The 43998-nt window shown below is 62.6% G+C and carries 42 protein-coding genes and 2 tRNA genes; 31 read left to right on the top strand and 13 right to left on the bottom strand.

The window, feature by feature from the left end:
• Together MESS2_RS20365 and MESS2_RS20360 are read right to left on the bottom strand one after the other, a co-directional pair.
• On the bottom strand, positions 1 to 1286 hold a 1286-nt coding region (locus MESS2_RS20365), incomplete at its 3' end, for a M20/M25/M40 family metallo-hydrolase (protein WP_167332457.1).
• A 125-nt stretch (positions 1287 to 1411) separates the two neighbouring features.
• Positions 1412 to 2611, bottom strand: a complete 1200-nt coding sequence (locus MESS2_RS20360; protein WP_008876328.1) for a trans-sulfuration enzyme family protein — start codon at positions 2609 to 2611, stop codon at positions 1412 to 1414.
• Positions 2612 to 2713: 102 nt separating this feature from the next.
• On the opposite strand from MESS2_RS20360, the gene MESS2_RS20355 reads away from it, so the two are divergent.
• Positions 2714 to 3607, top strand: coding sequence for a LysR substrate-binding domain-containing protein (locus MESS2_RS20355; RefSeq protein ID WP_008876327.1), 894 nt, complete (start codon positions 2714 to 2716; stop codon positions 3605 to 3607).
• A 312-nt stretch (positions 3608 to 3919) separates the two neighbouring features.
• Positions 3920 to 4045 (top strand): type IV toxin-antitoxin system AbiEi family antitoxin domain-containing protein, encoded by a 126-nt coding sequence (locus MESS2_RS33460; RefSeq protein WP_008876326.1) that lies wholly within the window; start codon positions 3920 to 3922, stop codon positions 4043 to 4045.
• A 197-nt stretch (positions 4046 to 4242) separates the two neighbouring features.
• Here the strand turns inward: MESS2_RS33460 and MESS2_RS32405 are convergent, their stop codons facing one another.
• The 3 genes from MESS2_RS32405 to MESS2_RS20345 are packed head-to-tail and all read right to left on the bottom strand — an operon-like array spanning position 4243 to position 5682.
• Positions 4243 to 4440, bottom strand: coding sequence for a hypothetical protein (locus tag MESS2_RS32405; protein WP_008876325.1), 198 nt, complete (start codon positions 4438 to 4440; stop codon positions 4243 to 4245).
• A 25-nt stretch (positions 4441 to 4465) separates the two neighbouring features.
• Positions 4466 to 5107, bottom strand: coding sequence for a redoxin domain-containing protein (locus MESS2_RS20350; protein ID WP_008876324.1), 642 nt, complete (start codon positions 5105 to 5107; stop codon positions 4466 to 4468).
• 38 nt (positions 5108 to 5145) lie between these two features.
• Complete coding sequence (locus tag MESS2_RS20345; protein ID WP_008876322.1) at positions 5146 to 5682, bottom strand: thioredoxin family protein; 537 nt, start codon at positions 5680 to 5682, stop codon at positions 5146 to 5148.
• 462 nt (positions 5683 to 6144) lie between these two features.
• Here MESS2_RS20345 and MESS2_RS20340 point away from each other — a divergent pair, with 462 nt between their 5' ends.
• Together MESS2_RS20340 and MESS2_RS20335 are read left to right on the top strand one after the other, a co-directional pair.
• Positions 6145 to 6612 carry a MerR family transcriptional regulator gene (locus MESS2_RS20340; RefSeq protein ID WP_040593571.1) on the top strand — a complete coding sequence of 156 codons (468 nt, stop codon included), beginning with the start codon at positions 6145 to 6147 and terminating at the stop codon, positions 6610 to 6612.
• 15 nt (positions 6613 to 6627) lie between these two features.
• Complete coding sequence (locus MESS2_RS20335; protein ID WP_008876319.1) at positions 6628 to 7605, top strand: bile acid:sodium symporter; 978 nt, start codon at positions 6628 to 6630, stop codon at positions 7603 to 7605.
• 106 nt (positions 7606 to 7711) lie between these two features.
• Here the strand turns inward: MESS2_RS20335 and MESS2_RS20330 are convergent.
• Positions 7712 to 7786: transfer RNA gene (locus tag MESS2_RS20330), tRNA-Asn, on the bottom strand.
• Positions 7787 to 8007: 221 nt separating this feature from the next.
• Here MESS2_RS20330 and MESS2_RS20325 point away from each other — a divergent pair.
• From MESS2_RS20325 to MESS2_RS20285, 9 genes are all read left to right on the top strand, one after another.
• Positions 8008 to 8268, top strand: a complete 261-nt coding sequence (locus tag MESS2_RS20325) for a hypothetical protein (protein ID WP_008876318.1) — start codon at positions 8008 to 8010, stop codon at positions 8266 to 8268.
• Between the two features lie 340 nt (positions 8269 to 8608).
• Positions 8609 to 8682, top strand: a tRNA-Cys gene (locus tag MESS2_RS20320).
• 116 nt (positions 8683 to 8798) lie between these two features.
• Entirely contained in the window at positions 8799 to 9467 is a 669-nt protein-coding gene (locus tag MESS2_RS20315) for a protein-L-isoaspartate O-methyltransferase family protein (RefSeq protein ID WP_040593569.1), read from the top strand.
• 185 nt (positions 9468 to 9652) lie between these two features.
• The gene (locus MESS2_RS20310) at positions 9653 to 11041 is read left to right on the top strand and encodes a TolC family outer membrane protein (RefSeq protein ID WP_008876316.1); all 1389 of its coding nucleotides are present in this window, start codon (positions 9653 to 9655) and stop codon (positions 11039 to 11041) included.
• A gap of 240 nt (positions 11042 to 11281) precedes the next feature.
• A complete protein-coding gene (locus tag MESS2_RS20305) occupies positions 11282 to 12196 on the top strand; it encodes a DUF2497 domain-containing protein (protein ID WP_008876315.1) in 915 nt (304 codons plus the stop codon).
• A gap of 434 nt (positions 12197 to 12630) precedes the next feature.
• Positions 12631 to 15417 (top strand): valine--tRNA ligase, encoded by a 2787-nt coding sequence (locus tag MESS2_RS20300; protein WP_008876314.1) that lies wholly within the window; start codon positions 12631 to 12633, stop codon positions 15415 to 15417.
• Positions 15418 to 15879: 462 nt separating this feature from the next.
• Positions 15880 to 17151, top strand: coding sequence for an OmpP1/FadL family transporter (locus MESS2_RS20295; RefSeq protein ID WP_008876312.1), 1272 nt, complete (start codon positions 15880 to 15882; stop codon positions 17149 to 17151).
• 289 nt (positions 17152 to 17440) lie between these two features.
• Positions 17441 to 19165 (top strand): dihydroxy-acid dehydratase, encoded by a 1725-nt coding sequence (gene ilvD / locus MESS2_RS20290; RefSeq protein WP_008876311.1) that lies wholly within the window; start codon positions 17441 to 17443, stop codon positions 19163 to 19165.
• On the top strand, positions 19152 to 19988 hold the full coding sequence (locus MESS2_RS20285) for a tetratricopeptide repeat protein (RefSeq protein ID WP_040593567.1): 837 nt from the start codon (positions 19152 to 19154) through the stop codon (positions 19986 to 19988). The genes ilvD and MESS2_RS20285 overlap by 14 nt, the downstream gene beginning before the upstream one ends.
• 31 nt (positions 19989 to 20019) lie before the next feature.
• Here MESS2_RS20285 and MESS2_RS20280 read toward each other — a convergent pair whose 3' ends face one another.
• The 4 genes from MESS2_RS20280 to erpA form a co-directional block, all read right to left on the bottom strand.
• Complete coding sequence (locus MESS2_RS20280; protein WP_040593565.1) at positions 20020 to 20337, bottom strand: hypothetical protein; 318 nt, start codon at positions 20335 to 20337, stop codon at positions 20020 to 20022.
• 75 nt (positions 20338 to 20412) lie between these two features.
• On the bottom strand, positions 20413 to 21207 hold the full coding sequence (xth, locus tag MESS2_RS20275) for an exodeoxyribonuclease III (RefSeq protein ID WP_008876308.1): 795 nt from the start codon (positions 21205 to 21207) through the stop codon (positions 20413 to 20415).
• Between the two features lie 7 nt (positions 21208 to 21214).
• The gene (locus MESS2_RS20270) at positions 21215 to 21622 is read right to left on the bottom strand and encodes a VOC family protein (protein ID WP_008876307.1); all 408 of its coding nucleotides are present in this window, start codon (positions 21620 to 21622) and stop codon (positions 21215 to 21217) included.
• A gap of 3 nt (positions 21623 to 21625) precedes the next feature.
• The gene (gene erpA, locus MESS2_RS20265; RefSeq protein WP_008876306.1) at positions 21626 to 21973 is read right to left on the bottom strand and encodes an iron-sulfur cluster insertion protein ErpA; all 348 of its coding nucleotides are present in this window, start codon (positions 21971 to 21973) and stop codon (positions 21626 to 21628) included.
• A 93-nt stretch (positions 21974 to 22066) separates the two neighbouring features.
• Between erpA and MESS2_RS20260 the strand changes: the two genes are divergently transcribed.
• From MESS2_RS20260 to MESS2_RS20195, 13 genes are all read left to right on the top strand, one after another.
• A complete protein-coding gene (locus MESS2_RS20260; RefSeq protein WP_008876305.1) occupies positions 22067 to 23281 on the top strand; it encodes a deoxyguanosinetriphosphate triphosphohydrolase in 1215 nt (404 codons plus the stop codon).
• Positions 23282 to 23342: 61 nt separating this feature from the next.
• Positions 23343 to 25100, top strand: a complete 1758-nt coding sequence (argS, locus tag MESS2_RS20255; protein ID WP_008876304.1) for an arginine--tRNA ligase — start codon at positions 23343 to 23345, stop codon at positions 25098 to 25100.
• A gap of 103 nt (positions 25101 to 25203) precedes the next feature.
• Positions 25204 to 28608 carry an SPOR domain-containing protein gene (locus tag MESS2_RS20250; RefSeq protein ID WP_008876303.1) on the top strand — a complete coding sequence of 1135 codons (3405 nt, stop codon included), beginning with the start codon at positions 25204 to 25206 and terminating at the stop codon, positions 28606 to 28608.
• Between the two features lie 120 nt (positions 28609 to 28728).
• Positions 28729 to 29748, top strand: a complete 1020-nt coding sequence (gene nagZ, locus MESS2_RS20245; RefSeq protein ID WP_040593564.1) for a beta-N-acetylhexosaminidase — start codon at positions 28729 to 28731, stop codon at positions 29746 to 29748.
• Positions 29749 to 29809: 61 nt separating this feature from the next.
• Positions 29810 to 30610, top strand: a complete 801-nt coding sequence (locus MESS2_RS20240) for a segregation and condensation protein A (RefSeq protein WP_051069130.1) — start codon at positions 29810 to 29812, stop codon at positions 30608 to 30610.
• The gene (scpB, locus tag MESS2_RS20235; RefSeq protein WP_008876299.1) at positions 30607 to 31386 is read left to right on the top strand and encodes an SMC-Scp complex subunit ScpB; all 780 of its coding nucleotides are present in this window, start codon (positions 30607 to 30609) and stop codon (positions 31384 to 31386) included. The genes MESS2_RS20240 and scpB overlap by 4 nt, the downstream gene beginning before the upstream one ends.
• A gap of 212 nt (positions 31387 to 31598) precedes the next feature.
• Entirely contained in the window at positions 31599 to 31820 is a 222-nt protein-coding gene (locus MESS2_RS20225; RefSeq protein WP_040593561.1) for a twin-arginine translocase TatA/TatE family subunit, read from the top strand.
• 30 nt (positions 31821 to 31850) lie between these two features.
• Positions 31851 to 32555 carry a Sec-independent protein translocase protein TatB gene (gene tatB, locus MESS2_RS20220; RefSeq protein WP_008876296.1) on the top strand — a complete coding sequence of 235 codons (705 nt, stop codon included), beginning with the start codon at positions 31851 to 31853 and terminating at the stop codon, positions 32553 to 32555.
• Positions 32552 to 33427, top strand: coding sequence for a twin-arginine translocase subunit TatC (gene tatC, locus MESS2_RS20215; protein WP_008876295.1), 876 nt, complete (start codon positions 32552 to 32554; stop codon positions 33425 to 33427). Before tatB ends, tatC begins: the two co-directional genes overlap by 4 nt.
• 119 nt (positions 33428 to 33546) lie before the next feature.
• Positions 33547 to 34851, top strand: a complete 1305-nt coding sequence (serS, locus tag MESS2_RS20210) for a serine--tRNA ligase (protein ID WP_008876294.1) — start codon at positions 33547 to 33549, stop codon at positions 34849 to 34851.
• Positions 34851 to 35609: a 5'/3'-nucleotidase SurE gene (surE, locus tag MESS2_RS20205; RefSeq protein WP_008876293.1), complete on the top strand. Its 759-nt coding sequence runs from the start codon at positions 34851 to 34853 to the stop codon at positions 35607 to 35609. The genes serS and surE overlap by 1 nt, the downstream gene beginning before the upstream one ends.
• On the top strand, positions 35606 to 36268 hold the full coding sequence (locus MESS2_RS20200) for a protein-L-isoaspartate(D-aspartate) O-methyltransferase (protein ID WP_008876292.1): 663 nt from the start codon (positions 35606 to 35608) through the stop codon (positions 36266 to 36268). The genes surE and MESS2_RS20200 overlap by 4 nt, the downstream gene beginning before the upstream one ends.
• Positions 36269 to 36419: 151 nt before the next feature.
• On the top strand, positions 36420 to 37973 hold the full coding sequence (locus tag MESS2_RS20195; RefSeq protein WP_008876291.1) for a LysM peptidoglycan-binding domain-containing M23 family metallopeptidase: 1554 nt from the start codon (positions 36420 to 36422) through the stop codon (positions 37971 to 37973).
• A 116-nt stretch (positions 37974 to 38089) separates the two neighbouring features.
• Here the strand turns inward: MESS2_RS20195 and MESS2_RS20190 are convergent, their stop codons facing one another.
• Complete coding sequence (locus tag MESS2_RS20190) at positions 38090 to 38965, bottom strand: ATP-binding protein (protein ID WP_008876290.1); 876 nt, start codon at positions 38963 to 38965, stop codon at positions 38090 to 38092.
• An 86-nt stretch (positions 38966 to 39051) separates the two neighbouring features.
• Complete coding sequence (locus MESS2_RS32775) at positions 39052 to 39330, bottom strand: hypothetical protein (protein ID WP_167332456.1); 279 nt, start codon at positions 39328 to 39330, stop codon at positions 39052 to 39054.
• Between MESS2_RS32775 and yajC the strand changes: the two genes are divergently transcribed.
• From yajC to MESS2_RS33980, 5 genes are all read left to right on the top strand, one after another.
• A complete protein-coding gene (gene yajC, locus MESS2_RS20185) occupies positions 39239 to 39577 on the top strand; it encodes a preprotein translocase subunit YajC (protein ID WP_008876289.1) in 339 nt (112 codons plus the stop codon). The two genes, MESS2_RS32775 and yajC, sit on opposite strands and share 92 nt — an antisense overlap.
• Before the next feature lie 51 nt (positions 39578 to 39628).
• Positions 39629 to 42181 carry a protein translocase subunit SecDF gene (gene secDF / locus MESS2_RS20180; RefSeq protein ID WP_008876288.1) on the top strand — a complete coding sequence of 851 codons (2553 nt, stop codon included), beginning with the start codon at positions 39629 to 39631 and terminating at the stop codon, positions 42179 to 42181.
• 13 nt (positions 42182 to 42194) lie between these two features.
• The gene (locus tag MESS2_RS20175; RefSeq protein ID WP_008876287.1) at positions 42195 to 42584 is read left to right on the top strand and encodes an Mth938-like domain-containing protein; all 390 of its coding nucleotides are present in this window, start codon (positions 42195 to 42197) and stop codon (positions 42582 to 42584) included.
• 1 nt (position 42585) lies between these two features.
• Positions 42586 to 43428, top strand: a complete 843-nt coding sequence (locus MESS2_RS20170; RefSeq protein ID WP_008876286.1) for a phytoene/squalene synthase family protein — start codon at positions 42586 to 42588, stop codon at positions 43426 to 43428.
• An 84-nt stretch (positions 43429 to 43512) separates the two neighbouring features.
• Positions 43513 to 43707 (top strand): hypothetical protein, encoded by a 195-nt coding sequence (locus tag MESS2_RS33980; protein ID WP_008876285.1) that lies wholly within the window; start codon positions 43513 to 43515, stop codon positions 43705 to 43707.
• Between the two features lie 21 nt (positions 43708 to 43728).
• Here MESS2_RS33980 and MESS2_RS33975 read toward each other — a convergent pair.
• A partial coding sequence (locus tag MESS2_RS33975) for a hypothetical protein (RefSeq protein WP_341872365.1) occupies positions 43729 to 43998 on the bottom strand: 270 nt, incomplete at its 5' end.

The following is a 43998-nucleotide window of genomic DNA, read 5'->3' as shown; positions in this document are numbered from 1 at the left end:
ACGTCATAGCGTTCATTCGGGGCATGAATGGCATCATCGGCGAGGATGAAGCCCGTGATGATGCAATCTACGCCAAGGCCATCGGTAAGAAGTCCTACGAGTGGTATCGCGCCTCCGGTTCCCTTGATCAGGGTCGGCTCCGGCCATTCGGCGTCAAGCGCGCGCGCCGTGGCTGCCATGAATCGGCTGGCTTCGTTCACCGACACTGCGGAGTTTCCACCGGCGCCCTCAAATTCCACACGGCAGCCGTCAGGAAGGCGCGCTTCGACAAACTTCCTGAACAAAGATCGGATGCGCTCCGGCTTCTGCTCGTCGACGAGGCGGAATGACAGTCGCGCCGAGGCCGACGAGGGAAGGACCGATCGCTCGCCAGGTCCGGTGTTGCCACCAACTATGCCGTTGAAATCGATGCCGGGCCGGCTCCACATCAACTCGATCGCGCCATGCCCGACTTCCTGGACGGCTCCGGCGACCGAGACACCGGCAAGAGCCTCTTGGAGATCGAGAGACCCCCATTGCTCCCGCAGCGTTGCAGGCACCGGCCGGACGCCATCGTAAAAGCCATCGATCCTGACCCGCCCCTCGTCATCGTGAATGGAGGTGAGGATCTTGGCGAGTGTACGCACCGGATTGGCCGCTACATTCCCGAAGTGGCCGGAATGAAGGTCGCCATTGGGCGCGACGATCGTGATCTTCTCATGCAGCAATCCCTTCAGACGCGTCGTGATGGCGGGCCTGGTCGGAGACCACATGTCGCTGTCGCTGATGAAGGCGACGTCGCAGGAAAGTTCGTCGTGATGCGCATCGATAAAGGCGGGAAGGCTGGGCGAACCTGTTTCCTCTTCTCCCTCCAAGAGCACCGTCACATCGACCGGAAACCCGCCTTGGGTCTCCTTCCAGGCGCGGAGTGCCTCGATAACGGACCAGACCTGGCTCTTGCTGTCCGACGCGCCGCGCGCGTAAATCCGCACCAGGTCGTTCTCGTTCCTGCAAGCCGGTTCGAATGGCGGCGTCTCCCATGCGTCGAGGGGTTCTACCGGCTGCACATCGTAGTGACCGTATAGCAGGACCCTTAGGTAGCCGTCTCGCGGCCGTGACTTGCCCATGACCACGGGATGACCGTCGGTCGCGATAACCTGTGTCTCAAGGCCCAAGCTTGCCAGTTCGGACCGAAGCCACTCTGCGCAGGCGGCGATTCCTTCTCTGCCATCCGGCTGGCTGGATACGGATGGAAAGGCCAGAAATCGTACGAACTTGTCGATCGAAACAGGCAGCTTGGCTTCCACATGGTCAAGGACGAGGTCGATGTCGCTCATTGAAGCTCCGATGGATTGGCTGCGTCATACGACATCGTTCATTCTTTTTTGATACTGCACTGCGTTCAATGTATTTGTGGAATCTATATATCGGGTCAGCCGCTGAAGGCGGTGCGCGGTTCATTTCTCTCGCTTTCGGTCAGCGCTGTGAAGAAGCGCGCCAAATCGTCCTTGAGATCGTCGGGATGTTCGAGCCCCACATTCACGCGAAAGAGGTAGTCCGGACCCGTCCAGGGCCGCACGGTTCGCAGACCCTTCACGGTGGATGGCGCGATCAGGCTCTTGGTTCCTCCCCACGATGCGCCAATGGAGATCAACTGTAGGGCATCCAGAGCAACAAATGCCTGGTCTGCGTACTGCTCCTTCAGCGCGAAAGTGAAGACACCACAGGCACCGCTGAAATCGCGCTTCCAGATTTCGTGGCCAGGATTCCCGGGCAGTGCAGGGTGGATCACCATTTCCACGCATGGATGTCCCGCGAGCCAAGCCGCGATTTGAAGGCCGGATGCATTGGATCTTTCGAGACGTACCGCCAGGGTCTCTAGCCCGCGAGCCAAAAGTACACAGTCGTCCGGCGATGTGCCAATGCCCAGTCTTCCGAGGGAGGCTTTGAGTTTCAGACCCAGCGTGTCGTCCCTTGTGGTGATCGAACCCAGGACTAAATCGGAGTGGCCGGAGAAATGTTTGCTGAGAGCCTCCGCAACAATATCCACCCCATGGCGGATCGGCCTGAAGTTGAGGGGAGAAGCCCATGTGTTATCGCACCCGACGAGTGCTCCTTTGGCGTGGGCCATCAGGACGATCGCCGGTATGTCCTGCATCTCCAGCGTTATCGACCCTGGAGACTCTGTCCATACGAGCCGCGTCCGGGCATCAATAAGTGAGCCTAGAGCGCACAAATCGACGGGATCGTAGAAGACGGCCTCAATGCCAAGCGCGGCCAGCTCATGCGTGGCAAAGTCGCGCACGGGGCCATACACCGTGTCGGGTATGAGTACCTTCTCCCCTGCGGCAACGAGGGCCAGTATGGAACAAGCGACAGCGGCCTGACCGGAAGGCACCAACAGTGTGCGGGCGCCCTCTTCCAGTTCGGTGATTTTCTTCTCCAGGTACCGGTGAGTGGGCGTTCCATAGAGCCCATAGACATAGCCGTCCGCACTGCGCTCGAACCGGGCCGCGAAGGACGCGGCATCAGGATACCGGATTGTCGAGGCGCGATGTATTGGAACCGTCAGGCTGTCATAGCCTTCCAGGCTGACCGATAGCCTCGTTACCGACCTTGTGTCATCATGCATTCTAGCCCGTCTCCGTGATGGCGCCAACGTTGACATGCGGCGACATATCCCGTCCAATACCAACAAATGGCACTTCTATTCTTTTCGGTTATAGGACTTCACATGGATGTTCGGTTAATCGAAACTTACCAGGCGGTCATGACCTACGGGACGACCTCGCGGGCCGCGGAGATTCTGGGCATGTCCCAGCCCGCCGTAAGCAAGGCGATAATGTCGCTGGAGCGCTCGATCGGCTTCAAGCTGTTCGACCGGGAAAAAGGGCGCATGATTCCCTCGGCAGAGGGGCAGCTCTTCTTCCGCGAGGTTCAGATATCGCTAGCAGGCTTGGCCAAGCTACGAAGTGCGGCGGCCCGCATCCGTGACTACGGTTCGGGCGATATCCGCATTGCCTGCCTTTCGGCCTTCAGCACGAACCTGCTGCCAAACGCCATCGCCAGGTTCCGACAGCAGAACCCCAAAGTAGCTGTTTCGTTCTATGTCAGCGGTTCCTCGTCGATTCGCGACATGATAGCCGCGAACCAACTCGACATCGCGATCACCGCGGATGAAATTGACACAAACGGAGTTGAGGCAACACCGTTCGCGGAAATCCCCGCAGCCTTGGCCATACCTCCCGGACATCCGCTGGCCGAGAAAGAAGTAGTGCATCCCGCCGATCTTGATCGCCTGCCTTTCGTCGCACTGGCTCCTGAGGATACGACCCGCCACGAAGCCGAAGCCATTTTCGCCAAGTACGGCGTGGCGCCGCAGGTGGTGGTTGAGACTGCCTATTCATCGACGGTATGCGCGTTGGTTCTGGCAGGACTGGGCTGTGGCATTGTGGACCCGATAACTGCGACGGGATACATCGAGCGGGGGGTGACGTTACGGCCGCTGGTCCCATCCGTAAGCTTCAGAACGCTCATGCTTTTTCCAAACCAGAAGAAGTCGAGAATCGTCACCGAGATGGCTGACGCATTGATTGAAGAGCGCTCAAGGTTGGCCGAAGTACGATAAGCTTCACTGCCACAGATCGTGTCCCCTGAAGTGGTGTGCGAGCCATTCCAGCAGAAGCGAAGCGGATCGAAGCGCAGGGAAAAAATCGCACGCTGGCGCGCAGTATCGCGCCATGGCGTAGAAAAGACGGTGGCTCGCCGGGGTCGTAGAAGATGCGAACTACGAGTTTTCGATCTCCCTACTCCCAACTGCGCCAGATCTGCCTAAAATGCGCAAGCGCGACCGGGATCGCGCAGAAGCTCTACGCCTCGCCGGCGGCCCGAAGCCCTCGCTGAGGGAGCGTGCCGTTGCCCTGGCCCGCCAGCGGGAGAGGTGCGAACGGCCGAACTGACCGCAATCGGCGTCCCCCGCTGCTATCTTGCCCGGATGTGCGACGAGGGTCTGCTTATCAAGGTAGGCTACGGCCTTTATCGGGCGGTTGGCCGTGTGGCAGCTTGACCTGCTACGTCGCAAGGCTTCGTGGAGACCGGCATTCACTCAGCCGTGCTTGGTTCTCCGGGACCGCAGCAACCACCCTTCTGGCCTTGCGAACATGCCGATGTCGGTGGCGTTTGCCGAACTGTCCTCAGTTCAAACGCGCGGCCGGGCGAGAATCCACCAGCGGGCTCGGCTTGGCTCCGCAATCCAGACACAACCTAAGGACGCCGAATCAGCACCGCGGTTGCGAGGCCTACAGCGCCGACAGCACACACTCCGGCCAGCAGGCTACCGGTCGAGAAGCTGCCAATGCTGAGACCTGCGGCCAGCGCCGCCACCGAAGAGGCAAAAAGCGGGGCGGCGCATGCTACGCCGCACGCCGCTACGACACCCAGACCGAGTTTCTTGCTGGTCATGCTACGTTCCCTTCGGTGTTCGTTATTAGCCGCCATATCCGACGCCGCAGCCGTATGAACGCGTCGAGGCTGTTTTCACGGGCCGCTGCGCCATCAGATCCTCGATCGCCAGTCGGACGTAGTTGCGCTTGGTCGTCGGATCGGGGCTCGGACCTTCATCGATGGCGCCGGCGTAGGCCAATGTACCGTCGGCCGCGACGACGAACATATGCGGCGTCGTGCGGGCGCCGTAGCTCATGCCGAGCTTGCCGTCCTCGTCCATCAGCAGCGCGGTCGGAGCGGCATTCCTTTCGTTGTTGAACGCTGCAGCCTGAGGAGTGGGCAGATAGTCGGACCGCGAGGGATGCGTCGACAGTACCGACAGCCAGATCACGCCCTGCTGCGTGGCCCAGCGTTGAAGCGCCTGCATGTTGCCGCTCTTGTAGTGGGCTCCGACGAAAGGACAGGATGGGCTGGTCCACTCGAGAACGACGATCTTGCCGCGGAAGTCGCCCAGCTTCCGCACCTGTCCGCCGGTATCGACAACGGCGAAGTCCGGAGCCGGCTGCCCGACCGTTGCGGCGGCAGCGGCGCCGGTCGTTGGCCAGGAGGCTACGAGCGCAGCGGTACCAATCGCTGCACCGGCGGAAGCGGCAAATGTGAAGAGATGACGGCGACTGAGGGGCATGATGTATTCTCCTTGAGTTACGCGTTGGAAATTGGTGTCTATGACGCGGAGGCAGCCGTCACCGGAGTGATGGCGTCGACCACGATCGAGGGCGTGAGTATCTGGGGCAGCACCACGGGCTCGATCTGGCCCGGCGGATAGAAGACGTAGAGGGGCACTCCGGCTCGGCCGAAACGCTCGAGAAAAGCGGTGATCGTCGGATCCTGATTGGTCCAGTCGGCCTTGAGATAGGCAATGTTGGCCTTGGCGAAGGCGTCCTTCACGACATCGCTGCTGAGTGCGACGCGTTCGTTTACGATGCACGTCACGCACCAGGCCGCGGTTGCGTTGACGAACACCGGTCGCCCGGCTGCGCGATATTCCGCAAGCCGGCCGTCCGAATAGGCTTCCGCACTGCCGCTGGCCCGCACGGCGGATTCGGACGGTTGGGAGCCGAGGGGCAACACGAGCCAGGCGGTCCCAAGAGCAACGGCGATGGCTGCCGCCTGCGCAACTCGCCTGACGACGAGCCCGCTCATCGCGACCGTACCGACAAGCCAGAGCGCGAAGGTGAGCAGGACCGCGCCCGACAGCATGCGGACGACGCCATCGGGCCCTGTCTGCCAGCTCGCCTTGGCCTTGAGGCGAACGGGACCGGTGACACGGTGATGCGGATCGGGAGGAACGTTTCGCCGTGATAGCCGAAGCTCACCAGGCCGGTTGCCAGCTCAACGAGGTGGGAAGGCCGGCATCGCCTGGATTGCGCCAATATGTGTACCAGTCGTCGGGCGGTGCGAGACGAAGCGCGGCCCAGAAGGTTTGGCCCGGCTGAACAGCATCGATGTCGGCAACGAGAGATGCGTGGGTAGCAGGGGCCGAAACTGATAGCTGAGCGACTGACCGACCACCGAGGACGACCGTAAGGAAAAGGATTGCAATGACAGATAAATGAACGACGCGTTGCATCGGGGATCCCGAACGACTCTTGCTTCGGCATCCTGCATCTTCTAGTTACTTGAAGTTCAAGCCTTCATTGCTCACGTTTCTGAGAGGACGCCGTGACGCGACAAAATTATCGCATTGGGGAACTGGCCCGCCTGACCGGGGTCAAATCCGCCAACATCCGCTATTTCGAGCAGGAAGGCCTGCTGCCGGAGCCCTCGAGGCTCGCCGGCGGTCATCGCGTGTACGACCGGTCGCTCGTCGAGCGTTTGACCTTCATTCGGCGCTGTCGCGATTTCGGGTTTACCCACGCGCAGATCCGGGAGTTGACGCGCTTGGCCGGGGATGACCGACGTTCCTGCACGGAGGCGCGCGATCTGGCCCAGGCTCATCTTGTCGAAGTGCGCCGCAAAATGACGGAGTTGCAAGAGCTGCAGCGGAGCCTCGAAGGGTATGTCGACGCCTGCAACCAAATCTGTCTCGGCGGGCCCGCCTCGAACTGCAGCATCTTCGAAGACCTCGGAGGAGAGCGCCAGAAGTCCACCCCGATCGCCGGCTGCTGCGGCACTCAGGCCAAGCCTTAGGCGAGAGGAATTTTCGTGGTTGACCAAGATATCCGGAATCATCTGGAGAGCCGTCAAGTCCAGATCTATTTCGGTGCGGTCGCGATCGCGACAGCCGTTGCCCTGCTTGTTCCCGGGACAACGGCGCTTGAGGCGGCGATCAACCCGGCACTCGCGTTCATGTTGTTCGTCACGTTTTTGCAGGTCCCGCTGGTCGAACTTGGACGAGCGTTCGGCCGCGTACGATTTACGCTGCCGTTGCTGCTCTCAAATTTTGTCGCAATTCCGCTCCTCGTCGGCATACTGTTCCAGGTGATGCCCGGCGATCCGCTGCTCAGGCTGGGTGTGCTGCTGGTGCTGCTCACGCCCTGCGTCGACTATGTCGTGACGTTCGCCCATCTCGGCCGCGCCGACGCAAAGCTGCTTCTCGCCGCGACACCCGTCCTGCTCCTCCTGCAGATACCGCTGTTGCCGCTCTATCTCGGACTGTTCCTGGGCATGGAGGCCGCCGCCGTGGTTCAGATCGGGCCCTTCCTCCATGCCTTCCTGTGGCTGATCGTCATCCCGCTTGCATTGGCCGCACTCGTTCAACTCTGGGCCGGGCGCGGTGAACGTGGTGCGAAAATCGCTGCCGCATTGGGGATACTTCCGGTCCCCGCAACCGCGCTCGTGCTGTTTGTGGTCGTGGCCGCCGTCGTGCCACAGCTTGAGCAGGCGCTCGGTGCCGTGCTCGTGGTTGTACCAATCTACATCGCCTTTGGGCTTCTCGCGCCCTTCGTCGGATGGGGTGTTGCACGCCTGTTCAGGCTCGAAGCCGCGGAGGCACGCAGCGTCGCCTTCAGCTCTGCCACGCGCAACTCGCTCGTGGTGCTTCCTCTGGCACTCGCGGTCCCCGGAGCCGTGCCCGTGCTGCCGGCGATCATCGTGACCCAGACACTGGTCGAGCTCATCTTCGAGCTGGTCTACATCCGCGCCATCCCTCGGCTTGGTAACGCAATCGCGACACAAAAGTGACTTTGTCGCTTACCTAGCCGCACAACGGCGCGGATAGTCGGCTAGGCTAGGTCGTAGGTTCGAGGGTCTTGGGCGGTTATAGCGCGCCACAGCGCAGAAAGGGCGTTGGCTCCCCGGGCCGGATTCGAACCAGCGACCAACCGGTTAACAGCCGGTTGCTCTACCACTGAGCTACCGGGGAACAGAGGCTCTCATGTGAGTGGCGCAGCCTATAGCAAACCCGTTTCGGCTTTGCAAAGAAGCATTTCGTATTTTCTCGGTGCTTTTTTCGGTCGGCGATTTCTCGCAATCGCGCGTTCGCATCCTCATATGAGCGGTTCGGCGGGGAGCGCGGAACCGAAAAGGCGGTTGCGGCTTTCGTTTGCTGATGCTTTTACTTACCCAACGGATCATCGCCCACACATGAGCGCAGCAAGCGACAATCAGGTGCCGGCACGGAAAATATCGGTCTTCGGCCGCGAGTTCACCATGCCGCGCTCGCGCGGCCGCAGGATCGCGATCGGGGCCGTCCTGATCTTCGGCGGCATCCTCGGCTTCCTGCCCATCCTGGGTTTCTGGATGATTCCGATCGGATTGCTGGTGCTCTCCTACGAGTTTGCCTTGGTGCGCCGCCACCGGCGCCGGCTCGTCGTCTGGTGGGAGCGACGGCGACGCTCGAAATGAGGATTCGCGCCGAAATCGGCAGCCCCCAAAAATTTTGGGCAAAGCTCGCTCGACCTATCGGGCGATGCGCTGAGCGTTGCTCCAAGTCCTCGCAAATCCCCTTGAGAGTGGCCAGCCTGTCCGCCTGACGCGCGGTTCAGGTTCAGGGCTTCCCTTCGCCATATTTGGTGTTTAACAATTGACTAATATACTAATCGCAATATGCGTATCGACGATTCGACACATGGCATATTGAGACACGGCACGATGCCGAGGGGAAACCGTCCGGAATGCACCATGGCCGCTTGACGCCATTTTCGCCGCAACCTATTGGAACCGGGTGGAACGCCGGAAGCAATGAGGCCTCGTGGCGGAGTGGTTACGCAGAGGACTGCAAATCCTTGCACCCCGGTTCGATTCCGGGCGAGGCCTCCAGGCGCCCCAGCCCCCGCGCGCCAGCGTCGAGGGCCAGGGTTCCGATCGAAATGAGCCGCTGGCGCGGCAAACGGACTAAGTCTGGGCGGATTGAGTTTGGGCGGATTGGTAGGAAAATGAGCGCTGATTTTGCCGAACGCCGGGTAAAGATGGTCGATGGCCAGATCCGCACCACCGACGTGACCAGCGCGCCGCTCATCGATGCGATGCTTTCCGTGCCGCGCGAGGCCTTTGTCGCCCCCGGCCAAAGCGCTCTTGCCTATATCGACGAGGACATCCGCATTGCCGATGGAGCGGATGGTCCGCGCTATCTCATGGAGCCTTCGCCGCTGGCCAAGCTGATGCAACTGGCCGAGATCACCCCCGGTGATTCGGTGCTCGATGTCGGCTGCGGCACCGGCTACGCGTCGGCAATCCTGTCGCGGCTGGCAAAGTCCGTCGTTGCGCTGGAAAGCGATTCGATGCTGGCCGAGGCCGCCATGTCGACGCTTTCGACGCTGGGCTGCGACAATGTCACCGTGGTCAAGGGATCGCTGCCGGAAGGCCATGCCGCGGCGGCGCCATACGATGTCATCTTCATCGGCGGCAGCGTCGGCAAGGTTCCGGCGCCGCTGCTTGACCAGCTTGCGGAGGGCGGACGTCTTGTGGCGGTCGAGGGGCAGGGAAATTCGGGCGTGGCCCGTTTATTTCTGAGAACTGGGGGGGGTGTAACCGGAAGACGCGCATTTAATGCGGCAATTAAGCCACTACCGGGATTTGAACGCATCCATGCATTTGAATTCTGAGCGGTTTTGCCTTGCAGCAAAGGCGCTGTCATGTTCGCTTGCGTTTGAACAATCGTTGTTGATCGGCATAACCGGGCAATTCTGGGGGCTATCAGCGGGGGAACGATGAAAACGCGGCGCCGGCTGATCAAGAAGATAGGCTGGCGTTGCGCGGTTCCCGTGCAAAACGAATGAGGGAATATAACGTGCCGTCTGTACGCAAGAGCCTTTTTGCCGCCGTCCTTGTTTCCGCGACCGCGCTTTCTCCGCTGGCCGCCTCGGCGGAAACCATCACCGGCGCGCTTTCAAAGGCCTATCAGAACAATTCGCAACTGAATTCGGCCCGCGCCGGCGTCCGCGTCACCGACGAGAGCGTCGCCATCGCCAAGTCGGGCTGGCGTCCGACCATCAATGGTTCCGCGAGCATCGATTACTCCAGCAGCCATCTTAACGGCTCGAACCGAAGCGTGGCCTTGACCACGGGCAACTTCGGCATCCAGATCGACCAAACCCTGTTCGACGGCTTTCAGACCAGGAACAATGTCGCCGCCGCCGAAGCTCAGGTCCGCGCCTCGGTCGAGACCCTGCGCAACACCGAAGAGAACATCCTGTTCAACGCGGCAAGCGCCTATATGGACGTCATTCGCGACCGCCAGATTGCGGTGCTGACCGAACAGAATCTGCAATTCCTGACCGAGCAGGCACGCGCGGCGCGCTCGCGCTTCGAGGTCGGCGAGGGCACCCGCACCGACGTGGCGCAGGCCGACGCCTCACGCGCCTCGGCCGTGGCACAACTGGCCGCCGCCCGCGCACAGGCGCTGGCAAGTGCCGCGACCTATCACCAGATCGTCGGCGACGAGCCCGGCAAGCTTAGGGGCGCTTCGCCAGTGTCGAAGCTCTTGCCCCGGAGCCTTGAGGCCGCGATCGGGATTGCGGCGAACGAGCATCCGGCCATCCTTGCTACCCAGCATCTCGTCGACGCTGCGGCATTTTCGGTGAAATCGGCCGAGGGCGCGTTGCTGCCGCAGCTTTCCGCTTCCGCCGGTGTTTCAAGCGCCTATCGCAACACCGTGCCTGGCGCCTTCGCCACGCAGGATGGCACGACCAATTCGGCCAGCGTCGGCGCCACGCTCACCATACCGATCTATTCGGGTGGCCGTACCTCGGCGATTGTGCGCCAGAACAAGGAATCGCTCAGCCAGGCGCGGATCGAGGTCGATGTGAACCGCGACCAGGTCCGTCAGGCCGTGGCCTCGGCCTGGTCGCAATACACGGCCGCGCAGCAAAGCGTCGCTGCCAACCGGAAGGTGATCGACGCCGCGCAACTGGCGCTGAACGGCGTCATCGAGGAACGCAATGTCGGCCAGCGCACCACGCTCGACGTCCTCAACGCGCAGGCCACTGTCATTACCGCCAAGATCAACCAGGCCAGTTCCGAGCGCGACGTGGTGGTGGCCAGCTATGCCATCCTCTCGGCGATCGGTCGCCTGTCGACCGAGCGTCTCGCCCTTCAGGTGACGAAATACCGGCCGGAAGAGCATTACAATGCCGTCAAGGACAAGTGGATCGGCCTGCGCACGCCGGATGGTCGCTGATTTGCCAGCGGCTTAAATCTGCCCACGGCTGCAAAGCCGGTTGATTCATATTACTTGCATATCAAGGCATTAGAGCCCGCGTGTCGGAAGGACGCGCGGGCTCTAATCTGTTGAAATCCAAAACGCCGTCAGATTGGGGATTCTCGCAAGGCGATCCGTGGGTTACGCTGTCGGCATGATTCGCATTCGGTTTGATCGGGTGGAAATCTGCAACGTGTCACAAGGGCGGCGGATGTGACGATGGCGACGGCAAGCAGCGTGCAGCGCGAACCTTCCATGGAAGAAATACTGGCTTCCATCAGAAGGATCATCGAGGACAGCGACACCGGCCGCAAGCAGCCGGGCGAAGCGGATGACCTGCTTCAGGATTTGGCGTCTGTTCCCCTGTCGGCATCGGCGGCAGGCATGGCGCCATCGGAGGCACGCGGGGCGCAGCCGGCGGTAGGCAAGACTCAACCGGAGGTAGCCGAGGCGGCACCTGAAGTGGATGCTTTTCGCGCTGAATTGCGTCCAGGACTGGATGCCAGGAGGCCGGCCACGCGGGCGGAGATACAGGCCGCCCCCGTCATCGCACGCGTGGAGCCGCCAGTGCGATCCGATCCGGCTCCGGTCAAAGCGCCGGTAACGCTTGCACAGATGAGCGCCAGGGTTACCGCCGAGCCGGCCCCGGCCACCAGGCCGGATGCGCCTGCGGCTGCAACGGTTGCGGAGACGGCCGTCGTTGCCGATTGGCGACGGGAGATCGCCGCAGTCGGCGAGACCGCGGCCAAGACGGACAAGGCTGCCGCCCCGGACAAATCCGAGCTGCGCCGGACGCCGGACGCCGGACCGAAGGTCGAGGTTTTCGAGGACGCGGCGGCGGCCGAACCTGCTTTCGAGGACATCCAGCCCCAAAGCGTATCGGCGCCGCCGGCCGCAGTCGAGGCACTGACCTCTCGTCCCGCGATCCTTTCCGAGCATACGGGCCGGCAGGTTGCCGCTGCCTTCGGCGAGCTTTCCGATGCGTTTGCCAACCGCAGCAAGAAAACCTTCGACGAGATGGCCGAAGAGATGCTGCGGCCCATGTTGCAGGATTGGCTGGACAACAATCTGCCGACACTGGTCGAACGGCTGGTGCGTGAGGAAATCGAGCGCGTCGCGCGCGGCGCGCAGTAAGTTTCAGGGACCAGGGCCAAACGTTGCCTCTGGGCGGCGTTTTGTTGAGTGTCGAAGTCGGCGCTGCCCCTCATCCGCCTGCCGGCACCTTCTCCCCGTGTAGTGACGGGGAGAATGGGCTTGTCGCGACCCTCGGCGTCTTTTCTGCAGCGTTCGCGATTGGCGAAAGCTTCAGTGCAAGCTTTTTCTCCCCGTCACTATACGGGGAGAAATGCCCGGTCCACCCTCCGCAGTTGCTGCGGAGGACGGGCAGGGCAGAGGGGCAGCGCAAACCTGAAGCGATTACCCTGCGGCGATCACTTCCGCGAGTTGTACCGAACCATCCCGGCGCTATCTATCAGCCAGGCCATCTGCGGCCCGAGGCTGGTTGACTTGCCAACTGCCTTCCGATTTACACCAAACCCAACAAATCCCGACAGCTCGGACGCCTTTCCATGCTTGAAAAAACCTACGACGCCAAAACTGTCGAGCCGAAGATCGCCAAACTCTGGGAAGAGGCCGACGCGTTTCGTGCCGGCGCAGGGGCCGAGGAGGGGGCCGAAGCCTTCACCATCGTCATCCCGCCGCCGAACGTCACCGGCTCGCTGCACATGGGCCATGCGCTCAACAACACGCTGCAGGACATATTGGTGCGCTTCGAGCGCATGCGCGGCAAGAACGTGCTGTGGCAGCCCGGCATGGACCATGCCGGCATCGCCACGCAGATGGTGGTCGAGCGTCAGCTCATGGAGAGACAGATCCATCGCCGCGACCTGACGCGCGAAGAGTTCATCGAGAAAGTCTGGGAGTGGAAAGCCGAATCCGGCGGCGCGATCCTCAACCAGTTGAAGCGGCTCGGCGCTTCGGCCGACTGGAGCCGGGAGCGCTTCACCATGGACGAGGGCCTGTCCAGGGCCGTGCTCGAAGTATTCGTGACGCTCTACAAGGAAGGGCTGATCTACAAGGACAAGCGCCTTGTGAACTGGGACCCGAAGCTCTTGACCGCGATCTCCGATCTCGAGGTCGAGCAGCAGGAGGTCAACGGCAATCTGTGGCACTTCCGCTATCCGGTCGGGGGCGTGGCCTTCGATCCGGAAAACCCGAAGACCTTCATCACGGTGGCGACGACGCGCCCCGAGACGATGCTGGGCGACACGGCCGTTGCGGTGCACCCCGACGACGAGCGTTTTCGGCACCTGGTCGGCAAGAACCTCGTGCTGCCGATCGTCGGCCGCAAGATCCCGGTGGTGGCGGACGCGTACTCCGATCCGGAAAAGGGCTCGGGCGCGGTCAAGATCACGCCGGCGCATGACTTCAACGACTTCGAGGTCGGCAGGCGCCACAAGCTGCCGGCGATCAACATCCTCACCGTCGAGGCGGCGGTGACCCTGAGGGACAATGAGGATTTTCTCGCCGGTCTCGAAGTGACGCCGGAGCGGCAGGCGGTCTGGGACGAACTCGACGGGCTCGACCGTTTCGCTGCACGCAAGAAGATCGTCGAATTGATGGAGGCGAACGGATTCCTCGAAAAGGTCGAGCCGCATCGCCACGCCGTGCCGCATGGCGATCGCGGCGGCGTGCCGATCGAACCGTTCCTGACCGAACAATGGTATGCGAACGCGGCGGAGCTGGCCAAGCCGGCGATTGCCTCGGTGCGCGAAGGCCGTACCAAGATCATACCTGGCAACTGGGAGAAGACGTACTTCCAGTGGATGGAAAACATTGAACCCTGGTGCATTTCGCGCCAGCTCTGGTGGGGCCACCAGATCCCGGCCTGGTACGGGCCGGACGGACGCGTCTTTGTCGAGAAGACTGAGGAAGAGGCACTCGCAGCGGCGATCGAATACTACCTGGCGCTGGAAGGGCCATGGAAGGCCTGGGTCGAGGACAAGCTCGAGAACTTCCAGCCGGGCGAGATCCTGACCCGCGACGAGGACGTGCTCGACACCTGGTTCTCGTCGGCGCTGTGGCCATTCTCGACGCTCGGCTGGCCGGACCAGACGCCCGAGCTCAAGACCTACTACCAGACCGACGTGCTGGTGACCGGCTTCGACCTGATCTTCTTCTGGGTCGCCCGCATGATGATGATGGGCCTGCATTTCATGGGCGAGGAGCCGTTCCATACCGTCTATATGCACGCGCTGGTGCGCGACAAGAACGGGCAGAAGATGTCGAAGTCGAAAGGCAACGTCGTCGATCCGCTCGACCTCATCGACGAATACGGCGCCGATGCGCTGCGCTTCACGCTGACCGTGATGGCAGCGCAGGGGCGCGACGTGAAGCTCGATCCCGCCCGCATCGCCGGCTATCGGAATTTCGGCACCAAGCTGTGGAACGCGACGCGCTTTGCCGAGATGAACGAGGTCGCGAGAAATGACGATTTCTGGCTGAATGACGCCAAGCTGGCGGTCAACCGCTGGATCCTTACGGAGCTGACGCGTGCGACACGGGAGATAACGGATGGCATCACCTCCTACCGCTTCAACGAGGCGGCGGGTGCTGCCTACCGCTTTGTCTGGAACCTGTTCTGTGACTGGTATCTGGAACTGCTGAAGCCGGTCTTCATGGGCACTGACGAGGCCGCCAAGGCTGAAAGCCGGGCTTGCGTCGCCTTCGTGCTCGACGAGATCTACAAGCTTCTGCATCCGATGATGCCGTTCATGACCGAAGAATTGTGGGCTGAAACGGCCGGCGAGGAGGGCCAGGAACGGCCGTCGCTGCTTTGCCATGCCGCATGGCCGTCGCCCGACTTCGAGGATGCGGCAGCGGCCGCCGACATCAACTGGCTGGTCGATCTTGTCTCAGGCATCCGTTCAGTGCGCTCGGAAATGAACGTGCCGCCGGCGGCAATCGCGCCACTGGTGTTGATCGGCGTCAGCGAGGAAACACGCCAGCGGCTCGATCGCCATGCCCCTGCCATCAAGCGATTGGCGCGGGTCGGCGATATTTCACTGGCGGACGCAGCCCCCAAGGGCTCTGCCCAGATCGTGCTCAACGAGGCGACCATCTGCCTGCCGCTCGGCAGCCTGATCGATCTCGCCGCCGAAGCGGCGCGGCTGCAGAAGGAACTGGCCAAAGTGACCGAGGAGATCGCCCGCCTGCACAAGAAGCTGTCGAACGAGAAATTCGTCGCCAATGCGCCGGAAGAGGTGGTGGAGGCCGAGCGCGAAAAACTTGCCGAATATCGCGAGGCGCAAGAGAAGCTTTCGGTGGCGCTGGCACGGGTTCGCGATGCCAGTTGATTGGTAGATTCGCGTGTCACGAAAGCTGCTTCGAGCCTACAGCGCCGCGCATCCGTTTGGACGCGCGAAGGGCGCTGTAGCACCTTTGTTTTGCGCATGATCCTTTCCGAAAATCGATTCCGATTTTCGGGGTCATGCGCTAGCCTTCCTGCCTCAAAAACAGGCATTCCGCAGCGTTAATTTTGACGTAAACGGAACATTTTAGCCCCATTGTTGCCATAATGTAACAATGGGGCCAACTTGCCCTGAATACGCTGTTTTCGCGTCATTTTGAGCGGTTTTTTCTGATTTTTTTCGTCGATTTGAGACCAGAAGGCGGGTTTCCACTTCTGTGGCGAATGCATGGACTTTGTCGAAAATGCATTCGACCGAGGCGTACATGTACGCGTCGGGAATTCGTTGTTGCACCATTAACCTGAATTGGTTCTAGCTCTAAGGCACTAATATTCGGGGAGGAATTTGATGAATAAATCGAGTCTGAAAGCGCTGCTGGGGGCGGGGTGCTTTTCGCTGGCTCTGATCGGGACGGTGCATGCCGGCGGCCTCGAGCGCGGCGGCTACAACATCGATCTTCTGTTCGATCCGTCGCAGGTCACCGGCGAGGTTTCCGGGACCTATGTGATGCCGCAGCGCGACCTCAAGAATGTCGTGGACACCGACCCTTCTGACGGTATCGGCTCGAACGGTATCGGCGGTGGCTCTACGACAGCACGCGATACCGAGAATTATTGGGTGCCTCGCGCCGGCATCAAGATCGGTATGGGAAATGTTGATTGCTTGGGGGACTATTCGCAGCCAATCGGCGCGCACAGCAATCCCGGCGCCAATTGGATGGGCGCCAACAGCAATATAGAGACCAAGGTGGAAAGCGAAGCGTTCGGCGCGACGTGCTCATACAAATTCGACCTTAGCAAAGGTCAGTTGCGTTTCATTGGCGGTGTATTCCATGAGGACGTTTCGGGATTCAAAACGCGATTGGTCGCCCCTATTCCTGCCTTTCTTGGTACAGGCATAGGGCGCCTCGATCTCGAAGGAGATGGGTGGGGATGGCGGGCCGGTGTTGCCTATGAGATTCCGGACATCGCGCTGCGCGCCAGCCTGGTCTATAACTCGGCGGTCAAGATCGACAATTTGAGTGGAACGGTGGATCTGCGCCAAATCGCCAGTGTCGTCGATCCCACAAACCCGCTCTTGGGTCGCATAACTGACGTCTATGGCTCGTCCGAGGTGCCTGACTCGCTGGAACTCAAGGTTCAGTCGGGTATTGCGCCGGGCTGGCTTGCGTTCGGATCTATCAAATGGATGAACTGGAGCGTATTGCAGAGCATTCCTTTCTGCCCGACTGCGACCAAGGGCTTGGCTGCCTGCACCTCGACCAGTCCGGTTCGTGCCACCTCGCTCGACCTGCTTTACAGAGATGGCTGGACGGTTTCAGGCGGCATCGGTCACAAGTTCAATGATCAGTGGAGCGGCGCGGCCACACTTACCTGGGATCGGGGAACGACCACTGGGCTGAGCGGCCAAACCGATACGTGGACTGTAGCGGGAGGCGTGGCCTATACGCCGACCCAAAATATCGAGGTGCGTTTTGGTGGCGCGCTCGGAGTGCTAACCAGCGGATCGATACATCCAGTTGTTGGCGACGACGGTGTTACCTATGGCACGGAATATACCGCTGACTTTGGTAACGATCTTGTTTCGGCGATCTCAACTTCGTTGAAGGTGAAGTGGTAAGCTTTTAGAATCAAATGACAAAAAGGCCGGACACTGTCCGGCCTTTTTGTTTTCCCGGCCAGTTAGTGACGGTTCGACCCCCGGCCGGCGTCGCAAATACGCCGCACATCGTCGCCGCTTTTATTGTGACGTTTCGGCAACAGTTTCTGAACATCCTGTAATGTAGAAACCTGGCCGGGAAAATTGCCTATTTCCCGCCATAAACCCGGCGCACCTCAAATGCGTCTCGGGACACATGCCAAAAGGCCAGGCGATGAGGCAGGCCGTGCCGCCCGCGGCAAGGAAGAGTATGGACGCCAGAGTCATCTCCAAGGCCAAGCTGCCCAGCCGCCATGTGACCGTCGGTCCGGCACGCGCGCCGCATCGCTCCTATCTCTATGCGATGGGATTGTCGGCGGCTGAGATCGCGCAGCCGCTGGTCGGGGTCGCGAGTTGCTGGAACGAAGCCGCGCCCTGCAACATCTCGCTGATGCGCCAGGCGCAAGTGGTCAAGAAGGGCGTCGCCGCCGCCAATGGCACGCCGCGCGAATTCTGCACCATCACCGTCACCGACGGCATCGCCATGGGCCACCAGGGCATGAAATCGTCGCTGGTGTCGCGCGAGGTCATCGCCGATTCGGTCGAACTCACCATGCGCGGCCATTGCTACGATGCGCTGGTCGGGCTTGCCGGTTGCGACAAGTCGCTGCCCGGCATGATGATGGCCATGGTGCGGCTCAACGTGCCGTCGATCTTCATCTATGGCGGGTCGATCCTGCCCGGTTCCTACAAGGGCCGGCAGATCACCATCCAGGACGTGTTCGAGGCCGTCGGCCAGCACTCGGTCGGCACGATCGGTGACGCCGAACTTCTTGAAATCGAACAGGCGGCCTGTCCGTCGGCCGGCTCCTGCGGCGCCCAGTTCACCGCCAACACCATGGCCACCGTCGCCGAGGCGATCGGTCTGGCGCTGCCCTATTCCTGCGGCGCGCCGGCGCCTTATGAGATGCGCGACCGCTTCAATTTCGCCTCCGGCGAAAAGATCATGGAGCTGATCGCAAGGAACATCCGCCCGCGCGACATCGTCACGCCGAAGGCGCTGGAGAATGCGGCGACCGTGGTTTCGGCCACTGGAGGCTCGACCAATGCGGCGCTGCATCTGCCGGCCATCGCGCATGAGGCCGGAATAAAGTTCGACCTGTTCGACGTGGCCAGGATTTTCGAGAAGACGCCCTATATCGCCGATCTGAAGCCGGGCGGCAAATATGTCGCCAAGGACATGTTCGAGGCCGGCGGCATTCCGCTGCTGATGAAGACGCTGCTCGACCACGGCTATCTGCATGGCGATTGCCTGACGGTGACCGGCCGCACTTTGGCCGAAAACATGGAGCACGTTGCCTGGAATGATAGCCAGGATGTGGTCCGTCCCGCCAACCGACCAATCACCCAGACCGGCGGTGTGGTGGGCTTGAAGGGAAACCTTGCACCCGAAGGCGCGATCGTGAAGGTCGCGGGCATGGCGGAGCTGAAATTCTCCGGGCCGGCGCGTTGTTTCGATTCGGAAGAGGAATGTTTCGAGGCGGTCACGCACCGCAATTACAGGGAAGGCGAGGTTCTCGTCATCCGCTATGAGGGTCCCCGCGGCGGTCCGGGCATGCGGGAAATGCTGTCGACGACAGCGGCTCTCTACGGCCAGGGCATGGGTGGCAAGGTGGCCCTCATCACCGACGGACGCTTTTCGGGCGCGACCCGTGGTTTCTGCATCGGCCATGTCGGGCCGGAAGCCGCCGTGGGCGGCCCGATCGGATTGCTCAGGGATGGCGACGTGATCTCGATCGATGCCGTGAACGGCATGATCGCGGTCGATCTGTCCGACACGGAACTGGCAGCGAGGGCAAAGGCGTGGAAGGCGCGCACGACCGACTATCAGTCGGGCGCGATCTGGAAATATGCACAAACGGTGGGGCCCGCCCGCGACGGCGCGGTCACCCATCCGGGCGGTGCGAAAGAAACACATTGTTATGCGGATGTCTGAGTTGTTGAGGTCGTCTGTCTTTTCGGCACTGGTCGCGATCGCCACTTTTGGCGCGACTTTGGACGCCGTGGGCCAGGCCATGGCCTTCGACGACAAGGTGTTCGACGACAAGACCGGCGTGAAACCGCAGTCCAGCCCCTGGGCGGTGTTCCAGTTCGGCTTTTCCGCCTACAAGAACGGCCGCAAGGAGCAGGCTGCGGAAGCCTATAAATATGCGGCCGAAAACGGTCAGATCGGCGCCACCTGGAAGCTTGCGCGCATGTATGCCGAGGGCGATGGCGTGGCGCGCGATGACTATGCCGCGTACAAGTTCTTCAGCGAGATCGTCGACCAGGATGTCGAGCCCGGCTCGCCGGAAGAGAGCTATGTGTCGGACGCGCTGGTGGCGCTCGGCGACTATTTGCGGAAGGGCATTCCCGGCAGCCCGGTCACCGAGAACGAAGTGGCGGCCCAGGAATATTACATGCGCGCCGCCGCCAACTATCGCAACCCGAACGCCCAGTTCGAGATGGGTCAGATGTTCCTGAAGGGCGAGGGCGGCGTCAAGGCCAGCATCAAGCAGGCCGGACGCTGGTTCCAGCTCGCCGCCGAAAAGGGCCATGCCGGCGCACAGGCGACCCTCGGCAACCTGCTGTTCCAGAGCGGCAAGATCGTGCGCGGCCTGGCGATGATGACCGCGGCGCTCGAACGCGCTTCACCGGCCGACCAGCCATGGATACGCGGCATGCAGGAAGAGGCGTTTGCCGCCGCTGGCGAAGCCGATCGCCGCACCGCGATTTCGCTGGCCGACGACATCCTCACCAAGGGCGGCGGCGACCAGTAAGCGGGATTACCGCTTTCCAGTTACCGGAAAATCAGTTCCCGGTGGGCTCTGCAGGCACCAGGCTGGGTGCCGGCGTCGAGATCGGCGTGGCATGCGGACGTGGCGCCGGCCTGTCTCCCGAACAATCGTCGTGGACCCTTGTCCACGACGTGTTGTTGAGCACCATGTCACAGCGGGCGAGGTGGCTCTCGCCGGAAAGCGTCAGGCAGGCGACCTGACCGATCTGGAATGATTTTCCGTTGGCCAGACATTCCGCATCGGCGAAAGCCGGCGTCGCCACAGCCGTCGCAAGCGCGCAGCCGATCGGGCAGAGAGCAAATCGAACAGTCATGGGAACCCCAGCCACCATGATGATTTGTCATCAAGCGCGCGATTTGTGGCGATAAGAGGTCAACTTATGACTGTGCCGCCGGGCAATGGTCGATCAAGCAGGCTGCAGCGCCAGTTCGACGGCCACCGGCACGTGGTCGGAGGGCTTTTCCCAGGCGCGCACATGCTTTTCGATCGAGGCTGAGGAAAAGCGGTTGGCGGCTTCCGGCGAGAGCAGCAGGTGATCGATGCGGATGCCGTTGTTCTTTTGCCAGGCGCCGGCCTGATAGTCCCAGAACGTGTAAGTGTCCGGCGCGTCGGTGACCGCGCGCACGGCTTCGGTGAAGCCGAGATTCGTCAGCCGGCGGAAGGCTTGCCGAGTCTGTGGCTGGAACAGCGCGTCGCCCAGCCAGTTCTCCGGGTATCTGGCGTCGATCGGTTCGGGGATGACATTATAGTCGCCAGCCAGCACCAGCGCCTCTTCAAGCAGAAGCCTCTGCTCGGCCCAGCGTTCAAGCCGCGCCATCCAGGACAGCTTGTAAGGAAACTTCTTCTCGTCATCGATCGGATTGCCGTTCGGCAGATAAAGCGAGGCGACGCGCAGGCTTCCCTTGTCGGTCGAGAATACGCCCTCGATGAAGCGAGCCTGCTCGTCGGCGTCGTCGCCCGGCAGGCCTCTGATGACTTCGTCGAAGCGCAGTTTCGACAGGATGGCGACGCCGTTGAAGCCCTTCTGGCCATGGGTTTCGACATTGTAGCCGAGCGCCTCGACCTCGGCGCGCGGAAACTGCTCGTCGACCGTCTTGATCTCCTGCAGGCAGGCGATGTCAGGCGCGCTTTCGCTCAGCCAATGGGTGAGATTGCCGAGGCGGGCCCGAACGCCGTTGATATTCCAGGTGACGATCTTCATGACGGCCTCATTGCTGTGCTGTTCCGGGCTGTTGCGGCTTCTGGCGTTCGACGAGGCCGATCGTATTGCCTGCCGGATCCTTTAGGAAGGCCATCCATTCGCTTTCCCCCGCTGCGCCGAACAGGCCTTCGGCGTCGCGGTGGACGAGCATCGGCGGCGCGGTGAAGGGGACGCCGGCGGCGTTTGCCGAGGCGTGGAAGTCGTCAAGGCCCGCTATGTCGAGATAGACCGTGCCGGCCGGCACGCCGTCGGTGAACAGCAGGCGCACGTCGCCGGCCATGATGAAGGCGATGCCGGGCGGATCGTAGCGAGCATGAACGCTCATGCCGAGGACATCGCGCCAGAAGGCCAGAGTCGCGTCGAGGTCGCGTCCGGCCGAAAGCGCGACCTGACGGACCGCGCCGATGGTGGGCATGATCTAGATGGAGAAGCTGGTGCCGCAGCCGCAGGAGGCGACCGCATTCGGGTTCCTGATCTGGAACGACTGGCCCATCAGGTCGTCGACAAAGTCGATCACCGAGCCGCCCATATAGACCAGTGAGAGGTCGTCGATCAGCACGGTGGCGCCATCCTTCTCGATGGCGACGTCGTCATCGTTGCGGGTATCGACCAGGTCGAATTTATAGGAAAAGCCGGAACAGCCGCCGCCTTCGACCGAGACGCGCAACGCCGTCTTGCCGGCTTCGCCGGAGATGATCCTGGCGATCCTCTTCGCGGCGGCATCGGTCATCTCGACTTTCATGGCAGTCTTGGCATCAGCGCCCATGGCCGTCACCTTGCTTTCGGTTTCATATGATAGGTATGAAGCGCGAGGGGGCAAGTCAACTGCGGCTAAGGTTATCACAGTGAGTTGGGGGCCATGACCAATGAATTGGGCGACATCGGCTTCGGCTATCGGCCGCGCGCGGTCTATGCCAGCGATCCGGCCAGGTCGCGCGGGCGTTTGTTCGATGAGGTGGAAAGCCCGACCCGCACGCCGTTCCAGCGCGACCGCGACCGCATCATCCATTCGACGGCATTCCGCCGGCTGAAGCACAAGACGCAAGTGTTCGTCGCTCATGAGGGCGACCACTACCGCACCCGGCTGACGCATTCGATCGAAGTGGCGCAGATTGCACGTGCCCTGGCGCGGGCGCTGCGCGGCGACGAGGATCTGGCCGAGGCCGTGGCGCTGGTGCACGATTTCGGCCACACGCCCTTCGGCCATACCGGCGAGGAGGCGCTGAACGAGAAGATGGCCGAATGGGGCGGATTCGACCACAATGCGCAGTCGCTGCGCGTGGTGACGCGGCTGGAGCGGCGCTACGCCGAATTCGACGGGCTGAACCTCACCTGGGAAACGCTGGAGGGTCTGGTCAAGCATAACGGACCATTGACCGATGCCCAGGGGAAAGGCCTGAAAGGGCCGGTGCCGCAAGCGATCCGCGACTATTCGCAATTGCAAGACCTTGAACTCGATCGCTTCGCCGGCATCGAGGCGCAGTGCGCGGCGATCGCCGACGACATCGCCTACAACACTCATGACATCGACGATGGGCTGAGATCCGGTTTCCTGACGCTGGATATGCTGGAAGGGATCTCGCTGCCGGGGTCGATCCTGGAAGGCGTGCGCCAGCGCTATCCGGCGCTGGACGACGTGAGGACGGGGCACGAGCTCATGCGCCGTCAGATCACGATCATGGTCGAGGACGTCATCGTATCGACAAATGCCAACCTTGCGCGCATCAAGCCGGATAATGCTGAAGCGGTGAGGGCGGCAGGCGAGACGATAGTGGGTTTTTCCGCCGAAATGGCCGCGCTCGAAAAGCAATTGAAGGCCTTTCTCTACAAGCATCTCTACCGGCACAGCGAGGTCATGCGCGTGCGCGTCGATGCCGAGCGGATCGTCAAGGACCTGTTCGATGTCTATTTCACCGATCCGCGCGCCATGCCCGACGGCTGGCGCGAAGGGCTCGACCGGGCCGAGGACCGCATCAAGGCGCGGGGCGTCGCCGATTTCCTGGCGGGCATGACGGATACCTATGCTTTGAAGGAACACCGCCGTTTGTTTGACCATACGCCGGATTTGAGCTAGGGCGGGCACGATTTTGCCGGCCAACGAGCCGGATTCCCTTAAAGCCGCCAGAGCCACACCAATGAACATCTTCGCCGATTTCACCGTGCGAGTCGCAAGAGCTGTCGAAGCGCTTGACCTGAAAGACAGCGAGGGCGCCTCGCCTGACCTGTCGCGCATCGCCGTCGAGCCGCCGCGCGATGCCAGCCACGGCGATCTGGCGACCAATGCGGCGATGGTGCTGGCCAAGCCGGCCGGCCAGTCGCCGCGCGCGCTGGCCGACCGGCTTGCGCAAGCGCTGCGCGCCGATCCCGATATCGCCGCCGCTGATGTCGCCGGTCCTGGTTTCGTCAATCTCAGGCTCAAGGACGAGTTCTGGCAGGCGCATTTGACCGCGCTTCTCGGCGAAGGCCGCAATTATGGGCGCTCGACGGTCGGCGGCGGCAGGAAAGCCAATGTCGAATATGTCTCGGCCAATCCGACCGGTCCGATGCATGTCGGGCATTGCCGCGGCGCCGTGGTCGGTGATGCGCTCGCCAATCTGATGGCTTTCGCCGGTTACGACGTGACCAAGGAATATGTCATCAACGACGCCGGCGCGCAGATCGACGTGCTCGGCCGCTCCGCCATGCTGCGCTATCGCGAGGCGCTCGGCGACGACATCGGCGAGATTCCGGCCGGGCTCTATCCGGGCGACTATCTCATTCCGGTCGGCCAGGAACTGGCCGGTGAGTTCGGCCGCTCACTGCTGCAGATGCCGGACGAGGAGGCGCTGGCCATCGTCAAGGACCGGACGATCGATGCGATGATGGCGATGATCCGCCAGGATCTGGCGCTGCTCAACGTGCATCACGACGTGTTCTTCTCCGAGCGCACGCTGCATGCCGACAACGCCCGCAAGATCCGCTCGGCGATCAACGACCTGACGCTGAAGGGCCACATCTACAAAGGCAAGCTGCCGCCACCCAAGGGTGAAAAGCCGGACGACTGGGAGGATCGCGAGCAGACGCTGTTCCGCTCGACAGCGGTCGGCGACGACCTCGATCGGCCGCTGGTCAAGTCGGACGGCACCTTCACCTATTTCGCCGCCGACGTCGCTTACCTCAAGGACAAGGTCGATCGCGGTTTCGTCGAACTGATCTATGTGCTTGGCGCCGACCATGGTGGTTACGTGAAGCGGCTGGAAGCGCTCGCCCGGGCGATCGCCGACGACAAGGTCAAGCTCACCGTGCTGCTCTGCCAGCTGGTGAGGCTTTTTCGCGACGGCGAGCCGGTGCGGATGTCGAAGCGGTCGGGCGATTTCGTGACGCTGCGCGAGGTGGTGGAGGAGGTCGGCCGCGACCCGATCCGCTTCATGATGCTCTACCGCAAGAACGATGCGCCGCTCGATTTCGACTTCGCCAAGGTGACCGAGCAGTCGAAGGACAATCCGGTGTTCTACGTGCAGTACGCTTCGGCGCGCTGCCATTCGGTGTTCCGGCAGGCGAGCGAGCAATTGGGCGAGGCCAATTTCGATCGCAACCGGCTGGCCGCCGCGACCGCCTCGCTGACCGACTTAGGCGAGATTGGCCTGATCAGGAAGCTCGCGGAATATCCCCGGCTGATTGAATCCGCGGCCCTTGCGCTCGAGCCGCATCGGCTGGCATTCTACCTCTACGATCTTGCCTCCAGCTTCCACGGACACTGGAACCGGGGCACCGAGAATCCCGACTTACGTTTTGTTAAGGTTAACGACCGAGAATTGACGCATGCCAGACTGGGGCTGGTGCAGGCTGTTTCGGACGTTCTGACGTCCGGCCTGACGCTGATCGGGGCCGAAGCGCCCACCGAAATGCGTTAGGTTTGACTAAAAAACCTGTCACCTTTTGCCCACATTGCGCTGGTAAGGGCCAACCCTGCGCGACGTCCATGGCGTCCGAATGAGTGCGAGTTCGGGAACGATAATGGCAGACAGAACCCATCTGAGAGCAGCCGTCAACAACGATATCGCTGACGATGATCCCTTCGCGGAATTGACCAGGATCATGGGCTTCGACCCGCGTCAGCCAGTCAGGCCGCAGACACCTAACCAGCCGAAGGCGGCTCCCGCCGCTCAGCCGGCGGACGAGGGCGATTTCGACATCGACCTCGAGAAGGAGTTGATGGGCGAATTTGGCGCCGACGACAATGACGGCGCCGCCGAGGTCCGCGAGCCGGCTTTCGCGGCCGCCGACCCGATGGACGACGAGCTTGCCGCCTCGCTCGAACAGGATCTCCTGCTGGACGACGACGCGGCGGACGAAGCCGCCCGTGCCGTTGCCGCCGCCGACATTGATCTTGGTGTTGCCGAAATATCCGCGCCGGCCGCCGACGTTGCTTTCAATGATGATTTCGAGGATGCGATCGCCGGTTCGCTGGAAGACGTGTCGCCATTCGAAGACGATCTGGCAGTGGACGACGAACTTGCCGACAACACGTTCGCGGACGACCAGCTTGCCGCGTCGCTCGAAGAGGATTTCCTGCTCGACGACGATGTGACGGACGAACCTGGCGTTGCCGAGGCTCTCGTGGCGGCCAAACAGCCTGACTTCGACGACGAATTCAACGATGCGGTCGCAAGCTCGCTCGAAGACGAGCTGATGCCGGACGAGCATGATCCGATGGAACATGCTGCCGTCGAGACTTCCGCTGCGCCGGCCCAGACCGTTTCAGATGAGTCCGATGAGGACCTTGCCGGCCACTTCGACGAAGCCATGGCCGAAGTCGACATGGACTTCGACGTTCGCACGGACGATCTCGCCGAAGTTGAAGAGTCTGAAATTGACGAGCCGGCGTTCGTGGCCGCCGCGGATGAGCTGTCCGCTGCCGCCCCGGAAGATGCGTTGGACGACGATTTCGATTTGAATTTCGATGATGCGCTTGTGGACGAGATCGAGGAGCAGATTGCACAGGTCGCCAGCGTTGCGCCGCAGCCGACCGCGCCAGCCGCCGCGGCCCAGCCGGCCGCTGCTCCCGCCGCCGACGGGCGAAGCCTTGAAGACGAGTTGAACGCGTTGCTGGGCGCCATGAGCACACGTTCCGCCCCCTTGGCCGCGGCAGCACCCGCGCCCAGGGAGCCAGCCATGGCTCAGCAACCTGTGGCGGCGGCTGAAAAAGCCGCCGGGAAGCCAGCGGAACCCGTCGGCGAACTCGACTGGGACCTTGATGAGCACGCCCCCGTGGAGCCGGCGCACCCTGAAGCGGCTCAGGCCGCCGACGCCGATCTCGACACTTTTCTCCTTGATGAGCTCAAGGGCCAGGATTTTGGCGACCAGGATTTGGGCGGCGAGGATGTCGGCGCTGAAAATGCCGCCGGATCGGAAGATGCCGATTTCGACAATGACGACCTCAATGCCGTTTTCGCCAGGGATATCGGCCTCGATCACGATGCCGCAGGCGACGGGATTGCGGCTGACGCCGAGAAGGAAGAGCCACATGATTCGCTCGGTTGGCGGACAACGCGCTCGACACCACCGGAACCGGCTCGCTCGTGGAGCCGCGTGACGCCGGTCGCAAATTCGCAGCCTGCCTTCGCAAGCCAACCGGTGGCTTCGGCGAAGCCCGCGCCCACGCCAATGGCTGCGGCTCCGTCCCGTCAGGAAGAGCCGGCCGTGGCTGATACCGCCTATGCAGCACCGGCGTCGGCAGAACAGCCTTCGGCGTATGACGAGATGCCCGATGTCGAGACGGTCGATGTGCCGGAGCGCGTCGTGGCGCTGGCCGACGATCTCGATATTCCGGAGCTCAACTTCGATGAAGCCGAGCCGGCGGCGCCTGCCTATGACGATCTCGACTCCGATTTCGCCAGCCTGCTCACGGAAATGAACGCCGTGGACGTCGCTCCCGCCCCGGTGAGGAATGCTGCCTACGACGATGAATCCTACAATGCAGGGTTCAGTTCGGGCTACCAGCGCGACCGTGTTGAAACGCGGACATATGCGGCAAGGCCAGCAGAGGCGCCGGCCAATGCGGCCTATGCCGATGCAGCCGGCGGCTTCGATCTGGACGAATTGCCCGGCGGTGGCAAGCCGGTTTCGCAGACCCCGGTTTCGCAGGCCGATGACTTTGCCCTGGACGAACTCGACTACGATCCCGAACTGGACGAAGCGATGTCGGTTCCGGGCCTGGCCGAGCAGGACAGGCAGCCACGTCGCCGTGGCCTGCTGATCGCAGCGGTCGTCGGCGCGGTGGCGATCGCGGGAGGGCTCGGCGCCTTTGCGCTGTCGTTCGGAGGCAATGGCAGCGGCGACGCGCCGGTCATCGTCAAGGCCGACAATGCACCGATCAAAGTCAAGCCGGAAAACCCGGGCGGCACTGTCGTGCCGAACCAGGACAACAAGGTTTATGACGCGGTGGCCAAGGGCACGAAACCCGCCGAACCGATCCAGGAAAAGCTGGTCACCAACACCGAAGAGCCGGTGGATGTGGCGGCCAAGGAGCCGCCGCAGAGCCGCGTCGTCGATCTTGGCGACACGGCCGAAGGCACGCAGGCGGTCGGCGACACGCAGGCGGTCGGAAATGCCGTCGTTGCCGCTGCTCCGGCACCCAAGTCCGAGGATCGTATCGCGCAGGTTCTGCAGGAGGCCGAAAAGTCCGGGAATCCGGATGTCGTTGTGGTTGCACCGCGCAAGGTGAGGACCATGGTCGTCAAGTCGGATGGTTCGCTGGTTGCGCGCGAGGATCCGGCGCCCGTGGCACCGCCTGTGGCCGCCGTCGAGCCTGTCGATCCCGAGCCTCAGCGTGTGGCCCCGTCGGCCCAGGCTGATGACACGGAGCAGACCGGCACCGTGCCGCCCGCAGGCGGTCAGGCAACCGGCAATCAGGCGAGCAGCGACCAGACCGAAACCGCGGAGCCGGAAACGGCCAAGGCGCCAGCCAAACCGGCCGCCGCGCCCAAGGCTGAAGCCAAGCCCCAATCTGCTGCTGACACCCAATCTGGCGCCACCCAGTCCACCAATAGCCAGTCCGCCAACACGCCGGAAACGGTTCCGTTGGCGCCGCAGCGTCCATCCGACCAGCCGGTCGATGTCGTCGGCGAGGTCAAGCCGGACCAGGTTGCATCCATCCCGGCGACTGCGACCGGTGGTGGCTCCTGGTCGATGCAGATCGCGTCGCAGCCGACGGTTGAAAGCGCCCAGTCCAGCTATGCGGATCTGCAGCGCCGCTATGGCAGCGTGCTTGCCGGTCGCACCGCCAACATCGTCAAGGCCGAAATCGCCGGCAAGGGGACCTTCTACCGCGTCCGCGTCCCAGCACAGTCGCGCAACGATGCGATCAGCCTGTGCACCAGCTACAAGGCCGCCGGCGGCAATTGCTTCGTGTCGCGCTAGCTGCTCGAAAGCTTCAACTGAAACCCGGTGCGGCCGTCATGCCGCGCCGGGTTTCGTTTGTCCAAATGCATATGGCTGGATACGATTCCATTTGTCCGCGTGAAGCCCTAAACTGCTGACATGACCGAATCAAAATCCATGATCCTCGGCTGTGCCGGGAAATCGCTGACGCGCGATGAAATCAATTTCTATCGCAACGAATGCCCGTGGGGCTTCATCCTGTTTGCGCGCAATATCGGCGAGACAGAGCAGATTCGCGATCTGGTCGCCGCGATGCGCGATTGTATCGGGCGCCCGGACGCTCCGGTGTTCATCGACCAGGAAGGCGGTCGGGTGCAGCGCCTGCGGCCGCCGCTGGCGCCGAACTATCCGGCCGGCGGCGCACTTGGCGCGCTATGGCGCAACGACCACGATGCCGGCGCTCGTGCCGCCTGGCTGATGGCGCGGCTGCATGCCTTTGACCTGCTGCGCTTCGGCATCACCGCGGACTGCCTGCCGGTGCTCGACGTGCCGATCGAAGGCGCCAGCGACGTCATCGGCGCGCGCGCCTATGGCAAGGAACCGCGCGCCGTCATCGAGCTTGGCCGCGCGGCGGCTGAAGGGTTGATGTCGGGCGGCGTGCTGCCTGTCATGAAGCATATTCCCGGGCATGGGCGGGCCTTTGCCGACACGCATTTCGAACTGCCGACCGTCGATGCCTCGATGAGCGACTTGCAGCGGCATGATTTCGCCCCGTTCAGGGAACTCAATCATTTGCCGATGGCGATGACGGCGCATGTCGTCTACAGCGCGATCGACCCGAAGAACCCGGCGACCACCTCCGGCAAGGTCATCGACGAGATCATTCGCGGTGAAATCGGCTTTGACGGGCTGCTGATGAGCGACGACACGTCGATGAAGGCACTTTCTGGGGATTTCCCGACAAAGGCGGCCGCGATCCTTGCGGCGGGCTGCGATCTGGTCCTTCACTGCAACGGCGTATTCGAGGAGATGGCTGGCATTGCGTCGCGCACCACGGGGCTTGAGGGCAAGTCGCTGGAGCGTGCCAAACGAGCGCTGACCTATATTAGGGATCGCGACGCGGCTGAAGAAACCGAGATACGCGCCGAGTTCGCCACTTATTTCGACGCTGTGGCCTAGCACCAAAGGGAAACGGGAAGTGGCGGAAACATTGGACAGTAAGGCCGGCAAGGCCGCACCGATGGACCGCTTGTGGGCCGAGAACGACGATTCGAGGCTGACCGGCGATCCAGCACTGGTCGTCGACGTCGCCGGTTTCGAAGGGCCGCTCGACCTTCTCCTGCATCTTGCCCGCAACCAGAAAGTCGATCTGTCGCGCATCTCGATCCTGGCGCTGGCCGAGCAATATCTGGCCTTTGTCGAGAAGGTGAGGGTGCTAAGGCTCGAGCTTGCCGCCGACTATCTGGTGATGGCGGCGTGGCTGGCCTTCCTCAAGTCGAAGCTTTTGATCCCCAAGCAACCGGGCGAAGAGGGCGAAAGCGGTGAGGAACTGGCGGCGGTGCTGCAATTCCGGCTGAAGCGGCTGGAAGCGATGCGCGACGCGGCGGCACGGCTGGTCAATCGCAACCGGCTCGGACGCGACGTGTTCGCGCGCGGCATGCCGGAAATGGTCATCGTCGAAAAGCGCAACACCTATTCTGCCTCGCTCTATGATCTGTTGACCGCCTATGCCCAACAGCGCCAGAAACAGGCGATCACCAATGTGACGATCGCCAGGCGTGGCGTGTGGTCGCTCAAGGACGCGCGCGATGTGCTGACCAGGCTGATCGGCACGTTTGCCGACTGGACGGCGCTCGACAGTTTCCTGATCGAGTACCTGTCCGGTCCGGAAGAGCGGCGCACCGCGGTCGCAAGTTCCTTTGCCGCGACGCTGGAACTGGTGCGCGAAGGCAAAATGGAGATGCGGCAGGACGAGGTGTTCGCGCCGCTCTATCTGCGCGGCCGGGCGCAAGGCACTAGAGCAGTCGAGGTGGCATCATGAGCGAACGCGCCAACGCTTCGGTCATTCCCTTCAAGGTCGATGAAGAGACCGAGGAGGGGCTGCCTGCCGAGACATCGGCACAGGATATAGGCCAGAACCTGTCCCGGAATCCTGGCGAGCGGCTGCATATGGCCGAAGCCGTGCGCATGGCCGAGGCGATCGTGTTCGCCAGCGCCGAGCCGGTCAGTGAAAAACAGCTTGTCGCGCGGCTGCCCGACGGCATCAACATTGCCGCGGCGATGGCCGATCTGCAGCAGATCTATGCGCGGCGCGGCGTCAATCTGGTCCGCGTCGGCGATGCCTGGGCGTTCCGCACCGCCGGCGACCTCGCCTTCCTGATGAGCAGGGATACCGTCCAGCAGAAGAGGCTCTCCCGCGCGGCTCTCGAAGTGCTGGCTATCATTGCCTACCATCAGCCGGTGACGCGCGCCGAGATCGAGGACATCAGGGGCGTCGAGACTTCCAAGGGCACGCTGGACACGCTTTTGGAGACGGAATGGGTCAGGATGCGCGGCCGCCGGCGTACGCCCGGCCGGCCCGTGACCTACGGCACGACCGACATCTTCCTCGACCATTTCGCGCTGGAGGAGATCCGCGACCTTCCAGGCATGGAGGAATTGAAGGGCGCCGGGCTGCTGTCCGGCCGCATGCCGTCGAATTTCTCCATCCCGCAGCCGCCGGCCGATCCGGACACGCTGACCGACGACGAGGATCCGCTGACCGACATCGACCTCGAGGAACTCGGCCTGCTGACGCCGCGCGTCACGGAAGATTGACCGCGGGCCTGGCGCGGCGCTCGAAATTCGCCACACTTTGGAGCAAGGCAGTAAGCGTGCGGACCGGGGCTGCGCGGATTGGTAGCGGGCTATCGCGCCGAAACCCGCGTGACTTCAGCCACTCATCCATAAACTCTTTCGCGGTTGTGTTTGAATCCCAACGCGAAAACGCATAGATCATCGTCAGGGAAAACATTCGAGAGAGATTTGCTATGGGTTCATTTTCGATTTGGCACTGGATGATCGTGCTGGTGATCGTGCTGCTGGTGTTCGGCCGCGGCAAGATTCCAGAGCTGATGGGCGACATGGCCAAGGGCATCAAGAGCTTCAAGAAGGGCATGGCCGACGACGACGCCGCCGATGACAAGCGCACCGTCGAACACCGTGCCGACGAAACCGTTTCGGCAGTGAAGGAAAAGGCCAGCAAAGGCTGAGCCCCCGCTTTTTAGTCGGAACGTATAGCCATGTTCGAAGTCGGCTGGACCGAGATGCTGGTGATCGCGATCGTCATGATTGTGGTCGTCGGGCCCAAGGATTTGCCCAACATGCTGCGCACCTTCGGCCGCACGACGGCCAAGCTGCGGGCCATGGCGGCCGACTTCCAGAAACAGTTCAACGAGGCACTGAAGGAAGCCGAGCTTGACGATGTCAAGAAGTCGGTCGATTCGTTGCGAGGCCTCAACCCTGCCGCCGAAATCAGGAAGCAGCTCAATCCGTTCGAGCAGGCGGCGGCCGACGTTCGTTCGGGAGTTGATGCAGCGATGAAGCCAAAGCCGGCGGCCGATCCCGCCCAGCCTGCCGCTTCGACGCCGCAGGCCGCTGAGCCGCTGAAGAATGGCGCGACGGTGCTGCCAGATGTCAGCGCGCCAGAGGCGCCGATCTTTCCAGTGATGACCGACGAGTCCGTGGTGGCACAGCCAGCGTCTGCGGGAACTGTCGCACCGGCCACGCCACAAAAAGTGTCCGCTGCGAAGAAGCGCGCCGCGTCGAAGACAGCCAAGCCAGCGGCCCCTACGGCTGCCGCCAAGGCCGCGCCGGTAAAGGCATCAGCTGCAAAGGTGTCGGCAGCGACCAAGACAGCGGCGACGAAGGCAGGACCGAAGCCTGCACCGGCTGCGGTGAAGAAGCCGACCCCGGCTGCTAAAAAGACGGCGGGAGCCGCCAAGTGAGTATTTCTGACACAGAGAAGGACGAGATCGAGAAATCGTCGGCTCCGCTGATGGAGCATCTGATCGAGCTGCGCCGGCGGCTGATCTGGTCGATCGGCGGGTTCTTCGTTGCTTTCCTCGTCTGCTTCTTCTTCGCCAAGAAGCTGTTCAACCTGTTGGTGATCCCGTTCAAATGGGCGACCCAGTGGGCCGGGCTCGATCCGCGCAAGGTCGAGTTGATCTACACGGCGCCGCAGGAATTCTTCTTCACCCAGGTCAAGCTCGCCATGTTCGGCGGCATGGTCATCGCCTTTCCGCTGATCGCCACGCAGATCTACAAATTCATCGCGCCCGGCCTCTACAAGAACGAGCGCAACGCCTTCCTGCCGTTTCTGTTCGCTTCGCCGATCCTGTTCCTGCTGGGCGCGTCGCTGGTCTATTTCTTCTTCACGCCAATGGTGATGTGGTTCTTCCTCGCCATGCAGCAGGCAGGCACCGACGACCAGGTGCAGATTTCGCTGCTGCCGAAAGTGTCGGAATATCTCAGCCTGATCATGACGCTGATCTTCTCCTTCGGCCTGGTGTTCCAGTTGCCGGTGGTGACCAGCCTGATGACGAGGGTCGGCATGCTGTCGTCCAAGGCGCTGGCCGAAAAGCGCAAATGGGCGATCGTCATCGCCTTCGTCGTCGCAGCCATCCTGACGCCGCCCGATCCGATGAGCCAGATCGGGCTCGCCATTCCCACCATCATTCTCTACGAGGTGGCGATCTGGGCAGCACGGCTGATCGAGCGGGACCAGGAGAAGCAGCGGGTGGCGCGCGAGAAGAAGGACGCCGGAGAAAAGGTGGCCGAAAAGGCCGCGGACGCGCCTTCGGAGCAGGTTCCTTCGTAGGAGGGTAGCTCTCCTATCTTTTCAAGATCCGCAGGGCTTGAAGGAACTCGGCCTCGACATCTTGCATCGACCAAGGATGCGGTTTACGCCCTCTGACCTTACCCGAGGACGAATAAGCCATGCTTGATATCAAATGGATTCGCGACAACCCCAAGGCCCTTGCCGAGGCGCTCAGGAAGCGCTCTTGGTCGGCTGAGGATGCGCAATCCACGGTCGACGATCTGATTGCCAGGGACGAGGCGCGGCGCGAACATCTGACCGAGCTGCAGACCAGGCAGGAGCGCCGCAACGCCGCCTCGAAGGAGATCGGCAATGCCATGCGTTCGGGCGATTCCGCGCTTGCCGAAAAGCTGAAGGCCGAGGTCGGCGAGATCAAGTCGTTCATCCAGAATGGCGAGGCGCGCGAGCGCGAACTCGACAAGGCGCTGAACGATGCATTGGCGGTGCTGCCCAATGTGCCGCTCGACGATGTGCCGGTCGGCAAGGACGAGCACGACAATGTCGTCAAGCGCACGGTCGGCAAGGTGCCGACGCGGCCAGACTGGGTGAAGGAGCACTTCGAGATCGGCGAAGCGCTCGGCATGATGGATTTCGAGGGGGCGGCAAAGCTGTCCGGCTCGCGTTTCACCGTGCTGAAAAGCGGACTGGCGCGCATGGAGCGCGCGCTTGGCCAGTTCATGCTCGACCTGCACACGACAGAGCATGGCTATGAGGAGATCCAGCCGCCGCTGATGGTGCGCGATGAGGTTCTCTATGGTACCGGGCAGTTGCCGAAGTTCGAGGAAGACCTGTTCTTCGCCCCGCACGGAGACGGCAGGCTGGGCTTGATCCCGACCGCTGAAGTGCCACTGACCAACCTCGTGCGCGAAGAAATCACGGCGCATGAAAAGCTCCCGCTGCGCTATACCGCGCTGACGCCGTGCTTCCGCTCGGAGGCGGGTTCCGCTGGGCGCGACACGCGCGGCATGCTGCGCCAGCACCAGTTCTACAAGGTCGAACTGGTCTCGATCACCGACCAGGAGTCCTCGCTCGCCGAGCACGAGCGGATGACCGAATGCGCCGAAGCGGTGTTGAGACGGCTGGAATTGCCGTTCCGCACCATAACGCTATGCACCGGCGACATGGGTTTCGGCGCGCGCAAGACCTACGACATCGAGGTCTGGCTGCCCGGCCAGAACGCCTATCGCGAGATTTCGTCGTGCTCTGTCTGCGGCGATTTCCAGGCGCGGCGCATGGATGCCCGCTACAAGGACCGGGATGGCAAGGGCAACCGCTTCGTCCATACGCTGAACGGCTCGGGCACCGCCGTCGGCCGCGCGCTTATCGCCGTCATCGAAAACTACCAGAATGAGGATGGCAGCGTAACCATTCCTGAAACGCTGCGGCCTTATATGGGTGGCCTTGCAAAGATCGAATCGAAATAATGCGCATCCTTCTGACCAACGATGACGGCATCCACGCCGAGGGCCTGGCGTCGCTCGAACGCGTGGCCCGAACCTTGTCCGACGATGTCTGGGTGGTGGCGCCGGAGCAGGACCAGTCCGGCTACGCGCATTCGCTGTCGATCTCGGAGCCGCTACGCCTGCGCAAGATCGGCGAGAAGCATTACGCCGTGCGCGGCACGCCGACCGACTGCGTCATCATGGGAGTGAAGAAGATCCTGCCCGGCGCGCCAGACCTGATCCTGTCGGGCATCAATTCCGGCGCCAACATTGCCGACGACGTCACCTATTCGGGCACGGTCGCCGGCGCCATGGAAGGGGCGCTGCTCGGCGTGCGTTCGATCGCGCTCAGCCAAGGCTATTCCTATGTCGGCGAGGACCGAGTCGTCCCCTATGAGACCACCGAGGCGCTGGCGCCGGCTTTGCTCAAGAAGCTTGTCGCGACGCCGTTGCCCGATGGCGTGCTGCTCAACGTCAATTTTCCGAACTGTCTTCCAGAAGAAGTCGCCGGCACGGTGGTCACCTCGCAAGGCAAGCTCGTCCACAGCCTGTGGGTCGACGAGCGCCGCGACGGGCGCGGACTTCCCTATTATTGGCTGCGCTTCGGCCGCGAGCCGGTCGAGGGCAAGAAGGGCACGGACCTCCATGCCCTGCGCAACCGGCTGGTATCGGTGACGCCGCTGCAACTCGATCTCACCGCTCACGAAATCCGCGATCAACTGACCAAGGCGCTCGCATGAACCTGAACCACGGTCCGGTCGACGACCGCGAAGGCTTTGCCGCTTTCCTGCTCCGCTTGCGTGGCAGGGGCACGGCGCCGAAGGCATTGATCGCCGCCTTCGAGGCGACGCCGCGGCGTGGCTTCCTCGCCGCTCATTTCCATCCGATCGCCTGGTCGGACCGCATGCTGCCGATCGAATGCGGCGAGGCGATCGAAGGCGCCGATCTGCAGGCGGCGGTGATTGCCGCACTCGCCATCGAGCCGGGCAACCGCGTGCTCGAGATCGGCACCGGGTCCGGCTATACGGCGGCAGTGATGTCGAGGCTTGCCGCGCGGGTCGTCACCATCGACCGCTACAAGACGCTGGCCGAGCAGGCCAGGCAGCGTTTCGAGGCGCTCGGCATCGGCAATGCCATCGCCCGCCAGGCGGATGGCTCCAACGGGCTGGCGAATGAAGCGCCGTTCGACCGCATCGTCGCGTGGGCGGCTTTCGACAGCCTGCCGCGTTTCCTGCTCGACCAGTTGTCGAGCGGCGGCATCGTCATTGCGCCGATCGGCCCGGAGGAGGGTGAGCAGGTGGTGGCCAGGCTGACCAAGGTCGGCAGCCGCTTCGACCGCGAGGATATCGGCATCGTGCGCCTGCAGCCGATCCTGCGCAGTGTCGCTGCGGTCATCTAGGGGTAGGTTGATATTCAGGTGATGTCGGCCCGCCATGCGCCACTAAATATTTTAAGAAAATTTGCGTCAGATTCTAATGGGTTAACCGACCAGTAACATTAACGCGCTTTAATCACGCTCAGTTTGTACCGGGTCTGTGCGGGTTAGTGCGATGCAATTCAGTGTTTTGAAGGCAAACGGACGCAATCTGGCGCGTGGCTGCGCCGTCCTCATGGTCGCGGGTGCCGCCGCGGGGTGTAGCTCCCAGGTGGCGCGGTTCAATGGCGTCGACGACGTCTTCACCGCCTCGACCAACAACCAGCGCGCCATCATCGACAAGCAAGACGCTGCCCAGCCCTATCCGGGCGACGCTCCGGTGTCGGCAGCACCGGTCGACGGCACCTACACCCAGTCGGTCAGCCGCTCCAGCCTCGAGCCGGTGACGACGCGGCAATTGCCGCCGGTCAGCCAGGCGCAACCGGCCCCGGCCCTGGTGCCCGCCGGAAATCCTGTGCGCACCGCTACAGCGCCGGCCCTGGCGCCGGCCGCGCCTCGTGTCGACCGCAAGGCGACAGGCACCGTCGCGCCGGCGGCAAAGCCGTTCAAGGACGCCGAGCCAGATGCGCCGCGTGTGGCGACAGCGGCCGGCAAGGCGCATGCCACCGAGATCATCGTCAAGGATGGCGAAACCATTTCCGGCCTGTCGCGGCGCTATGGCGTGCCCGCCGACGCCATCATGAAGGTCAACGGGCTGAGCGAGACCAAGGGGTTGCGGAGCGGGCAGAAGCTGGTCATCCCGGCCTATGCCTATTCGAGCAAGGAAGCTGCACCGAAGATCGCCGACGCCAAGCCAGCGAACGGCACCAAGCGCGATGCGCCGGCCAGCGCGCCGGAGAAGGTGGCCGTGCTGCCGCAGCAGCCGAAGCTAAAGGAGGGCAAGTCGGCAGCGCCGGTGGATGCTTCGGCCGCGGCAGGCCAGCCGAAAGACGCAAAGGCCGCGCCCAAGGTGGCCGCGGCTGCGCCCAAGGCGACCAGCGCCGGTGGCACCTACACCGTCCAGCAGGGCGATACGCTGTCCGCCATCGCCAGGAAGACCGGCGTCGGTGTCGTTGCGCTGAAGCAGGCGAACGGCATGCAGGATGGTCTGCTCAAGATCGGCCAGGCGCTTAAGGTTCCGGCCGGCGGCACCGCTGTTGTCGCCAGCGTCAAGCCGGCGAAGGTCGATCCGGTGACGACGGCCACCACCCCGCCGGCGGCCAAGACCACGCCGTCGGAAACGCTGGCCTCCTACACGCCGCCGAAGAAGGACGCCAAGGTCATCCAGCAGGCCGAGGACGACGACGCGGTGGCGCCTGATGCGACCGGCATCGGCAAGATGCGCTGGCCGGTGCGCGGCCGCGTGATCTCCGGCTTCGGCGGCGGCAAGGACGGTGTCGACATCGCCGTACCCGAGGGGACACCGGTCAAGGCGGCCGAAAACGGCGTCGTCATCTATGCCGGCGACGGCCTCAAGGAATTCGGCAACACGGTGCTGGTGCGCCATGAGAACGGGCTGGTCACCGTCTACGGCCACGCCAGTTCGATCGAGGTGCAGCGCGGCCAGAAAGTCAAGCGCGGCCAGGAAATCGGGCTCTCCGGCATGACCGGCACGACCGACTCGCCGAAACTTCATTTCGAAGTGCGCAAGAACTCCGCGCCGGTCGATCCTTCGACCTATCTTGAATAAGAAAGTCGATCCGTCGACCTACGTCGAATACAAGAAAAAACGATTGCAGGCCGCCTGACCTCCAGTCCGGCCCGCCGGCTTAGCCCGCCCTGCCAAGGGGCGGGCTTTTTCAGTTGCTAATCTTTGAGGGACTTGCCCAGCCGGCCTGCCAGATCCTGGGTGAACTGCCAGGCGACGCGGCCCGAACGGCTGCCGCGCGTCGTCGCCCATTCCAGCGCCTCGGCGCGCAGCGTCTCGGGATCGATGGCAAGACCGTGATGGCTGATATAGCCGTCGATCATGTCGAGATACTCGTCCTGCGAGCATTTGTGAAAGCCGAGCCAGAGCCCGAAACGGTCGGACAGCGAAACCTTTTCCTCGACCGCCTCGGACGGGTTGATGGCGGTCGAGCGCTCATTGTCGATCATCTCGCGCGGCAACAGATGGCGCCGGTTCGAGGTGGCGTAGAAGATGACATTGGCCGGGCGGCCCTCGACACCGCCTTCGAGCGCTGCCTTCAGCGACTTGTAGGAGGTGTCGTCATGGTCGAAGGAGAGGTCGTCGCAAAACAGGATGAAGCGGAAGGGCGCCGTCTTCAGCAAACCCATCAGCTTCGGCAGCGTGTCGATGTCCTCGCGGTGGATTTCGATCAGCTTGAGCGGCAGGTCGAGCTTTGCCGATCCATTGACGGCGGCGTGCGCGGCCTTGACCAGCGACGATTTGCCCATGCCGCGCGCGCCCCACAACAGCACATTGTTGGCCGCATAACCGGCGGCAAAGCGCTCGGTGTTGTCGACCAATATGTCGCGGACTCGGTCGACGCCGCGGATCAGGCCGATGTCGACGCGATTGACCTTGCGCACCGGTTCCAGATAGCCGGGATCGGCCTGCCAGACGAAGCAATCGGCCCCGCCGAGGTCGGTCTGCGGCACCCGCGGCGGGGCGAGGCGCGTGACCGCCTCGATCAGGCGGTCGAGCTTCTTGTTCAGGGCTTCAATGGTGCTGTCGGTCATTTCTTGTCTTTTTTGTTTCGCTTCAGGGAGACGTGACGCGGAACCTATTTGATTCCGGCGGTTTCGGAACCTGTTCCAACCTTCTGTTAGAGCATGATGTTTCCGGAAATCGGGCTTCGTTTTTCGGGATCACGCTCTAACACGGCCAAACAGACCGGAAAAGCAACTGAAATGCCTGGCAGCGCAGTTGCATTGGCAACTTTACCGACTATATTCCGGCCAAATTTCGCGGGGCCGCCTTGAGGCGGCTTTTCACCATTCAGGAGGACCTCGATGTTCGTTACACCGGCATATGCCCAAGGCGTCGGCGCCTCTCCCGATATGTTCATCAGCATTTTGCCGTTTGTGCTGATTTTCGTGATCATGTATTTTCTGATCATCCGGCCGCAGCGCACGCAGTTGAAGAAGCGTGGCGAGATGCTGGCGGCGGTTCGCCGCGGCGACACGGTCGTCACCGGCGGCGGCTTCGTCGGCAAGGTGACCAAGGTGATCGACGACAATGAGCTTGAGATCGATCTCGGCGGTGGCACCAAGGTGACGGCGTTGCGCTCGACGATCGCCGATGTGCGCGTCAAGGGCGAGCCGGTGGCGAACCAGAACGCCAAGAAATAACCGAATTCTCGGCGGAACGATCCGCCAGCATGCCCTGACGGACGACGCCATATGCTTTATTTTTCGCGCTTCAAGATGATCCTGATCTGGCTGGCCGTGGCCGCCACAGTGATCCTCGCTGCGCCCAATCTGTTCTCTGCAAGCACATTGGCAAAGCTTCCCGACTGGGTGCCGAAGCGGCAGATGACGCTCGGCCTCGATCTGCAGGGTGGCTCGCACATCCTGCTTCGGATGGATCCCAACGATCTGATCAAGGATCGGCTGGAGACGACGCGCGACGAGATCAGGACGCTGCTGCGCGACGGCAAGGTCGGCTATACCGGCCTTGCCGGATCGGGCCGCACCGTGCAAGTCCGCATCACCGATCCGGCTCAGGTCGATGCCGCCAAGACAGCGTTGAAGACATTGACGGAGCCGGTGGCGGCCGGCCTGTTCACCGGCGGCTCGATCCAGGAGATGACGCTGGACGATTCCGAGCCCGGCCTGCTCAAATTCACCGTCACCGACGCCGGCATCAAGTACCGCACGTCGACGGCGCTGACGCAGTCGATCGAAGTCGTCAGCCGGCGCGTCAACGAACTCGGCACGACCGAGCCGATCGTGCAGCGGCAAGGCGACGACCGCATCCTGGTCCAGGTGCCGGGCCTGCAGGACCCGCAGCGGCTGAAGGAGATTCTCGGCCAGACCGCCAAGCTGACCTTCCAGATGGTCGACCAGTCGATGCCGGTGCAGGACGCGCTCAACGGCCGCCCGCCCGCGGGGTCGTCGGTGCTCTATTCGCAGGACGATCCGCCGGTTCCCTATCTGATCGAGAACCGCGTCATCGTTTCGGGCGAGAACCTCGTCGACGCCCAGGCGACATACAATTCGCAGAACAACGAGCCGGTGGTTTCGTTCCGCTTCGATTCTAAAGGCGCCGCGCGCTTCGGCCAGGCGACCTCGCAGAATGTCGGCAAGCTGTTTGCCATCGTCCTCGACAATCAGGTCATCTCGGCGCCGCAGATCCGCGAGCCGATCCTCGGCGGCACCGGCCAGATATCAGGCAATTTCACCACCGCGAGCGCCAACGACCTTGCCGTACTGCTGCGCGCCGGCGCATTGCCGGCGACGCTGACGGTGATCGAGGAGCGCACGGTGGGTCCGGGTCTTGGCCAGGATTCCATCCATGCCGGCAAGGTCGCCGGCATCATCGGTTCGATCCTCGTCGTTGCATTCATGTTCGTTGCCTATGGCTTCCTCGGCTTCCTCGCCAACATCGCGCTGGCGGTGCATGTGGCGATGATCGTCGGGCTGTTGTCGCTGCTTGGCGCGACGCTGACCTTGCCAGGCATTGCCGGTATCGTGCTGACCATCGGCATGGCTGTCGATTCCAACGTTCTCATCTACGAGCGTATCCGCGAGGAGCGACGAGCCGGCCGCTCGGTGATCCAGGCCATCGACACCGGCTTCTCGAAGGCGCTGGCGACCATCGTCGATTCCAATGTCACCTCGCTGATCGCCACCGTGGTGCTTTTCTATCTCGGCACAGGCCCGGTGAAAGGCTTTGCCGTCACCTACGCCATCGGCATCCTGACCACCGTCTTCACGGCTTTCACCTTCACCCGCCTGCTGGTGTCGATCTGGCTGCGCCGCGCCCGGCCGAAGGAGTTGCCGCGCGCGCCGGTGACCTTCGTTCCGCCCGGCACGAAAATTCCATTCATGGGCATCCGTCGCTGGACCTTCGCGCTGTCGAGTGCTTTGTCGATCCTGTCAGTGGTCCTGTTCATGAGCACCGGCATCAATTACGGCATCGATTTCAAGGGCGGCTCGCTGATCGAGGTGCAGTCGAAGAGCGGCAACGCTGACCTTGCCGACCTCCGTGGCAGGCTTTCGGAGCTCAACATCGGCGAGATCCAGGTGCAGCAGTTCGGTACGCCGAATGACGTGCTGATCCGCGTCGGTACGCAGGATGGCGGCGAGAATGCCGAGCAGACCGTCATCGACAAGGTGCGCGGCGAGTTGCAGGACCAGTATGACTTCCGTCGCGTCGAGGTTGTAGGACCAACGGTTTCGGGCGAATTGGCCAAGCAGGGCACGATCGCCATGCTTGTCGCATTGCTTGGCATCCTGATCTATGTCTGGTTCCGCTTCGAATGGCAGTTCGCGGTCGGCGCCATCATTGCGACGGTGCACGACGTGGTCATGACGATCGGTTTTTTCGTCATCACCGGATTGGAATTCAACCAATCGTCGCTGGCTGCGATTCTGACCATCATCGGCTATTCCTTGAACGATACCATCGTCGTCTATGACCGCGTTCGCGAGGATCTGAGAAAATACAAGAAGATGCCGCTGCCACAGCTATTGAACAACGCCATCAACGAGACGCTGTCCCGAACGACGCTGACCTCGGTGACGACGATCCTGGCGCTGGTGGCGCTGGTGCTGTTCGGCGGCGAGGTGATCCGTTCGTTCACCATGGCGATGCTGTTCGGCATTGTCTTCGGTACCTATTCGTCGATCTTCATCGCCGCGCCGCTGCTCATCCTGTTCAAGTTGCGGCCTGGAGCCGCAACCGCCGACGAAGAGAAGCCGGTGAGCGGCGGCAAAGCCGTGGCGACCTGACGGCTGTCGAGCCGTGGCCAAAGGTATCGTCATCCGCGAGGCGCATTTCCCCGGTCGCGCGCCGATCGAGGCCTATGGCAGTGGCGGCTTCCGTTTCGCCGACATGTCGCATCGCGGCTCGCTGCTGTGCCTGCCGTCCGGCATCCACGGCTGGGAGCCGGCTGATCCGGAAGCGCTGACAGCGGCGGATTTCGAAAAACTGCTCAATGAGGCCGCCAGGGTCGAGATCCTGCTGGTCGGCACCGGCAAGGATTTGAGACCATTGCCGGCGGCGCTGCGTGCCGCGCTGAAGGCGGCGGGCATTTCCTCCGACCCGATGTCGACCGGTGCTGCGGTTCGGACCTACAATGTTCTTCTGGCGGAAAACCGCGCAGTGGCCGCCGCGCTCATAGCCGTCGACTGAGATGATCGACGACGCCAAAATCATCATGGAAGCGGTGCGCGCCGCCGACCACGACCGCTATCTCTCGGCGCTCTATGCGCCCGCCGACAAGCGTGATGCCCTGTTTTCGCTCTATGCCTTCAACGCCGAGATATCGGGCATTCGCGACCGCATCCACGAGCCGCTGCCCGGCGAGGTGCGGCTGCAATGGTGGCGCGATGCTATTACAGCGGAGGATGGGGCGAACATCGGCCATCCCATCGCCGACGCCTTGAAGGCCGCGATTTCGGCCCACCGCCTGCCGAAGCCGGCGTTCGACAACATGCTCGAAGCGCGTATTTTCGACCTTTACGACGATCCGATGCCGTCGCGCACCGACCTGGAAGGCTATTGCGGCGAGACGGCGGCGGCGCTCATCCAGCTTGCGGCGATGGTGCTCGACCCCATTGAAGCGCCGCGTTTCGCCGAACTGGCGGGCAGGGCGGGCTGCGCGCAGGCAATGACCGGTCTTCTGCTGCTGTTGCCACTGCATCGCCGGCGCGGCCAATGCTTCGTGCCGGCGGATGTGCTCGCGGCGGCCGGCTCCTCGCCGGAAGAGTTCGTCAACGGCGATGGCGGCCCCGGCGCGCAACGCGCCGTGGCGGCGATGATCGCGCTGGCGCGCGAGCATCTGGCCGCTTTCGAACAGGCCGCGCCAGCCTTGCCGCCTTCGTTGCGCCCGGCCTATCTGCCGCTTGCCCTGACGCGCGCCTATCTCGCCAAGATGGAAAGCCGTTCGCCGCTCGATCGCGTGGTGCGGCTGTCGGCCTTGCGCCGGCATTGGCTACTGCTGCGCCGCGCATCGAAAGGCTGGCCGTCCATTTGACGTAAACGTCAATCATGGTAGGACTTGTCCCGGGTCGAAGCCGAATGCGCAAGACACAAGCCGGCCTGGAGGAGACAGCGGTTCATGAGCCTGCCTGTGCTGGTCGCACTTGTCGTCTTCGGCATTGCGTTGTCGGTCGCGGCCGTGCATTTCACCGGCGGCACAAGGACGGCGACGCTTGCCGGCGCGGATCAGGCATTGCGCCGTTTCGCGCAGGATTTTCCCGATGAGGCGGCGGCAGCGATCCGCCTGACCAAGGACGGCGTTTCTCGATCTTGAGCGGGGGCGCGCCGGCATCGTTCACAGCGTCGGCGACTGTTTCCTGACCCGCATCGTCACGGCCAGCGACATAATTGCCCTGGATGTCGACGATAGCGGCGCCATCCTGCTCAAGCTCACCGACTTCACCTGGAAAGGCGGGCGCTTCGCCTTCGCCGACAGAACAGATGCCGAGACCGTGGCAGTGGCACTTGGGCTGCATGATCCGAGCCTGGCGAAGTCAAGAACATAGGCACCTTCAATCCGCTGAAAGTCGCCTTCCACGAATGGATCGGCATGTTCGCGGATGCA

This window comes from Mesorhizobium metallidurans STM 2683, from assembly GCF_000350085.1.
Lineage (GTDB): Bacteria > Pseudomonadota > Alphaproteobacteria > Rhizobiales > Rhizobiaceae > Mesorhizobium > Mesorhizobium metallidurans.
Note: the sequence above shows the minus strand (reverse complement) of the source record. Positions and strands in the feature narration are given on the sequence as shown.

Coding starts and splice junctions, on each gene's coding strand:
- MESS2_RS20360 (WP_008876328.1), bottom strand. CDS start 2,611: ATGCATGATGACACAAGGTCGGTAACGAGGCTATCGGTCAGCCTGGAA.
- MESS2_RS20355 (WP_008876327.1), top strand. CDS start 2,714: ATGGATGTTCGGTTAATCGAAACTTACCAGGCGGTCATGACCTACGGG.
- MESS2_RS32405 (WP_008876325.1), bottom strand. CDS start 4,440: ATGACCAGCAAGAAACTCGGTCTGGGTGTCGTAGCGGCGTGCGGCGTA.
- MESS2_RS20350 (WP_008876324.1), bottom strand. CDS start 5,107: ATGCCCCTCAGTCGCCGTCATCTCTTCACATTTGCCGCTTCCGCCGGT.
- MESS2_RS20345 (WP_008876322.1), bottom strand. CDS start 5,682: ATGCTGTCGGGCGCGGTCCTGCTCACCTTCGCGCTCTGGCTTGTCGGT.
- MESS2_RS20325 (WP_008876318.1), top strand. CDS start 8,008: ATGAGCGCAGCAAGCGACAATCAGGTGCCGGCACGGAAAATATCGGTC.
- MESS2_RS20315 (WP_040593569.1), top strand. CDS start 8,799: ATGAGCGCTGATTTTGCCGAACGCCGGGTAAAGATGGTCGATGGCCAG.
- MESS2_RS20305 (WP_008876315.1), top strand. CDS start 11,282: ATGGCGACGGCAAGCAGCGTGCAGCGCGAACCTTCCATGGAAGAAATA.
- MESS2_RS20300 (WP_008876314.1), top strand. CDS start 12,631: ATGCTTGAAAAAACCTACGACGCCAAAACTGTCGAGCCGAAGATCGCC.
- MESS2_RS20295 (WP_008876312.1), top strand. CDS start 15,880: ATGAATAAATCGAGTCTGAAAGCGCTGCTGGGGGCGGGGTGCTTTTCG.
- ilvD (WP_008876311.1), top strand. CDS start 17,441: ATGGACGCCAGAGTCATCTCCAAGGCCAAGCTGCCCAGCCGCCATGTG.
- MESS2_RS20285 (WP_040593567.1), top strand. CDS start 19,152: ATGCGGATGTCTGAGTTGTTGAGGTCGTCTGTCTTTTCGGCACTGGTC.
- MESS2_RS20280 (WP_040593565.1), bottom strand. CDS start 20,337: ATGGTGGCTGGGGTTCCCATGACTGTTCGATTTGCTCTCTGCCCGATC.
- xth (WP_008876308.1), bottom strand. CDS start 21,207: ATGAAGATCGTCACCTGGAATATCAACGGCGTTCGGGCCCGCCTCGGC.
- MESS2_RS20270 (WP_008876307.1), bottom strand. CDS start 21,622: ATGCCCACCATCGGCGCGGTCCGTCAGGTCGCGCTTTCGGCCGGACGC.
- erpA (WP_008876306.1), bottom strand. CDS start 21,973: ATGGGCGCTGATGCCAAGACTGCCATGAAAGTCGAGATGACCGATGCC.
- MESS2_RS20260 (WP_008876305.1), top strand. CDS start 22,067: ATGACCAATGAATTGGGCGACATCGGCTTCGGCTATCGGCCGCGCGCG.
- argS (WP_008876304.1), top strand. CDS start 23,343: ATGAACATCTTCGCCGATTTCACCGTGCGAGTCGCAAGAGCTGTCGAA.
- MESS2_RS20250 (WP_008876303.1), top strand. CDS start 25,204: ATGGCAGACAGAACCCATCTGAGAGCAGCCGTCAACAACGATATCGCT.
- nagZ (WP_040593564.1), top strand. CDS start 28,729: ATGACCGAATCAAAATCCATGATCCTCGGCTGTGCCGGGAAATCGCTG.
- MESS2_RS20240 (WP_051069130.1), top strand. CDS start 29,810: ATGGACCGCTTGTGGGCCGAGAACGACGATTCGAGGCTGACCGGCGAT.
- scpB (WP_008876299.1), top strand. CDS start 30,607: ATGAGCGAACGCGCCAACGCTTCGGTCATTCCCTTCAAGGTCGATGAA.
- MESS2_RS20225 (WP_040593561.1), top strand. CDS start 31,599: ATGGGTTCATTTTCGATTTGGCACTGGATGATCGTGCTGGTGATCGTG.
- tatB (WP_008876296.1), top strand. CDS start 31,851: ATGTTCGAAGTCGGCTGGACCGAGATGCTGGTGATCGCGATCGTCATG.
- serS (WP_008876294.1), top strand. CDS start 33,547: ATGCTTGATATCAAATGGATTCGCGACAACCCCAAGGCCCTTGCCGAG.
- surE (WP_008876293.1), top strand. CDS start 34,851: ATGCGCATCCTTCTGACCAACGATGACGGCATCCACGCCGAGGGCCTG.
- MESS2_RS20200 (WP_008876292.1), top strand. CDS start 35,606: ATGAACCTGAACCACGGTCCGGTCGACGACCGCGAAGGCTTTGCCGCT.
- MESS2_RS20195 (WP_008876291.1), top strand. CDS start 36,420: ATGCAATTCAGTGTTTTGAAGGCAAACGGACGCAATCTGGCGCGTGGC.
- MESS2_RS20190 (WP_008876290.1), bottom strand. CDS start 38,965: ATGACCGACAGCACCATTGAAGCCCTGAACAAGAAGCTCGACCGCCTG.
- yajC (WP_008876289.1), top strand. CDS start 39,239: ATGTTCGTTACACCGGCATATGCCCAAGGCGTCGGCGCCTCTCCCGAT.
- MESS2_RS32775 (WP_167332456.1), bottom strand. CDS start 39,330: ATGATCACGAAAATCAGCACAAACGGCAAAATGCTGATGAACATATCG.
- secDF (WP_008876288.1), top strand. CDS start 39,629: ATGCTTTATTTTTCGCGCTTCAAGATGATCCTGATCTGGCTGGCCGTG.
- MESS2_RS20170 (WP_008876286.1), top strand. CDS start 42,586: ATGATCGACGACGCCAAAATCATCATGGAAGCGGTGCGCGCCGCCGAC.
- MESS2_RS33980 (WP_008876285.1), top strand. CDS start 43,513: ATGAGCCTGCCTGTGCTGGTCGCACTTGTCGTCTTCGGCATTGCGTTG.